This window comes from Pseudoalteromonas arctica (assembly GCF_012927645.1).
GTDB classification, from domain to species: domain Bacteria; phylum Pseudomonadota; class Gammaproteobacteria; order Enterobacterales; family Alteromonadaceae; genus Pseudoalteromonas; species Pseudoalteromonas arctica_A.
Genome location: NZ_JABBMT010000003.1, coordinates 57,672 through 115,342, shown reverse-complemented (window position 1 = coordinate 115,342; position 57,671 = coordinate 57,672). Strand labels below are relative to the sequence as shown.

At 39.8% G+C, this 57,671-nt stretch carries 45 protein-coding genes and 2 pseudogenes (2 of these 47 cut by a window edge); 26 read left to right on the top strand and 21 right to left on the bottom strand.

Annotation, left to right across the window (positions count from 1 at the left end):
• The 6 genes from cas4 to HHO47_RS03235 form a co-directional block, all read right to left on the bottom strand.
• Positions 1-535, bottom strand: the 5' portion of a protein-coding gene (gene cas4 / locus HHO47_RS03260) for a CRISPR-associated protein Cas4 (protein WP_169018861.1). It extends 89 nt beyond the left edge of the window; the window shows 535 of its 624 coding nt (coding positions 1-535); the start codon lies at positions 533-535; its stop codon lies off the left edge, out of view.
• A 3-nt stretch (positions 536-538) separates the two neighbouring features.
• On the bottom strand, positions 539-1,408 hold the full coding sequence (cas7c, locus tag HHO47_RS03255; RefSeq protein WP_169018859.1) for a type I-C CRISPR-associated protein Cas7/Csd2: 870 nt from the start codon (positions 1,406-1,408) through the stop codon (positions 539-541).
• Positions 1,409-1,420: 12 nt separating this feature from the next.
• Positions 1,421-3,397, bottom strand: coding sequence for a type I-C CRISPR-associated protein Cas8c/Csd1 (gene cas8c / locus HHO47_RS03250; protein ID WP_169018857.1), 1,977 nt, complete (start codon positions 3,395-3,397; stop codon positions 1,421-1,423).
• Positions 3,394-4,098: a type I-C CRISPR-associated protein Cas5c gene (gene cas5c / locus HHO47_RS03245; RefSeq protein ID WP_169018855.1), complete on the bottom strand. Its 705-nt coding sequence runs from the start codon at positions 4,096-4,098 to the stop codon at positions 3,394-3,396. Before cas5c ends, cas8c begins: the two co-directional genes overlap by 4 nt.
• Positions 4,099-4,137: 39 nt before the next feature.
• Positions 4,138-6,642, bottom strand: a complete 2,505-nt coding sequence (gene cas3, locus HHO47_RS03240) for a CRISPR-associated helicase Cas3' (protein ID WP_169018853.1) — start codon at positions 6,640-6,642, stop codon at positions 4,138-4,140.
• A 98-nt stretch (positions 6,643-6,740) separates the two neighbouring features.
• Entirely contained in the window at positions 6,741-7,952 is a 1,212-nt protein-coding gene (locus HHO47_RS03235) for a J domain-containing protein (protein WP_169018851.1), read from the bottom strand.
• A gap of 232 nt (positions 7,953-8,184) precedes the next feature.
• Here HHO47_RS03235 and HHO47_RS03230 point away from each other — a divergent pair, with 232 nt between their 5' ends.
• Positions 8,185-9,138, top strand: a complete 954-nt coding sequence (locus HHO47_RS03230) for an SPFH domain-containing protein (protein WP_169018849.1) — start codon at positions 8,185-8,187, stop codon at positions 9,136-9,138.
• 18 nt (positions 9,139-9,156) lie between these two features.
• Positions 9,157-9,609, top strand: a complete 453-nt coding sequence (locus HHO47_RS03225; RefSeq protein WP_169018847.1) for an NfeD family protein — start codon at positions 9,157-9,159, stop codon at positions 9,607-9,609.
• A gap of 295 nt (positions 9,610-9,904) precedes the next feature.
• On the opposite strand, the gene HHO47_RS03220 is transcribed toward HHO47_RS03225, so the two are convergent.
• The 3 genes from HHO47_RS03220 to ahpC all read right to left on the bottom strand — a co-directional run bounded on the left by HHO47_RS03220 (position 9,905) and on the right by ahpC (position 12,730).
• A complete protein-coding gene (locus HHO47_RS03220) occupies positions 9,905-10,309 on the bottom strand; it encodes a GFA family protein (RefSeq protein ID WP_169018845.1) in 405 nt (134 codons plus the stop codon).
• A 145-nt stretch (positions 10,310-10,454) separates the two neighbouring features.
• On the bottom strand, positions 10,455-12,029 hold the full coding sequence (gene ahpF / locus HHO47_RS03215) for an alkyl hydroperoxide reductase subunit F (protein WP_169018843.1): 1,575 nt from the start codon (positions 12,027-12,029) through the stop codon (positions 10,455-10,457).
• A 131-nt stretch (positions 12,030-12,160) separates the two neighbouring features.
• Positions 12,161-12,730, bottom strand: coding sequence for an alkyl hydroperoxide reductase subunit C (gene ahpC / locus HHO47_RS03210; protein WP_169018841.1), 570 nt, complete (start codon positions 12,728-12,730; stop codon positions 12,161-12,163).
• Between the two features lie 246 nt (positions 12,731-12,976).
• On the opposite strand from ahpC, the gene HHO47_RS03205 reads away from it, so the two are divergent.
• From HHO47_RS03205 to HHO47_RS03185, 5 genes are all read left to right on the top strand, one after another.
• Entirely contained in the window at positions 12,977-13,396 is a 420-nt protein-coding gene (locus tag HHO47_RS03205; protein ID WP_169018839.1) for a DUF3429 domain-containing protein, read from the top strand.
• Positions 13,397-13,453: 57 nt separating this feature from the next.
• The gene (locus HHO47_RS03200) at positions 13,454-13,825 is read left to right on the top strand and encodes a hypothetical protein (RefSeq protein ID WP_169018837.1); all 372 of its coding nucleotides are present in this window, start codon (positions 13,454-13,456) and stop codon (positions 13,823-13,825) included.
• Between the two features lie 8 nt (positions 13,826-13,833).
• On the top strand, positions 13,834-14,637 hold the full coding sequence (locus HHO47_RS03195) for a class I SAM-dependent methyltransferase (protein ID WP_169018836.1): 804 nt from the start codon (positions 13,834-13,836) through the stop codon (positions 14,635-14,637).
• A gap of 2 nt (positions 14,638-14,639) precedes the next feature.
• The gene (locus HHO47_RS03190) at positions 14,640-15,638 is read left to right on the top strand and encodes a Gfo/Idh/MocA family protein (protein WP_169018834.1); all 999 of its coding nucleotides are present in this window, start codon (positions 14,640-14,642) and stop codon (positions 15,636-15,638) included.
• A 249-nt stretch (positions 15,639-15,887) separates the two neighbouring features.
• On the top strand, positions 15,888-17,564 hold the full coding sequence (locus tag HHO47_RS03185) for a methyl-accepting chemotaxis protein (protein ID WP_169018832.1): 1,677 nt from the start codon (positions 15,888-15,890) through the stop codon (positions 17,562-17,564).
• Between the two features lie 47 nt (positions 17,565-17,611).
• Here HHO47_RS03185 and HHO47_RS03180 read toward each other — a convergent pair whose 3' ends face one another.
• Positions 17,612-19,666: a TonB-dependent receptor domain-containing protein gene (locus tag HHO47_RS03180; protein ID WP_169018830.1), complete on the bottom strand. Its 2,055-nt coding sequence runs from the start codon at positions 19,664-19,666 to the stop codon at positions 17,612-17,614.
• A 123-nt stretch (positions 19,667-19,789) separates the two neighbouring features.
• On the opposite strand from HHO47_RS03180, the gene HHO47_RS03175 reads away from it, so the two are divergent.
• From HHO47_RS03175 to HHO47_RS03160, 4 genes are all read left to right on the top strand, one after another.
• The gene (locus HHO47_RS03175; protein ID WP_169018828.1) at positions 19,790-20,050 is read left to right on the top strand and encodes a hypothetical protein; all 261 of its coding nucleotides are present in this window, start codon (positions 19,790-19,792) and stop codon (positions 20,048-20,050) included.
• Positions 20,050-20,340: a hypothetical protein gene (locus HHO47_RS03170; protein ID WP_169018826.1), complete on the top strand. Its 291-nt coding sequence runs from the start codon at positions 20,050-20,052 to the stop codon at positions 20,338-20,340. The genes HHO47_RS03175 and HHO47_RS03170 overlap by 1 nt, the downstream gene beginning before the upstream one ends.
• Positions 20,337-21,890 carry a PepSY-associated TM helix domain-containing protein gene (locus HHO47_RS03165; RefSeq protein WP_169018824.1) on the top strand — a complete coding sequence of 518 codons (1,554 nt, stop codon included), beginning with the start codon at positions 20,337-20,339 and terminating at the stop codon, positions 21,888-21,890. The genes HHO47_RS03170 and HHO47_RS03165 overlap by 4 nt, the downstream gene beginning before the upstream one ends.
• A gap of 141 nt (positions 21,891-22,031) precedes the next feature.
• Positions 22,032-22,895: an EamA family transporter gene (locus HHO47_RS03160; RefSeq protein WP_169018822.1), complete on the top strand. Its 864-nt coding sequence runs from the start codon at positions 22,032-22,034 to the stop codon at positions 22,893-22,895.
• Positions 22,896-23,038: 143 nt separating this feature from the next.
• Here HHO47_RS03160 and HHO47_RS03155 read toward each other — a convergent pair whose 3' ends face one another.
• The gene (locus tag HHO47_RS03155; RefSeq protein ID WP_169018820.1) at positions 23,039-25,027 is read right to left on the bottom strand and encodes a ligand-gated channel protein; all 1,989 of its coding nucleotides are present in this window, start codon (positions 25,025-25,027) and stop codon (positions 23,039-23,041) included.
• A 120-nt stretch (positions 25,028-25,147) separates the two neighbouring features.
• Here HHO47_RS03155 and HHO47_RS03150 point away from each other — a divergent pair, with 120 nt between their 5' ends.
• A complete protein-coding gene (locus HHO47_RS03150; RefSeq protein WP_169018818.1) occupies positions 25,148-26,056 on the top strand; it encodes a LysR family transcriptional regulator in 909 nt (302 codons plus the stop codon).
• 344 nt (positions 26,057-26,400) lie between these two features.
• Here the strand turns inward: HHO47_RS03150 and HHO47_RS03145 are convergent.
• A pseudogene (locus tag HHO47_RS03145) lies at positions 26,401-26,625 on the bottom strand (alpha/beta hydrolase family protein); the annotation flags it as partial.
• A gap of 71 nt (positions 26,626-26,696) precedes the next feature.
• A complete protein-coding gene (locus tag HHO47_RS03140) occupies positions 26,697-29,159 on the bottom strand; it encodes a S9 family peptidase (protein ID WP_169018814.1) in 2,463 nt (820 codons plus the stop codon).
• Positions 29,160-29,324: 165 nt separating this feature from the next.
• On the opposite strand from HHO47_RS03140, the gene HHO47_RS03135 reads away from it, so the two are divergent.
• The 6 genes and pseudogenes from HHO47_RS03135 to HHO47_RS03110 form a co-directional block, all read left to right on the top strand.
• On the top strand, positions 29,325-30,659 hold the full coding sequence (locus tag HHO47_RS03135; protein WP_169018812.1) for a glycosyltransferase: 1,335 nt from the start codon (positions 29,325-29,327) through the stop codon (positions 30,657-30,659).
• Positions 30,660-30,776: 117 nt separating this feature from the next.
• On the top strand, positions 30,777-32,003 hold the full coding sequence (locus HHO47_RS03130) for a threonine/serine ThrE exporter family protein (RefSeq protein WP_169018810.1): 1,227 nt from the start codon (positions 30,777-30,779) through the stop codon (positions 32,001-32,003).
• Between the two features lie 264 nt (positions 32,004-32,267).
• A complete protein-coding gene (locus HHO47_RS03125; protein WP_169018808.1) occupies positions 32,268-34,316 on the top strand; it encodes a S9 family peptidase in 2,049 nt (682 codons plus the stop codon).
• 185 nt (positions 34,317-34,501) lie between these two features.
• Positions 34,502-34,927, top strand: coding sequence for a hemerythrin domain-containing protein (locus HHO47_RS03120; protein ID WP_169018806.1), 426 nt, complete (start codon positions 34,502-34,504; stop codon positions 34,925-34,927).
• Positions 34,928-35,206: 279 nt separating this feature from the next.
• On the top strand, positions 35,207-36,547 hold the full coding sequence (locus HHO47_RS03115; RefSeq protein WP_169018804.1) for an L-cystine transporter: 1,341 nt from the start codon (positions 35,207-35,209) through the stop codon (positions 36,545-36,547).
• A 190-nt stretch (positions 36,548-36,737) separates the two neighbouring features.
• Positions 36,738-36,965 (top strand): annotated as a pseudogene (locus HHO47_RS03110) (catalase-peroxidase); the annotation flags it as partial.
• 351 nt (positions 36,966-37,316) lie between these two features.
• Here the strand turns inward: HHO47_RS03110 and HHO47_RS03105 are convergent.
• Positions 37,317-38,819 carry a S41 family peptidase gene (locus HHO47_RS03105; protein ID WP_169018802.1) on the bottom strand — a complete coding sequence of 501 codons (1,503 nt, stop codon included), beginning with the start codon at positions 38,817-38,819 and terminating at the stop codon, positions 37,317-37,319.
• 165 nt (positions 38,820-38,984) lie between these two features.
• Complete coding sequence (gene exaC, locus HHO47_RS03100; protein ID WP_169018800.1) at positions 38,985-40,505, bottom strand: acetaldehyde dehydrogenase ExaC; 1,521 nt, start codon at positions 40,503-40,505, stop codon at positions 38,985-38,987.
• Between the two features lie 176 nt (positions 40,506-40,681).
• Between exaC and HHO47_RS03095 the strand changes: the two genes are divergently transcribed.
• Positions 40,682-41,587, top strand: coding sequence for an AraC family transcriptional regulator (locus tag HHO47_RS03095; protein WP_169018798.1), 906 nt, complete (start codon positions 40,682-40,684; stop codon positions 41,585-41,587).
• 237 nt (positions 41,588-41,824) lie between these two features.
• Complete coding sequence (locus HHO47_RS03090) at positions 41,825-44,005, top strand: OsmC domain/YcaO domain-containing protein (protein ID WP_169018796.1); 2,181 nt, start codon at positions 41,825-41,827, stop codon at positions 44,003-44,005.
• 58 nt (positions 44,006-44,063) lie between these two features.
• Here the strand turns inward: HHO47_RS03090 and HHO47_RS03085 are convergent, their stop codons facing one another.
• Entirely contained in the window at positions 44,064-44,480 is a 417-nt protein-coding gene (locus tag HHO47_RS03085) for a DUF1801 domain-containing protein (RefSeq protein WP_248290906.1), read from the bottom strand.
• Positions 44,481-44,611: 131 nt separating this feature from the next.
• The gene (locus HHO47_RS03080) at positions 44,612-47,491 is read right to left on the bottom strand and encodes an insulinase family protein (RefSeq protein ID WP_169018794.1); all 2,880 of its coding nucleotides are present in this window, start codon (positions 47,489-47,491) and stop codon (positions 44,612-44,614) included.
• A 154-nt stretch (positions 47,492-47,645) separates the two neighbouring features.
• Here HHO47_RS03080 and HHO47_RS03075 point away from each other — a divergent pair, with 154 nt between their 5' ends.
• Positions 47,646-47,867, top strand: coding sequence for a hypothetical protein (locus HHO47_RS03075; RefSeq protein ID WP_169018793.1), 222 nt, complete (start codon positions 47,646-47,648; stop codon positions 47,865-47,867).
• Here HHO47_RS03075 and HHO47_RS03070 read toward each other — a convergent pair.
• Positions 47,832-48,575: a peptidylprolyl isomerase gene (locus tag HHO47_RS03070; RefSeq protein ID WP_169018791.1), complete on the bottom strand. Its 744-nt coding sequence runs from the start codon at positions 48,573-48,575 to the stop codon at positions 47,832-47,834. The genes HHO47_RS03075 and HHO47_RS03070 overlap by 36 nt on opposite strands.
• 261 nt (positions 48,576-48,836) lie before the next feature.
• Here HHO47_RS03070 and HHO47_RS03065 point away from each other — a divergent pair, with 261 nt between their 5' ends.
• Together HHO47_RS03065 and ushA are read left to right on the top strand one after the other, a co-directional pair.
• Positions 48,837-49,034: a hypothetical protein gene (locus HHO47_RS03065; RefSeq protein WP_145234351.1), complete on the top strand. Its 198-nt coding sequence runs from the start codon at positions 48,837-48,839 to the stop codon at positions 49,032-49,034.
• A gap of 77 nt (positions 49,035-49,111) precedes the next feature.
• Positions 49,112-50,743 (top strand): bifunctional UDP-sugar hydrolase/5'-nucleotidase UshA, encoded by a 1,632-nt coding sequence (gene ushA / locus HHO47_RS03060; RefSeq protein ID WP_169018789.1) that lies wholly within the window; start codon positions 49,112-49,114, stop codon positions 50,741-50,743.
• Between the two features lie 77 nt (positions 50,744-50,820).
• On the opposite strand, the gene HHO47_RS03055 is transcribed toward ushA, so the two are convergent.
• Both HHO47_RS03055 and HHO47_RS03050 read right to left on the bottom strand, forming a co-directional pair.
• Positions 50,821-51,756 carry a hypothetical protein gene (locus HHO47_RS03055; protein WP_169018788.1) on the bottom strand — a complete coding sequence of 312 codons (936 nt, stop codon included), beginning with the start codon at positions 51,754-51,756 and terminating at the stop codon, positions 50,821-50,823.
• Complete coding sequence (locus tag HHO47_RS03050) at positions 51,753-52,643, bottom strand: hypothetical protein (protein ID WP_211183593.1); 891 nt, start codon at positions 52,641-52,643, stop codon at positions 51,753-51,755. Before HHO47_RS03050 ends, HHO47_RS03055 begins: the two co-directional genes overlap by 4 nt.
• A gap of 218 nt (positions 52,644-52,861) precedes the next feature.
• Between HHO47_RS03050 and HHO47_RS03045 the strand changes: the two genes are divergently transcribed.
• Both HHO47_RS03045 and HHO47_RS03040 read left to right on the top strand, forming a co-directional pair.
• Entirely contained in the window at positions 52,862-53,716 is an 855-nt protein-coding gene (locus HHO47_RS03045) for a S1/P1 nuclease (protein ID WP_169018786.1), read from the top strand.
• A gap of 42 nt (positions 53,717-53,758) precedes the next feature.
• Positions 53,759-56,881, top strand: coding sequence for a TonB-dependent receptor (locus HHO47_RS03040; protein ID WP_169018784.1), 3,123 nt, complete (start codon positions 53,759-53,761; stop codon positions 56,879-56,881).
• A gap of 64 nt (positions 56,882-56,945) precedes the next feature.
• Here HHO47_RS03040 and HHO47_RS03035 read toward each other — a convergent pair whose 3' ends face one another.
• Positions 56,946-57,377 carry a MarR family winged helix-turn-helix transcriptional regulator gene (locus HHO47_RS03035; protein ID WP_169018782.1) on the bottom strand — a complete coding sequence of 144 codons (432 nt, stop codon included), beginning with the start codon at positions 57,375-57,377 and terminating at the stop codon, positions 56,946-56,948.
• Positions 57,378-57,507: 130 nt separating this feature from the next.
• Here HHO47_RS03035 and hmgA point away from each other — a divergent pair, with 130 nt between their 5' ends.
• A protein-coding gene (gene hmgA / locus HHO47_RS03030; RefSeq protein ID WP_169018780.1) for a homogentisate 1,2-dioxygenase crosses the window boundary here: on the top strand, positions 57,508-57,671 show its 5' end (the start). Its footprint extends 1,138 nt past the window's final position; only the first 164 of its 1,302 coding nucleotides appear in the window; its start codon is at positions 57,508-57,510; its stop codon lies off the right edge, out of view.

Genomic DNA, 57,671 nt, shown 5'->3' with positions numbered 1-57,671 from the left:
AACATGCTTTGCAATGCTTGCCAAATATTGGGGGTGGCGTTTTAGCACTATAAAACATGCTTTGAATATCGGAGATCAGTGTTTTGGTTTGCAAACGTAATGCTTCATCAATATCTACAGTAAGACGTTTGCGTGTTTGCCAATACCATAATGCCCCCTGATTAACATCTACACCTAGCATTTCTTCTATGCATAAAGCTTGCGCGCACAATTGCACTTTATCAACATTATTGGCTTTGGGTTTACCACGTTTATATTCCACAGGCATAAATTGATTAATTGACGCTTGATATTCTAATAAATCAAGCTTACCGGTTAACCCTAATTGCGGGGCATTAACTGTCACTCCTCTTTCAAAACGTACTCCTTTACGTGTTTCAGGCCCACCGTGATCTACTCTCTCGTGTAATTGGCGACCATGCGCCGTTAAAAAGTTTTCTTGCCATACTTGCTCTAAATGGATCAGCGCACATTGGCGCTGACAAAATAAATAGTGTTGTAAGGCTGAGATAGAAATTAAGCGGGCCTCATGCATAATTTAAAACCCTTCTATCACTTGTGTTTTAAGATCTTGAAGAGTTGATATTAATGAATCGTTTAAAGCGGCAGTGTTAAGAGGCAAGCCTTGTTCAATATGGTCACGTAAAGTTTGATGCACTTTTGCTGATGAATACTGCCCAGACTTAGAATTATGTTGCCACCATACTAAATGTGAAACTGCCATAGAACCTTCTGGACGTGCTGATGATGCATCACCTTCAAATAGCTTAGTGAGTACTTCTTTTATTTTTGCAGCATCTTCATCACTGAATGCTGTTTTTTCTGCGAGCTGTGGCGTCATTGCGCCAAATGTAACGTATATTGAACTATCAACACGGTGTTTCATGCCCATAGTATCGGATGATTTTTTGCTGCCATCACCTTCACCACTGACACTTTTGGTGATCTGCGTGCTTGTGATACTTACTGGCTCTAAACTAAAAGCACTTTGAATAGTCACAGGCCCACGAATGGGAATAGAAACGCCGTCTTTGTTAGCACCTTTAAACGCAAACACTTGCCCAAAAGCACGTACATCTAGCCATTTTTCACAGCATTTTTTGGCGGCTTCATCTACTGGCGTTTTCTTACTATTAAATGCGTCTTTGCCTAGACCAAACTCATCCGATTCAGCGCGGTTGCGTAGGCTTGTCATGCCATCGGTTTTTTTCTCATCTGATTGGACAAAAATACTTTCTCCCGCTTCTTGTAATCGGTCACGGATTTTACGTTTTAAACATACATCGGTAATTTCGCCAAAACCGTCGTAGTCGGTACGTGGGCGATTACCATTTAATGGATCGCCATTTGGGTTGGCATTTTGAACTTTAAAAATAATTGCGAAATCGATTTTATTGGATAAACTCATTAGATAGTCCTTTTATAATACTTGTGTTGGTTGTTCTTCTACTATTAATGCAGAGTCAGTTTTATTTACCCACTGACCTTCAACTACTTTATGCTGTTCTAACCACAACATTTGGCTGTGAAAACCAAGTAAAAATTCCGGTGATAGCTTTTTATCTGATGTAAATTCATCTATTTCAAACATATCGGTAATGCTCGTAACTAATTTTTTAGTCGCACTATCATACCCCGAGAGACGACTGTGAAGTCGTTGCTGATATGGCTGTAAAGCAGTTGAAATGGTTAACCATGTAGCAGCTGGTTTACTTACAAAGCGGTTCATATAACGCTCTGCTGTGGTAAGCCTATTACCTTCGCCAATAGAAAGTGCCACTTGTTCAATTTTATTTGCTGTTGCTAACAATCTGCCAAATAAATAATCACGCGAGGCATAAGTCTCTTGTAATGCCATGTTATAGTCCTTTTTATGTGTTAGGTTTGCTGTGCGCTTGCAATACCCTTTGTACAGCGCGCACGCAATACCAAGGTTTTGTAACCACAGCCAAGTTTGATCTGATTTATAAGCAACGCGATTGGTTGCCCGCTGAAAAGCATTATTTACAATGTCGATAGGAATGGGTTGCCCTTCAACAATACAGGGGTAAAGCCGTGCGACAAGGTTCTTTTTTAATGTCTCAGATGACTTTAAAACATCGCCATATACGCCATCGAGTACTTTGTATAAACTCGGTGCACACGGCAACCACGTGGCTTTTTCATTCTTTTTCACTCGCTGCCACCAGCCTAGATCCAATTGCCATTTATGGAGTTGATCAATAAATTCTTGAGCAATGGTTTCTCGGTAATAAATAATCCCCATTCGCCCTGGGGTTGCTGAATCTAAACCTAGCAATGCAATTTGTTCATTGGCTTCTAATTTTTCATTGGCTTCTAAATCATTATGGCCAACCATACCTGAGAAATAGCGGTTTAACTGCTCGGCGTAACTCTCTCCTAGGTTTTTTTGGTGATCAACTTCCTCTGAATTAGCAAATAAACTCATAAGATCTAATTCAGTAGGAATAGGCGTTTCTTTTCCTGATACAGCCCATGCAAGGTAGACCTGTTCGCCTGTTCTATACCCTTGCTTGGCTAACAGCCAACGCAATGCATTATGTGCTTTTTGGGTCACTTCAAAACTGACATTAGCAGCATCATTAACGGTTAAAAATTTTCCTCTAAACGTAAAGCCGCTGGTATCATTCGCTGAAATTAGCTTTGCTTTATCACCACTGTGGCGAATTTTCGCAGGGTGATTAGTCGCAACGACTTGTTCATTACCAGTAACAAAACACAATGCTTTTTCACCACCATTTTGACTCTCATAGTCAATCCAGGATTGTTGAATTGTTTCATCAAGCCATGTTTTGCTTTGTGCGATGCCTTTGGTTTCAACACTCCAACAAACAAGCGCTGAGCCTTGATCGAGTTGACCTTTTTCTTTTGGTAGCACTTTAAATAATGCAGGTGCTTCCCCATCATCCTGCCACTGTGTTAAAAGTTGATTATCATGTGCAAACATAATTTTTGCAGCAATCAAATCTTTAACTAACTGGCCTTTTTCAACATAGCTAAGTATTGCTTGCACGGCACTATGCTTAAAATCGGATGCAACCCAATTACGTAACTGGGTTAAATACAGATCATAACCAGGCTTTTTTATGCCTCCAAATGCAGCGTAATCTCCAGCAACATATTGTATTTTGTCGGCTAAAGCATGCGGAGCCAAACCACTAGCTCTACCTGCTGATTGCTCTGTGGCAGGTAATATCAGTACTTGCTTTTCTAAAACTTCGGCTCTTAAGAAATCACCATTTTCATTAATGACCACATGCACATGAGCTGTCTGCGGAGTATGACTGATTGGCATCACTTGCTGATCAATAGGTAAATCATCGTAGCGTATTTTTGCCTGTTCATAGGTTTCATAGAGCTTTGTAAGCCAACTCATAATTGTGCCTCCAGCTGCATGACTGGTTGCAAGTTCTGATCTAAGTCGAACTGCTTGGCGTGCATATCTTTGACAAACCGCGTTATCGGGCACGCCTGCGTTTTAGGGTATTCAATTACGCCATATTTCATGTGTGCATGCCAAAACCGACTAATTAACTCATTTTTACCCGTTTCATCGGGGTAACCAAAACTATGGAACATTAAGCCAAAACCAAGCTCGTCAATTTGATCATATGCGCCTTCTCCTTCACCAAATACACAAGGTTCAACATAACCTTGGCAATCTCGAGTACCTAAAAACACATCTTGGCGACCGCCTTTATCGAGCATGCGTTTAGCTATTGAAAAATGCTTACCGTCAACTCTATCAGCTGCAAGTTCAGGGCGATGTTCGTTCCACTCAAAGTGTGCTTCTACTTGATATTCCACCTCATGTAAAAAGGTATAGAATGCAAGCGTATTCCCACCCCCCCAATTTAATGGTTTGGTGCCCTTTGTGTGTGTTCGTAACGGTTTTATTACCCTTACTTTATCAACATGCCATATTAAGGTGGGTTTCCAATAAATGGATTTAAGTACACCTTTTATAGCCTCGTAAGTGGGTATATGGTATGAGCACTTCTCACCACCCACTTTAGTAATTGGATCGGTAAATAGTGCATACCTTCCCCATAATCGAAAACTAATGCTATTTTTCACTCAGTTCTCCTTGTTGTCACAAGCAATTCTGCCTGTCCTTTATAAAATTAGATCCTGTTGTGTGTTACTCACTTCTGTACTTAAACCGAAGTCACCGCTGTAAAAATCATCTAACAAATAATATACTTGTTCGTTTTCACCAATCGGATAAACAGCCTGCATATCCACCAGCTTAGCCCATACATTAGGAAATAAATTGACGCTGTATTTTTGACTGCGTTTCAATAGTGCTCGGTATTCAACGGCATTAAAGCGGGTATCGAGCGCGCATAACTCTGTAATGATACTTTTAGCTTCTTCGTTATAAGGTACGATAACTGAATTACTTGGTGCATCAATTGCTTTGAATGCTTTTGCGGCATCCATAAACGCATGTTTTAATGGCAATGGTGAATTACTAATATTATTTTTATTGCGGCTTAAAAGGTCTAACAAGGTTAGTGTGCCTTTGGTAAACCCTGATTTTGTGATGTTGTATGGCATTTCACCTGCACGTTCATAAAAGTAATATTCAAAGTAACGAGTCATTGCTTGGGGAGAAAGTAACTGGGTATCATCAAACTCATCAAGAATACGCTTCGTTGCGTCAATCCCGGTTTTTATGTCGTGTAGCATGCCGATATTTTCTTGTTCAGGGTTTACCACTATCACTTTGGCGCTATCACGAAAACCATGACGATTACAACGCCCTGCTGCTTGAGCGATTGAATCAAGCCCTGCCATAAAGCGCACCACACAAGAAAAATCAACATCAACACCGGCTTCAATTAATTGGGTACTAATACACAACGTTGGCAAGCCATTTGCCAGCCTTGCTTTCACACCACTTAAAAGTGCTTTTCGGTGCGCAGCACACATGCCCGTACTCAAGTGGTACACTTTGACTTGCTCATCAACCTGTACTTTTAATGCCATAAAAAGGCGTTTTGCCCAGTCTTTAGTATTAACAATAATAAGGCAACTTGACACAATTTGTAGTTGTTCAGCAATCAATTGTGTTAAATCACTTTCACTCCAGCCGCTATCACGGGTTAAGTTTGTTACTTGTACACGTTCAAGTACGTTATAAAGGGTAGTGATATCAGGTGTTAATTCGTTAGCAGGCGTTAATGCTAATTGCCCCAACATTGCTTTTTCATTAGGAAGCTGGTGAAGTAAAGGCTGAGTAGCAGTGCACATCACCGCGGTTGTTTTACAAAATCGTGTCAAATAATTTATTGTATTATTAAATAAATGCACACAGCGAATAGGTAACGTTTGTATTTCATCAAATACCAAGACTGCATTACTCATTTGGTGGAATCTTCTTGCTCCTCGTGTACCACTGCCGAATGTACTTTCTAAAAACTGCACCATGGTAGTCAGCACAATTGGCCGATCCCAGTTTTCAGCAGCTAACTTAGAGCGCCAAGTTTGTACTTCGGGCTCTAAGTTTGAGTGATGCTCTAATACCCAACTTTGCTTATTTTCGTCATCAAGCACCTTGCGTATTGCATCGGCATTTTGTTCGATGATGGAGGTAAAAGGAATAATGTAAATAATGCGATCAAGATTATATTTTTTGGCATGGTGTAATGCAAAGCGAAGGCTGGCATATGTTTTACCACCTCCAGTGGGCACTGTTAGACTAAATATACCCTGTGGATCCTGTGCACGAGTGAGACAGTTATTAGATATGTCTGCACGTATAGCATCAATCGGTCCATCAGCTGAAAACTGCGCTACAAAACGCTCAATTTTTTTGCAAGCCTTCTTCCAATCAGCCACTTGATTACGCTCAGGTTTATTATCAGGGTTTTCGAAATCAGCACTGTCGATTCTGTCAGCATCTATCAAACTACTAAACAATAATTTAGTGTACATGCCTAGATAAAAGTCATGCTCTACGACGCTTAAGCTATATTCGCCGAGTAGTACTTTTAACTGGATACTGGTTTTAAGTAAAAAGGACTTTGTCGCTAGTTGCTGCGCTTTTTCAATGACGGTAACATCCGCATTTTTTACACACTCATTAAAATGCGCTTCTTCTTCACTTTTCAACATTCGTTTTGCAAAGCCGCCTGTCGGCTCAGGCAGATTATTTATTAAACCACTATGATGCGACACTACGCATAAACTAAGTATTTGTAAAATAGTCAATGCATATATTTGTATACTAGGATCATCTTTACAAACCGATAGTAAATGCCCTTGTAACTCCTTAGTGATCCACTGTGCTCCCGCCGTTGAATGGTCAATAGAACCTTTTAATTGTTTTGCGCTTGCACCATCTAAATCAGGGTCATAATGGCCTAACAGTTCATTAATGATGATCTGCATATAGCGCTGAAATGCACCACTGTATTTGCCAAAATCATGTAATAGACCAATTAATGCAGCAGCATCTTCGCAATTAAACTTTTTAGCAATCTCCAAAGCTATATTACTAACAGAACATAAATGCGACTTTACCGATTGATGATGCAGATCTGTAGAACTTGGGTGAGCAATAGCAACGCTTTGTGTTGCTTTCGTTTTTAAATTGCTGGGGCTAAAATGATCCATGCGTTCCCTGCACTATTTTATTGTTGTTAGACCAACTTATCAGAAAAATTTTTGATTACAAGCAGAATTCCTTTTCTGCTTTATAAGCTTGTTTTAAATCAAAGGTTAAACATACTCTCTAGTGCATTTTCAATAGATATGGGCATATGGCGTTTATCTAAAATTCGATCGTTTAGTTCTTCTTTGAGTAATTTTATTGTTGTGCAATAGCCTAAGCGCTCTGCAATTTCATCACATTCATTATTTAAAGCTGCTATATGATTTGCAAAATTTGCTTTGGTTTGTGCTTTACTGCGGCCATTAAATTTACGCCATACGAGTGAGTGAGGATCATTGCCTTCTTTTTGCTGACGGTGCTGTTTATTCAGTTCGACTATCTTATTTTGTAAAAGAGGAACTAAATTCGCTCGAGTTTCTTCGTCAAAGTCTACATCATCATCAAAATGAGTTATATAAAGCTGTAATAGTGTAAAACCATCTTTTGCTTTACGAGCATGACCTAGTAGCTGCATAAGTTCGTGCTTTTCAGCTTTTTTAGTTGGATCGGGTTCTTTGTCGGGGTGGAGTTTTGAGGCTAAACGCTTATACATTTTATTAAGCTGCGAGCTTTTAAATAGTTTCTCCAGTTTGGCATCTGTTTTTTGTTGTTTAATTTCGTCTCGGTCGAATTGGTCAAATTGGTCAAAAAAATCATCCCAATTTTCATCTTGGTCTGCATGCTCTTCGTTTGCATCACATGCGCCGTTATCACTTTGTTCATTTCCATCTTCGCCAAACCCTTGTTCATCAAGGTGTTTATAAAGTTTTTGGGGATCAACGGCTACTTCTCTCAAGTCTTCATCAGTCAACTCTAAACCCGGAAAGTCTTGCTGGAGCATAGTTCGTAGCAGGTTCAGCTGTGATGAATCAATTGCATTAACCGTATCATGATTATGTTTATTTAAGTGAGATTGAAAAATTTGTGTTACTTTTTCAACCTCTACTTCACCAATGAATGGGTGTCCAGCTAAATATGATAAATCTTCATTTATCCAATCTACAAGCTCATTGCGCTGCTCTGCGGTTAAACTCTTACGAGGTATAAATTTGCTCAAATGGATAATTTGCTCTGCTATCATACTCGCTTGGTGGTGTTCGTGCGGTTCAACTTGTTCTTGAAACTGATTGAATAAAGTACTTTTTTTAATATCAAAATTTGCGTTACGCTTAGTATGCTTATCTATTCGCTGCCATAATCGCTCTAACTCAGAGCTTGGCTTTGCTGTGGTTGGTTGTTTTACATTTTGTAAAAAAGTTGTCTTTGGTTGCATAACAGCCCATCTATCCATCTATAAAAAATATTTTCCCTTAGAATAACACGACAGCGATAAATATTTAAAAATGAATTTTCAGAATCATTCGCAAGTATTTACCGATACACTTTGTCACGATTTTTCACTTGGAGAGCGCTTCTCTCAATGATAATCTAAAGTTAGTCACGCTTATAAATACAGAAGTAACTGGGTGACTCGCCAATTTGGCAATAATTTAAGGAGAGTATTTATGGATCCGATCGCGCAAGTTCTCAACATGTTATTTACTGTTGAGGCGTTTTTACTCATTTTTGTTTTAGTGCTGCTAAAAAGTAGTGTTAAATTTGTACCACAAAACCGTGCTTGGTTAATTGAACGTTTTGGTAAGTACCAATCAACCAAAGAAGCCGGATTAAACTTTATCGTGCCATTTGTTGATCGTATCGCCGCGGATCGTAGCTTAAAAGAGCAAGCGCAAGATGTGCCGTCGCAATCTGCTATTACTAAAGATAATATTTCATTGATTGTTGATGGTGTATTGTATTTCCGTGTTATGGATCCATACAAAGCCACTTATGGCGTTGATGATTATGTGTTTGCCGTTACGCAGTTATCGCAAACAACGATGCGTTCAGAGCTTGGTAAAATGGAGCTGGATAAAACCTTTGAAGAACGTGATGTACTAAATACTAATATTGTCGCGGCAATTAACCAAGCCGCAGATCCTTGGGGTATTCAAGTATTACGTTATGAAATTAAAGATATTGTGCCACCGCAATCAGTAATGGAAGCGATGGAAGCACAAATGAAAGCTGAACGTGTTAAACGTGCACAAATTTTAGAATCAGAAGGTGATCGTCAAGCTAATATCAATGTCGCTGAAGGTAAAAAACAAGCGCAGGTATTAGCAGCAGAAGCTGAAAAAGCCGAACAAATCCTGCGTGCTGAAGGTGAAGCAAAGGCGATAATCGCAGTCGCTGAAGCACAAGCTGATGCACTGCGTAAAGTTGGTGAAGCGGCGGATACAGAACAAGGTCAAAAAGCCATTCAGTTAGATTTAGCCTCAAAAGCCATTGCAGCTAAGCAAGCTATCGCTAAAGAGTCCTCTGTTGTTTTACTACCCGATAACGGCACTAATGCCAGCTCAATGGTGGCACAAGCAATGTCGATTATTAATACCTTAAATTCCAAACAAAAAGGTTAAGCTATAAAGGAGCAAACTATGGAGTTCATTACCAACAACTTACCCCAAACACTGATGATTTTAGGTGTACTAGCACTGATAATTGAAGTGGCCGTGCTAGGAATGTCGACCTTTATATTGTTGTTTTTGGGTATATCATTATTTGCAACTGGATTAATGATGAACTTCACTCTGTTAGAAGACTCATTAACTACCGCACTTTGGAGTAATACCTTGATCACCGCCGCATGCGCTGTTTTACTGTGGAAACCGCTAAAACGCATGCAGGATAATGTTGATAATAAAGAAGTGAAAAGTGACTTTGCAGAGCTTGATTTTGTGCTCACTAGCGATGTTAATGAGTTAGGTATTAGTACTTATTCATATTCTGGGGTGAGCTGGAAACTAAAAAGCCAGCAACCTCTGAGCGCAGGCACTCATGTAAAAGTGGTAAAAAAAGAAGTCGGTGTTATGTGGGTTGCAGTAGTTTAACACAGCCCCCAAAGCTACACCTTTAACCTTTACAAGTACAACACCTAATTCAAAAGCTTTTTGTAATGTTTCTTCCAAAAATTATTATGATCTAGGGCCATAAACTTTTAAGTCACAACTCAATGATAAAATTGTATCACTTTTAGTGACAGTGCTGCAAGAGATAAATATTGCACGCTTTAACACTGTGATTGTGGTGTGAAAGTTTTGAACAATTTATAACCGCAGCTCAGTACCAATTAAAAAGTAATGGGACATAACTACGCTAGGATAAAAACACTATCAGCCAATGCCCTTAGCGGGTCGGTTCAAAACCATCATAGTGCGGGATATCGGCATTTATTTGCTCCCAATTCGCTTTTGAGCTGACAAAGTTATGACTAATTGGCCGCTCTGTAATATCACTGTCGAGTATACCCAGACGCAACCTTAGTCTGCTTATATCCTCAAGGTTTTCACTGTAAATTGGGCTGCCGCATGCACTACAAAAATAGCGGATACGCGCTGGTTTAAATTCAAATCTGCTTAACCACTCATTGCCTTTGGTTACTTTAAAGTCAACACGAGAGATAAATCCATTGGTCGCAAATGCAGTACCACTGGCTTTACGACACAATGAGCAGTGGCAATGAATAATGCCCTGGATCGGGCCATCAATTTGCACTGTGACTTTTTTACACAAACAACTTCCTTGGTACATACACTGCTCCAATTATTTTTTTAGAACATAACATATCTTCGTATTTCTACAACTAAAAAAAGCCGCCTTTGGAGAGGCGACTTTGGAGAATAACAGTCACGGGTGTATCAACTGTTAAATCAAGAGATTTTTAGCTAAAACATAATTATGCAGCTTCGGTGGTTTGTTCACTGTGACGAATTAAATAATCAAAAGCCCCTAAACTTGCTGTAGCGCCACTACCCATAGCGATGATGATTTGTTTAAATGGAGTATTTGTCGCATCACCTGCACCATAAACCCCCGGTAACGAGGTGGCCCCTTTAGCGTCCACTAAAATTTCACCAAATTGACTGAGTTCAAGCTCGCCACCTTTTAACCATTCGGTATTGGGTATTAAACCTATTTGAACGAAAATACCTGCAAGGGTAAGGCTTTGACTCTCACCTGACACACGGTCAGTGTAGTTCAAACCAGTCACTTTTTTCCCATCACCTAACACTGCTGTTGTCTGTGCATTTTTAATAATAGTGATGTTGCTTAAACTTTTCGCTTTACGAATAAGTACTTCGTCAGCACGTAAAGTATCCGCAAATTCAAGTACTGTTACATGCTCAACAATGTTTGCTAAGTCAATTGCCGCCTCAATGCCCGAGTTACCACCACCGATAACAGCAACCGGTTTACCTTTGAATAATGGGCCGTCACAATGCGGGCAATAAGCCACACCATGCCCGCGATACTGTTGCTCACCCGGTACGTTCATTTCACGCCAGCGTGCGCCTGTGGCAAGTACTAATGACTTCGCTTTAAGCATTGCACCATTTTCGAGAGTGATCTCATAACCATTATTAGCACGCTGAAGTCCGCTGGCTCGTTGGTTATGCATCACATCTACGTCGTATTCTTTAACATGTTCTTCAAGCTGCGCCACCAATTTTGGCCCTTGCGTGGCTTTAGTTGAGATAAAGTTTTCAATCGCTAAAGTATCAGCCACTTGCCCACCAAATCTATCAGCAACGATACCGGTGTTTAAACCTTTGCGCGCTGAATAAATAGCCGCCGATGCACCTGCAGGCCCACCGCCCACAACCAGTACATCAAACTCATCTTTTTCATTAAGAGCTGCAGCTTGGCGAACAGCCCCTTTAGCATCGACTTTATTTAAAATATCAGTCAAGTTAACCGCACCTTGGCTAAATGGTTCGCCATTTAAGTACACCGCAGGAACAGCTAAGATATTTCGCTGCTCTACTTCATCTTGAAATAATGCCCCATCAATCATCGTGGCTTTAATTTGGCTATTGGTGGCTGCCATTGTATTCAGTGCTTGTACAACCTGCGGGCAGGTTTGGCAACTCAAGCTAATATAAATTTCGAAATTAAGGGGTTGATCCAGTGATTGTATTTGTTCAATGTCTTCAGTCTTCGCTTTGCTTGCGTGGCCGCCTGTATGTAATAAGGCTAACACTAAACTTGTAAATTCATGTCCCATTGGTACACCTGCAAAAGTGATATGGGTATCTTTTTCAGTGGAATGAACAACCATAGAAGGACGGCGAGCGTCAATATCAGGGTTGTTCGATACAGTCAATTTATCGCTTAACGATGCTAGATCGTGAGCCAGGTTTTCAAGTTCTGTTGATTTTTTGCTGTCATCCAAGGCGATAAGCAGCTCAACAGGTTGAGTAAGCGATTCAAAATGGCTTTTTAATTGATTTTTAATATTGTTGTCTAACATGGTTCCGCCCTTGTGTTCAGCAAAAGGAAACCCATCACACGTGCTAATGTGCTTAAAAATGGTGTAATGGGTAACGTGATTTTAAGCGCGATTTAAGCCGCGCTTAATGTAGCTAAGCTACGCTTGGCAAATTAGATTTTGCCAACTAAATCCAGAGAAGGAGCAAGTGTTTCTGCACCTGGCTGCCAAGAAGCCGGACATACTTCACCATCATGAGTCGCAATGTATTGTGCAGCTTGAACTTTGCGAACTAGCTCTTTGGCGCTACGACCTATACCTAAATCATGTGTTTCAATGATTTTGATTTCACCCTCAGGGTTCATTACAAACGTACCACGCAGTGCTAGGCCTTCTTCTTCGATCATTACGCCAAAGTTACGTGTAATACGCCCTGTTGGGTCACCGATCATTGGGTAAGTAATTTTACCAATAGTGTCTGATGTATCGTGCCATGCTTTGTGAGTAAAGTGAGTATCAGTTGATACTGAGTAAACTTCTACACCCATTTCTTGTAATTGCGCGTAGTGATCCGCAACATCACCCAATTCCGTAGGACATACAAAGGTAAAATCAGCTGGGTAGAAAAAGAAAATAGACCATTTACCTAAAACATCTTGTTCTGATAGTTCAACAAAATCACCATTGTGGTAAGCCGTTGCATTGAAAGGTTGTAATTTAGTGTTAATTAATGAAGTGCTCATAGTATTCCTCATTTGTTTATTTAAAGTGTAAACAACGCAGACTGCTGCGTTGGCTTGAGTAATACAATAAGGCGTAAATTAAATTTAATAAAATTGATTATTTAGATTAATTTAATCGATTTTATTGACCATTGTGGTCATTGTCATCTGGACAGATAGCGCTAAAGCTTTTTTTGCGGCTAATGTTACAATGCTCACTGAAAAAATATCGCGAATACGTATATTTAGTTAATTTTGGGGTAAGCCATGAATAAATTCATCAATCATATCCAGTTAGGCTATTTAGGCTTATTGCCCTTTTTAGCATGTGTAGGTTGGCCGTTATTAGTCGGTAGTAATAACTTTAATATGCAGTTTTTTACTTTTTATAGTATTGCGATTTTGGCCTTTATAAGTGGTAACTTATGGCACGCTGGGCAACAAAGTTATCGCGATGCTGTTAAGGCTATACTACCTATTTTACCACTTGGCTTTTTAGCTTTTTTACCACAACACATAACCTTGGTTTGGTTAGCTGTTAGTTTTTGGCTGGTATTACTATTTGAAAAAACCAGCCCACAATGGCAAAGCTATCATGCTGATTATCAAAAAATGCGCTTTGTATTAACCTCAGTGGCGTTTGTTTGCCATATATTAGTAATAGGTATTAGTTTATACCCTAACTAACTCGCCCTTTAAAACGGATTAATGTACCATCCGTGCACTGCTTTTTGAGGAACTAAGATGATAGACCAATTGCGCCAACAACTTGATCAACTCGGTGAAAACTATGTGGAGAAAAGCGCTCATTTCAAAATTAAAGTGATCCCTTTTTTTTGTGCTATTCAAATCAAGAAAGATCATAAGCGTGAAGGCCGATTATCATTTTATTCAAACCAATGGCTTGAAATTGCACTTGTGGTACTCTTTTTACTGTTTGGCTTAATGCTCTTTGATGCTGACGCAGGCTTTACTCATGGCCCAATTCATATTGCGTTTGCAGTATTAATCACGTTTAATTTAATTATCAAACAAATCGCGATTGAAGGACTAAAAACTCGCTTAGCGTTTTTACGTTTAATTGATCATGACGCTAAAAAAACACCACTAGAATAATTGAATCAATGTATTTAAATCCTAATTGGCGGATCCTTACCGTTGGCGATGGCGACTTATCGTTTTCTCATGCTTTATTTACTGATATAAAGCCGGCCAAGTTAGTTGCTTCTACCTATGATAGTGCAGCCACGATTACCTTAAAATATGCTGATAACGCACTAAATGCACTGCGAGATCATCACATTACGGTACTTGATGATTTTAATGTAACGGATCCGCAAGCCTGGCAGCGCTTAAATGGCGAGCTATTTGATGTAGTGATTTTTCAATTTCCACTGATCCCTGCTTTTGTCGGGGAAAGCGCTTATCGTGAAAACACCCAAACAACCAGTATGAATACCCTCAACCGAGCTTTACTACACCAATATATTAAATACACGACCGAGCTTGCTCTCGATAGCAATGGACCAATGTTGTGCTACATCACTTCAAAAGATGTTAAGCCATATCGTGAGTGGAATATTGAAGGCAGCTTAAATTGTGGCTTAGCATCACGCTATATCGGCCAAATGCCATTTGATATCAGCTCTTTCTCTGGCTATAAAATCCGTAATGTTGATCGTGACAAACACGTAAAAGACACCAGTGGCACCACTTATGTATTCAGCCCAAAAGAAACGACTGAACTCCATAATCGATTAACTACACCCAGCTACTTAGCAGCTGATAGCTGCTCACTGTGCCGAGTAGGCCCATTTCAAGCCAGTGAAGATAAACAAAAACACCTTTTAGCTAAAAAGCATCAACAAATGTTAGGTTTTGAGGCCGACTGGCAAGCTTGGCTTGCACAATTCAACAATCAGGAGTGACCATGAATTTTGTAATCGTCGGCACCAATTTTATTAGCGATACTTTACTAGCAGCGGCTAAAACTGTCAGTGAGTTTTCATTATATGGCGTATGTTCGCGTGCCGAACAAAGCGGTCATGCATTTTTAGCTAAGCACGCTATAAAAAATGTAAAAGTATTTACGACTATTGAGCAAGTATGCAGCGATGACAGTGTAAACGCTGTATATATCGCAGCCCCCAATAGTTTGCATAAAAGCTATGCTGTCGCCTGCTTAAATGCAGGAAAACACGTGTTAGGTGAAAAACCTGCAGCAGCAAATAGTCAAGAGTTAGCCGCCATATTAATCGCGGCGAAACAAAATAATCGCCTCTATATGGAAGCGATGATGACCACCCACTTGCCTAACTTTGCCGTTTTACAACAAGCAATTACAAAGATTGGCATACCGCGAAAGTTTATAGGCCAGTACAGTCAATATTCATCTCGTTACGATAAATACAAAAATGGTGAATATCCGAATACGTTTTTACCTGAGTTTGCCAATGGTGCCTTGGTCGATTTAGGGATTTATCCGTTGTATATTTTAATTGCCCTTTGGGGAGCCCCTAATAGCATACAAGCCAGCGGTGTATTACTCGATACGGGTGTTGATGGTGCTGGTGATGTGTTACTCAATTATACTGATAAGCAAGCTGTGATCAGTTATTCAAAAATATCTCAAGGTGATAATTTTACAGAAATCCAAGGGGAACTGGGCCGTATTAGAATCGAAGCCGTTTCGTTATTAAAAAAGGTACGGTTTATTACTCATGATGGCAGTGTTGAAGAGTTATCACAGCCATTTGATGAACACTTTATGCGTCACGAAGTTGCCCATTTCATTTCAATCGCCAACGCAGGGCAACTCGAATCACCTATCAATAGCCATCAACTAAGTATCAACGTGATGGCTGTACTTGATAAAGCAAGACAGCAACTTGGCGTTATTTATCCAGCCGATCAGAAGCTTACAAAGTGATATTGTGCTTCACAACAACTCTTTATCGAAATAGTGTGACCTACATTTTCAGTAATATATGCAATAACTGACTACTAGATGACCTCAATCTTAATTGTTACAATTATTTTAATTATTTTCTTCATAAAATGTTTCGCTATAGTAAAAGTAATCTATATTTAACTTTAGAGTTATTTTTAATTGGTGTGTTGTGGAATTAACAAACAATTATAAATTCCATTTCATATAAATCATATTGTGGAGGTTTTTTTGACTATTAGATCAATGCTTAGAATTGTATTCGCTGCTGCGACAATTATAGCCGCGGGACTATTAGTAATTATTTTATTACTCAAACAGGGGTTATCACAAAGTGAAGTCGTCGCTCAACAACGTTACGATGTAAGTCATCTCGCTCGCTTAGCAGACACCAGCTCTACATTACTTACTAATTTAGCTCGACAACATGTGGTAACTCTTGACCCTTCATATAAGCAGGGATACAACCAACTAGTTGCACAAAGAAATGGAGAGCAACCATGGCTAGATGGTCGTTCACTTTCTTACGTTAAACGTTTACAAGAGTATCATATTGGTAGTGAGGATTTAGATTTTCTTACCAAATCTACCGAGTTATCTGTTAATTTAATAAAAACAGAGATGCAAGCCTTTAAATTGGTTGAACCTTTCATTGGTCTAAGTTCTACTGAGTTAAACAGCCAACAACAAATGCAATGGCTTAAAGCTGTTAATTTATTAACCGATGCTAATTACATCAACGAAGCTGAAAAAATAAAACAACCGGTGGTTGAATTTTTAAATTCAGTTAATCAAAAAAACTTAAGTCTTGTAAACGATAATAATAGTTATATAGAAAGTCTTAGCTACGTTAGCCTGTTTTTAGTTGCAGCGATCATTATTATTTTAATTATCTGCTATCTCCAACTAGAAAAACGCGTTATACGTACAACATCTCACTTGGTCAATGAAGCGCAGCGTATTGCTAGCGGTGACTTATCACGAAGCATTAAATTCACCGGTAACGATGAAATATCCATGCTTTCAGAAAGTTTTAACTCTATGGTTACTCGGTTATCTGAACTACTTTCGCAAATAAGTAAACAATCACACCAAGCACAGGTTTCGGCTACTGAACTCGATCAAATATCCCAACATGCCAGAAACCTTAACGATAAGCAAAGTCAAGCTATTGAAGTTATTTCAAGTTCTGTTTATGAAAACTCAACAGCGGTTAAAGAGGTATCACACAACTGTGTTAATGCTGCAAATAGCGCCAGAGAAGCGGATGAAAAAGCGCAGGAAAGCATTATCGCAGTGCGCCAAGGTATTCAGTCTGTAGAAGAAGTTGCACGTATTTTAAGTGAATCAATTACTCATTTAACTGAGCTTGAAAAGTCAGTAACTGAGGTCACAGCTATACTAAATGTTATTAGTAACATTGCTGAGCAAACTAATTTACTAGCGCTGAATGCAGCTATTGAGGCTGCCCGAGCCGGTGAACAAGGTAGAGGATTTGCTGTGGTGGCGGATGAAGTACGAACTTTAGCAAGTAGAACACAGCACTCAACAGTTGAAATTAAAAACAAAATAGAGAGCCTGCAAACAGCAAGCAATGCCGTGACTAACCGGATACGTAGTAGTGATAAAAGTGTTAAACAGGCGGTAACAAACTCCGAGAAAGTAGGTGAAATGTTAGAGGAGATAAGCCAGCAGGTTGCACTTATTTCAGATGTAAACCGTACCATAGCATCCGCTTCAGAAGAGCAAGCACAGGTCACTGAAGATATTGCAGAGCGTTTAACGCAAATCCAAGACTCCAGTTTGGAATCTCAGACGCAAACGCATCAAATTTCTACCTCTTCGAGTGAATTAGCTGAAGTTGCCAACAACCTCAATAGCGAAATAAGTAAGTTCAAGTTAACTTAAATATTAAACAGAACAGGTTGTATATAAATACAACCTGAATTCTTCTATTAAAAGCGATAAGTGACAGATGCACCTAAGGTTTGTGGGTTAACAATAGATACATAACCAGTTGGATAGCGCCCACTTGCTGGCTCTACTGAAGTATAAGCTTGTTCATCAAAGGCATTATTAATAAATGCACTAATTAACCAGTCCTCTGTGTCATAGCTAATTGTAGCGCGAGTCATAGTGTAACCTCCTGCAATGCGCTCTTCGGTGTTAGTAAGATCACCGTAATACTCATCGACATAATTTGCACTAACATTTATCTTAAAACTGTCTGTAAACCAATGAGACAGACCTAAACTGGCCGTAAATGAAGGGGCTGAATTAAGTTCGTTACCAATCGCGTCAGAATACGTTGTAGATGCGTCAATTTTTGTTTTTAACAATCCTAGACCAGCATGTAACTGCCATTGCTCACCTAACATACTATAAGCTTCAAGCTCTAAACCATAACTATGAGCATCATCGATATTAGTAATTCTACGATCTGAACTTAATGCCTGATAACCATCAAAGTTATTGTAAAATACATTTGCACTGATATTAATGTCGCCGTGATTTAGAACACTTCGCGCACCTACTTCATAGGTATTAACCGTCTCTTGCTCGTAGAAATAATATGCTTGCGCATTAAAATCAAGCGCCCCGCCACCCGAATTATAACCACGTCGGACACTGGCTGATAATGTGGTTTCATCGGTTGCTTTATACTGAATAGCTAACGTTGGTAATTTAATAGTATTAGAGTTATCCAACTGCTCAACTAGATTATCGTCACGAAAAGCCATATTAAAATTACGAACTTGTGTTTCACGCTCAATACGCAGCCCACCTGTTAGGGTGAATTTATTGGTCAGGTTAAAACTAGCTTCAGAATAAACGGCAATTGAGTCACTGCTATCATCACCAAAATAATCCGTGGCACCGGCGCTGTCAAAATCTTGTTCACGATCAAAGTAGGCTAAACCAATAAAACCTGAGTAAAAATCACTACTAAGACCAAAGTTTAATTTACCATCAATGGTAATATTTTTTTCATCCATAGTAACATCAGATTCTGCTGTTTCTAGCGGCTCATAAGCATCAAACGCCCAATGATAATCCATATATGCCACCAGCAGATCCACAGAGAAGTTCTCATCAATCTTATATTCAAAATCAATTTGTGTTGTGTCTGAGTCGGTATCCATTATACGTTGGAACAGAGGGATATAATCAGCTGGCTTGTCACCTTCATAATACTGACGACCAGAGTTTCCTTTTTCACTGTAATTTGAATAACTGAGTTGTATTGATAGATCATCAAATGGCGTATAAAGTAGTTTTGCTCGGGTGCTTGAGGTGTTTAATTTATTGAGATCGTGACCAGTCGGATTTGTTTCATAGACAGTTGGGTTGCTGTACGTTTCACCATCAACATATTGAGTCGACAACCTAAAAGCAAGTATATCTTCAACGAATGCACCAGAAACAACGGCTGCGGTATCAAGGTAACTATCTTGATTTCTATAGCCAACACGTACCGCACCTTCAAAGTCTTGGGTCGGTGCTTTGGTTGTCATATAAACGGCACCGGCAATACTGTTGCGACCATTACTTGTGGATTGTGGGCCCCTATATACTGCGATTTGTTCCATGTCCCATAAGCCGGTATCACCCGTTAGATCAGCAACAAATGGCTGACTTACACCATCTATTAGAGTTGAAACCCGTGCCTTTGAGCCACCGCTGAATGAATTAAACCCCGTTGCCCCTCCATTACCCGACACCCCACGCATATCAGGAACTGAGCCCGTTAACACCACGACATTGGCCATTTCTGTAAGCGCCTCAGAAACAGATGCTAACTGACCATTTTCTAATAATGACTTGTCAACAATCGCTACCGAGGTAATGGTATCTTTAAGCGATTTTGCTATTTTTTCACCGGTGACCACTATGGTGTCTATGGAGCCTCGCTTGGATTCATCATCATCAGCCAATGCTTGACCTTGAATAAATAAAAAAGAGCTAGCAATAAGAAATGAAAGTTTATTACGTTTAAATGAAGCCGCCACTGTTATTTCCTTTTATCAAACAGTTGTTAAATTGCGCGAAAAAAGTAGCATATCAATTGACTTATTGCAATTGAGTTTAGTTATCACTTAGAATGTCAATATCATTAACAACCAACCTAACTTATGTTACAACTTATCGCCATTGTTATTCTGTTTCTCGCAACGACATTGCTTTACTGCAGTAATCGTCATCAAAGGTTATTTAACAAACCAATTGCTAAGGGCTGGCGTCAACTGGCCTTTATTCTGTGCATTATCGCTATTGGTTTGGCATGTTATGCTTTCAGCCATGCCGCTGCGGTTTTCTTTATTATTTTAATACTTATGCTGGCTTTGATGATCATGCCTTTTATCAGTTTACTTAAACGTAAAGGAGCAAAGTAATGGCATCAGTACATAAAAGACAACCCACTTGGCTGGGAAAAAGCTTAGCGGGCTGTATTTTAGGATTAGCACTTGCTTATATTCTCATTGCCTTCTTTGCATGGTACGGCCCTGGCGGTATCGATGCTCGCGACAAAGTACAATTCAATATGTGGATGATACCTATTTTATGGTTAACCATTTTTAGCTTCACCTATTTATTTAATTCAGCAAAACAAGCGTGGTTAATACTCGGTGGCTTAAATCTTATTTTATATGGTGGATTTATAATAGTAAGAGGTGGGCTATGAGAGTCAGAGCAGATATTTTGCGAACCTACCAAGGTGTTCATACATGGACAGGGATCATCGCAGGTCTAGTACTCTTTATAGGATTTTACGCGGGTAGTTTAACCATGTTTAAGCATGAGCTCGCTGACTGGAGCAAACCGGTTAGTGCACCCGTGTTCACCCCAGAATCCCATAACTATCAAGCATTAATTGATCAAGCTATCGCACACTATTCAGCGCAAATGAGTCATGGTTTTTCTGTCGATCTTTTAACTGATAAAGCCCCTTTATCTTGGTATAGCCAAGGCACAGCAAGGGGAATGAAGCTTGATAATCAATTACAAACATTGTACTTAAATGCACAAAATGAACTTGTGATACAACAACAAAGTGAACATAAACTTGCTGATTTAATTGATTACCTTCATCGTACAGCTGGTTTTGCAGGTGAAATAGGTCATGATCAATCTGGCGTATACATACTCGGCCTTGCTGCAATATTATACTTTTTAGCCTTGGTATCTGGAGTCATTATTTTATTACCGACCCTAGTAAAAACATTTTTCGCGCTCCGCAAGGAAAAAGGAGCTAGCCGTTTTTGGCTTGATAGCCATAACTTAGTGGGAATTGTTAGTCTGCCATTTCATTTTATTATTGCTTTTACGGTGGTGATATTTGCTTTTCATGATTTAATTTATGGTGGTTTAACACAATTTTACGGCGATGAACCTCTGTTTCAACGCGGGACACCTGCTGCACAAAGTTACCATATAGATAAGTTACCAAGTCTTGAAAAACAGCTGTTAGCGGCAAAAAACTATGCACCAGGCTATGAGCCTATTCATATTTCCTTTAGTCGTTTAAATTCAGCAATGCCCTCTGCCGTATTAAAAATGAGTAATAATGCTGCGGTCGTTCGCGGCCCTGACACTGATTATTTATTTTTAAACCCCTATACACTTGAAATCGTTAATTCAAGCTATCCACAAGGCGAAGACAGTCAATGGGGCAATTTTGTAGCTAGCTTGTTTTCACTGCATTTTGGTACTTATGGTGGTGAATGGGGCCGCTGGGGTTATTTTGTGATGGGGTTATTTGGCGCCTTCTTATTTTATTCCGGTAACTTATTGTGGTTAGATAAACGTTTTAAAAAAGCGCCCAATAAGCGCAGCACGCGCTTTATGGCACATTTAACCATTGGTATCTGTTTAGGTTCAATGCTTGGCGTAGCGGCTACTTTATTGCTTGCTAAATGGAGCAATCTATATATAGAAAATGCCAATTACAGCTACTTATATAGTTATTATTTGGTCTTTTTTGCCTTTGTTGCTTATACCTTTTATAAAGGAACTCAGCCTGCCAGTTTTTGGGGGCTAATCGGATTAGTGATGTTATGTTCATCTATGGGGCTTTCGACCTTAATACACGCTGTACTCACCGAGGATTATTTTAAATATTACTCAAGCATTGCGGTTGATATCAGTGCCGCTGTTCTGGCCATAATATTTTACTTAAGTGCTAAAAAAGTAAAAGATAGGTCAACATATTACAGCGTAATTACCACATCATAACAAGCTATCTACATACCACTTTAATAAGGCGTAATAGACGTCTTATTAAAGTGAAAGCTTTTACCGCAAAAGCTTAGCCCCGCTCTCAAAAAGCGCGTAGAATCCCCGCCAATAACCTTTTGCACGACTATAAGGACTGTAATGCAACGCACAATTCCTCCTTTTTTGATTGCTGTTATTTGCGTATTACTTGCTATGGTAACTATTCAGTCAGGCGCTTCAATTGCTAAGCAACTGTTTCCAATAATTGGCCCAGAAGGGACAACGGCACTTCGTTTAGGTTTTTCAGCAACTATATTATGTTTAGTGTTTAAACCTTGGCGCGCATTTCCGCCACTTGGTCAACGTATGCCAATTTTTGTTTATGGTTTATGCTTGGGCGGAATGAACATTTTTTTTTACTACGCCATTGAGCGTATTCCATTGGGGATTGCAGTCGCACTTGAATTTACCGGACCGTTAGCGGTAGCACTGCTATCATCTCGACGAAAGCGAGATTTATTTTGGGTCGCCTGTGCTATATCGGGGATCGTAATGTTGCTCCCAGATATGAAAGGTGAGGAAAGTCTCGACCTACTGGGCGTGATTTTAGCACTGGGTGCTGGTGCATGTTGGGCTGGCTATATCTTATTTGGCAAAAAAACGGGTAATCAAAGCTCTGGCGGGATGACCGTTGCGCTTGGTATGAGTGTCGCAGCAATTATATTAGTGCCTTATGGTGCTATTTCTCAAGGCAGTGCACTACTAAACTGGGAAGTGATCCCTTTAGGCTTATTGGTTGCTATTATGTCAAGTGCCCTACCTTATACACTGGAAATGGTTGCACTGCGTAATATGCCTGCACAAGGGTTTAGTATTATGATGAGTTTAGAGCCCGCTATTGCGGCACTTGCTGGTTTTATAATTTTAGCCGAGTTATTAACTCTTTGGCAATGGTTAGCCATTCTTTTAGTGATCATTGCATCAGTTGGCAGTTCAATATCGACAAGTAAAGACAGCAACTAACAAACCAAAAAAGACGTAGAACAGAGCATAATATACCCAACAATTTTCAACGCACGGCTTAGGTATCAAGCTCTATTTATAAAATAAGGTCTCAATTGAGACCTTATTACTTAACCTAAGCGGGGGTTACTAAATGGTATGCATTAAAACTGCCACCCGAGCGATGCCCAATAACGGCGTCCGTCTTCGACATAGCCATATTCATCCTCAGTGATATCTTTATCAAAGAGGTTATAAATACCAAAGCCTAATTTTACGCTTTTAGTCAAAATATAATTACCACCTACATCGGCTAACGTGTAACTAGGTGCTATTAGGCTGCTTTGTGACGCTCCCTTGGTCGGTTGGCTTTCTTCACCACGGTAATGCACGCGTAACCAACCACTTAGGTGATCGCTTGGCTGCCAGTTTAACGATGTTTGCACTATGTGTTTAGGTAGCTGATTGAGTGGGCTGCCTTTATATTGTCCAGTTTTTTGCTCTGAATCGGTATAAGTGTAATTAGCACTTAAACCTAAGTCGCTGGTTAAGTCGTAAGAGACTGAAAATTCAAATCCTTGAGTTACGGCTTCATCAACATTTACATAGGTTGTCGGATCTGAACCAAACTGGTTTGGACCATCTGTGCATTTCGTAAGTGGGCAAGCAATTCGCGTGATTTTGTCATCAAACTCATTATAAAACACAGTACTTGAGATAGTGTAATCACCACGTGGATCGTAATAAATACCCACTTCATAATTCAATGACTTTTCAGGGCTAAGATCTGGGTTACCATAAATATTCCCGCCTCGGCTTACTTGCCCCCAGTCTGCATTTGATTGACGAATATTAGGCGCTCTAAAGCCCGTTGAAATACCGCCTTTGATAGTGATAGCCTCAGATGCGCTATAAACGCCATATAAACGCGGGCTCCAATGACCTGAAAAATTATCGTCGTGGTCGTAACGTAAACCTGTAGTGAGCTTAAATTTGTCGCTAGTGCTCCACTCATCCTCAGCAAATACTGACCATTGTTTATTTTCCACATGAGTTAATTCGCTGATCCTATTACTCGTGTAATCATCAAGTACTTCTTTTAAATAGGCTGCGCCAAGCGTGGCGTTGTGACCAGCAAAAATCGGTAAACTCCAGCTGGTTTGGGCATCGGTGTTTTCAACAAACATTTCACGAGAAGTATTATCGTACTTATCGTACTTTATATAGCTGCGCGAGTTACCAAAATTATAATAACCGTTATGGGTTAACGAGTAAGTTTGTTGCTCATACTCTGTAGTTGATGATTCTGGGCAACCTCTTCGGCCACAGCTTTCACCCGGCGCCAATGGTTCAACTGTTTTACCCAATGTGTTTTCAAGTTTTTGCTGTGCGCTACCAACCTCTAGCATTATTTCGTGATTATCGCTTGGCGTTAAAATAAACTTCGCTTTAAGATTACTTTGCTCTTTGCCCCTAAAGCCTGAAGTAAAGTTATCTTCATCACGTTTAGAAAACTGCCCATATAATTGCACACCTAATAATTCAGGAACAAGTCCACCCGCTGCGAAAAAGCTGCCTTGATTAGTATTACCTGAGTCGTTACTTTCCTGAACCGTACTGTCTAAACGCAGCTCGCCATACCACTGCTGGGGTGTTTTTCGAGTAATAATGTTTATCACCCCACCAATAGCATCTGAACCATACAAGGACGACATAGGTCCTCGTATCACTTCAATGCGTTCAATTGCAGAGATTGGCGGTGTCCATGCACCTTCAACGCCGGGTCCATCACTGTTTGGCCGAGTTTCACGTGATGATTGTCGCTGGCCATCAACTAAAATTAATGTGTATTGGCTAGCCATGCCTCGCAAGCTTATATCTTTACGATCCCCACCGCCGGTAACAACAACCCCTGGGACATCGGTCATTGCATCGGTCAAGTCACGATAAAAGCGTTTTTCCAGATCTGCCCGATCAATCACACTAATGCTTGCTGGCGCGTCCTTTAACATTTGCTCATAGCCTGAAGCAGATACCACGATAACTTCCATATCTTGTTTCGTTTCATCTGCAAATACTGTTGGGCTGGATAAACTAAGTGCGGTTAAAATAGCGCTAGTTAACGGTATTAACTTACAACTTACCGTATTCATGATTTTTCTCCGTGACAAATACAATTTAAATGATAATAATTAGTGTTTGCATGGTAGTGAGATGTTCCCACTCCTACAATGTATATTTTCTTAAAACAGCATTAAGTAAGACTTAACTAAATGAATACAAAATTACTTCGCGCATTAACTGTATTTGTGCGTATTGTTGAAACAGGTAGTATGAGTAAAGCAGCAGCAGATCTTGCTATGACCACATCAGCAATTAGCCAGCAAATCAAACAAATAGAACTTGATGTTAAACTGAGCTTATTTAATCGCAGTCCACGAGAACTAACACTCACCGAGGCTGGCGAGATTTATTATCAAAGCTGTGTAACAATCCTTACAGCTGCAAAACAAGTCGGTGAAAAGCTACAATTTTTACAAAACACCCCTAGTGGTCAATTAAAGTTAGTAGCACCGGTTGGATTTGGTGGCGGAATATTAAGCAAACCTCTAAAAAAATTAACCAGCCAATACCCTAATTTTGATGTGCAACTGACTTTATCTGACGAACCACTTGATATGATAAAATCGGGCGCTGATTTGGCTATAGCGATTGGTCCGCTGGATGATTCAAGCTTAGTTGCTCGGCCTTTAGCCAAGTGGCCACTCGTATTATGTGTGCATAAAAGTCACCCATTGGCTGAGCATTGCACTGTGTCGCCTTCGCAGTTAAATCATCATACCCGTATTTCACATTACAGTGCAGATCACCCACTAACGCATACTGTAAACAGCCAAAAAATGGCTCTCCCAAAACCACGTATTGTGGTTAATAATATGCACAGTATTATTCAATTAGTGTGTGATGGCGTTGGTTATGCAATTTTGCCAAAGCCAGAAGTGCAATCATTATTGCTAAAAGGAGAACTTGTTAAGTTATGCACTGACTGGCAACTACCAACCTACAGTGTGTATGCGATCACCCCGGCAAGAGACATTTTGGCGGGTAAAACCAAAGTGGCTATCGAAATTTTAAAACAGCACTGTGATGAAATCTCAGATTCATTAAAGCAGCCTCTATAAATGAATTTATACTACCGTAAGTGGTTACTCAAAAGCCTTAACGATACATTTTAATAAACCGCCTTACGCAATCTTCAATATATGCTGCTGGCGGTACATCATTAATTTTTGCGTGCCCGAGTGCATGACGTAGTTTCCAAATTTGCGTATCGATACTTTTTCTGAGCGTATTGATGTCACCATCGATAACTTTAGCCGGTGGTATTGCCTTAATTGGTTCATACCTGATTTCACACTCTTTAGTGGTGGTATTTGCAGGGCAATTTATCAATAACGAACAGCGTACTGGTATCTTTTATCAAGGTATACTATACGTACACCTAAACTCAGTAAACGCTTTGAATTTATTCTGTTACAGAAGGTTCAGTATTTGCTTGAGCATCGCTTGCAGGAGCTTCGTCACTTAACAAGTACTTATCCAGCCATTGCTCTTGCTCCCATAAAACATGTAATAAGCTTTTACGGGCACGATAACCATGGGCTTCGTAAGGTAGCATCACTAAACGCACTTCTTTACCTAAACCTTTGAGCGCCGCGTACATACGTTCACTTTGCATTGGGAAGGTGCCGTGAGATTAAGGGTGGGTCTTCTTTCTCATGTAATTAAATTAACAAGCGCGGCATAAACCGCACTTTCAATTTATTCTGTTACAGAAGGTTCAGTATTTGCTTGAGCATCGCTTGCAGGAGCTTCGTCACTTAACAAGTACTTATCCAGCCATTGCTCTTGCTCCCATAAAACATGCAATAAGCTTTTACGGGCACGATAACCATGGGCTTCGTAAGGTAGCATCACTAAACGCGCTTCTTTACCTAAACCTTTGAGCGCCGCGTACATACGTTCACTTTGCATTGGGAAGGTGCCAGAATTCGGATCTTCTTGGCCGTGGATCATTAACATCGGCTCGTTAATTTTTTCAGCATGAAAAAACGGTGACATATTGGCGTATACATCCTGTGCTTGCCAAAAATCACGTTCTTCTCCTTGAAACCCAAACGGTGTCAAGGTTCTGTTATAGGCACCACTGCGGGCAATACCGGTTTTGAATAAATCACTGTGAGCTAATAAGTTTGCAACCATAAAGGCGCCATATGAGTGACCCGCAATAGCAATTTTATCTTTATCTGCAATGCCTTTTTCAACCAACACATCAACTGCCGCTTTAGCGCTGGCAACTAACTGCTTTCTAAATAAATCATTTGGTTCTTTAGCATCCACACCGACGATTGGCATCTTCGGATCATCAAATACAGCAATCCCTTTCGCGAGGTAAGGCATTGGCCCCCAATAACCTATATAGGTAAATTCGTACGGCGATTCACGCACTTGCGATGCAACTGCTTTATCTTTATATTCAAGTGGATATGCCCACATTAATACAGGTAATGGACCTTGCGTTTTATCGTAACCTGAAGGTAAATAGAGTGTACCAGAAAGTTCAACACCGTCATCACGTTGATAACGTAGAAGTTCTTTAGTCACTCCTTTAAACGCCGGGTAAGGGTGCGCAAAGGTAGTGAGCTGAGTCAGAGTGTCGGCATCTAAATCACGAATAAAGAAGTTAGGTTGTTCTGTCTTCGATTCACGAATAGTAATTAATCGCTCACCTTCATCATCAAGCATGGCACTAACTCGCTCGTAATACGGCGCTTTTGATTGCCATAACCGCTTGGTTGTATTGGTTTTAATATCGTACTGATCTAAAAACGGCACATTTCCTTGCTCTGACGCACCATCACCACGCAAAAATATATAACGTCCACCAACCACTTTAATAACGTTTACACCAAGATCATTTCGCTCATAAATAGCGTCGCCCGGATCTTTATAGGCATCGTTATAGCTACGCTGTGAAAATAATACGCGGTTATTATCCGCATCGCGTGGTTGGATCACATAGGTACGTAACTGACGATCACTAAAACGCCACTCGGTTAAAATCGCAACATTTTCATTCGCCCACTCAATGCCTGAAAAACGCCATTCTAGTTTAGCAAATAGTTTTGGTTCACGTTTAAAAGGCGAGCGCAAGCTATATAAATGATCATGATACGGCACATCGGTTTTCATATCGCCGCCATCTTGCGCCTGCGCCCAAATGATCTCAGCACCTTGGTCATCACGCCATTGAAAATCACGACGACCCGTTCGCACACTGTCATAACCTTGTGGAATGTTGTCGGCCAGTGGCTGTTTAGACAATTGCGCTAACGTATAACCACGCATGCCAAGCACCTGCCACGTGGTCGCAAAGCGGCTATAGGGTACTTGATACGAAAATGGTTCGTCGATAGTGGCTACTAAAATATTGGTTGAATCAGGCGAAATCGAAAATGATTTTAATAATGCTGGTTTGCCAATCGGTAATGCAACACCGCTTAGGGGAATATAAGTTAGTTGACCTTGGCCGTAAAACTTAAACTGCAACTCATCAAATGGGCTGGTTAATAAATTTTGGTAAGTCCGTGCTGGCGCTTTTTGACCGCTACTTTGTTGAATAACCGGCACAACACTATTTGCATCACTAACTAATTTAGGCTTACCAAGGTTAACCGCTTGGTTAGCAACAATTGCCGTGCTATCTGGTAACCATTGATAAGGGGTCGCTGTGAGCACTGAATTAAGAGCCACAGTTGACAACTGACGTGCTTGTTTAGTTTCGCCGTTATACACCCACAATTGCGCTTGAGTTGGTTGCTCCACAATAAACGCTAAATATTCGCTATTACTTGACCATTTAGGTGAGCGGATCATCCCTTGAGGTAAGTTATCAACAGTGATCACAGCCCCCGTTGCAATGTGCTTTAGTTGCAGAGTACTAAATTTGGTGCGAGGACGTGAGCGTGAAAAGTTTGCCGGGTTTAACTTTATACCCGCCAATTTCAATTCTTCTTTTGCTAAATCATCTAATGTTTCAACACGTTTACGCTCAAACAGCGCTAACCATTGACCATCAGCTGATAGATAGCTACTCGGTGCTAATTTAGCATCAACCAGTGCGGCTAAATCACTTGATGGGGTTTGATAGCCTTGTGCAGCAAGTGCCGAACCTGAAACACTTACACTCAGCATTAATGCTAATAACAGCCTGATGCCTTTCATAGTTTACCCTCGTTCTTCATTATTAATGGCTGTATCTAAACATGTTTTGCAATATTCATAAAGTTTTTGCGATGCTAGGTTTAATAACGCCGATAGATGACTTATTCGCTCAAACTACGTTAAACTGACGCCTTAGTTCAAGCAATTGCTAACGTATACATTAAAATGAAAACAAAAACCGATAAAATAACTATTTTTGACGTTGCCAGAGAAGCACAAGTTTCTAAGTCAACGGTGTCGTCAGTGTTTACACACAGTGACAAAATCAGTGATAAAAGCAAAGCAAAAGTATTAGTTATTGGCTATGTGTGGCCTGAGCCAAATTCATCTGCTGCGGGCACCCATATGATGTCGCTGTTAAATGCATTTAGAGCACAAACTTGGCAGGTTGAATTTGCCAGCCCAGCACATAAAACCGAGCATATGGTGAACCTTGATGACTACGGGATCAGTAGTGCAACTATTGCCCTTAATTGTGCAAGTTTCGATGAATATATTATCAACTACGCGCCTGATATCGTCATGTTTGACCGTTTTATGATGGAAGAACAGTTTGGCTGGCGAGTAGATAAACACTGCCCTAGTGCATTAAAAATCCTTGATACTGAAGATTTACAATGCTTACGTAATGCGCGCCATGAAGCACATAAAGGCAACCGAGCATTTAATCATAGTGATTTACACTCCGACATCGCCAAGCGAGAAGTAGCCGCTATTTTACGTTGTGATTTAAGTTTAATTATCTCAAGTTTTGAAATGCAATTACTTGCTGATGTATTTAAAGTCGATAGCAACTTATTGCATCATCTGCCTTTTATGGTCGATTTAGCTGCGCTGCCAGTACAGACAAAATCATTTGAGCAACGCCAACACTTTATGACCATAGGTAATTTTCGCCATGCCCCAAACTGGGATGCTGTATTGTACTTACAACAAATTTGGCCGCTCATTCGTAAACAATTACCGCAGGCTGAGTTACATATTTATGGCTCTTACCCACCGCCAAAAGCAACAGCCTTAAATAATCCTAAAACTGGCTTTTTCATAAAAGGCTGGGCAGATAATGCCTATAAAGTAATGGAAGATGCGCGTGTGTGTTTATCACCTCTGCGTTTTGGTGCTGGCATTAAAGGAAAGCTGTTAGAGGCGATGATCATGCAAACTCCGAGTGTAACAACTTCTATAGGAAGCGAAGGTATGCATGAAGATTTACCTTGGAGTGGTATGGTTGAAAATGAACCACTGCAATTTGCCGATGCCGCTGTGGCTCTGTATCAAAATAAAAGTTTATTTACGCAGGCACAAACAGCCGGTAATACGATATTAAAAACGCACTACGACAAACAGCTTTTATCTAATAACTTAATCATCAAAATTCAATCAATTAAAGAGCAATTGCAAGCTCACCGCGAAGCAAATTTTACAGGCCAAATGCTCAAACACCACACAATGCGCAGCACTCAATATATGGCGCAGTGGATTGAGGCTAAAAACAGATAAAAAAAGCTAGACAGGCGGTGATTAGTGTTTAAAATTCCTGCCAAACTAGGTAGGCAAATTTAGATGTATTGTCTATATTTTTTAACTGAATAATTTAAATTTTGGTTCAATACAAATTTGAAAACCGCAACGTTCACAGAAAAGCGCAAATTTATCGTTAAACTGGGTAAGATGCTTCATAAATATGGCACCCCAGCTTACCGACTCGAAGCCCACTTAATGGAAGTGGCGACTTACCTTGATCTTAAATCGTCATTTGTCATGTCACCCACTTCCGTTACTTTTGTAATTTGGACAGATGGCCATGAAGATGAATATACTCATGTTGCCCGTGTTGATCCTGGCGATCACGATTTAGGCTCGTTAGCCGATACCGATGATCTGGTTAATAAAATGCTCAATGGCGAACTCACGCTACAAGAAGTTGACGTTCAACTCGATGCCATTTTTATTATGCCAAATCCGTATAACCGCTTTACCACAGGGATTGCCTTTGCCACCTCTGGCGGCGCATTTGCAATGCTAATGGGCACCAGCTGGAATGACGTGTTTTGGTCAGCACTACTGACCTCTGTCGTCTACTTGTTTGTACTGTGGTCAGCACGTTCAAAACGCGTGGGACACATGTTAGAGCCATTAGTGGCAATAGTGTCGGCTATTTTGGCCTGCGCTGTGAGCATGCATTTAGATGTCGGGATCAATATTCGTTTAGTGGTTTTGTCTGCGATAATTGTGTTTATACCCGGGCTTGCATTAGCGCTGGGTCTAGCAGAACTTGCAGCGCGGCATTTAGTTTCCGGCACAGCCCGTGTGATGGATGCTTTTATGCTGTTGTTTAAACTGTATTTTGGTGCTTTCATTGGTATTGCTATCGGTTTTGCACTATTTGGCCAAGCCGATTTCGTACAGCCTGAGCCATTACCAAAATGGACGGCTTGGTTGGCAATATTTTTACTCTGTAGCAGCTTAGTCGTTATTTTCAGAACCAAACTAAAACATGCTACATGGTCTATCGCCTCAGGCTTTATCGCTTATGGTAGCAGTATTGGCTCTGCGATGTATTTGGATTACACCTTAGGAACATTTGTAGGTGCATTTGCGGTGGGTGTATTTAGTAACCTATTTAACCGCGTAGCAAACGCTCCCGCTTCAATTGTTGCCATGCAAGGCTTGATTGTATTAGTGCCAGGTAGCAAAACCTACATAGGTTTAAACTCATTAATTGAAGGGCAAGACTTTATATATGCCGATCACATCGGTCAACAAACCTTCCTAATATTTATGTCACTCGTGGCTGGATTAATATTTGCCAACGTTGCACTCCCACCGAAAAAGAGTTTATAAAGCGATTAAGCGCCTAGGCTGCTAGGCGCTTAATTTAAAAGTAAACATAAACGTATCACCTCTTAGTTGCTTCCCTATCGTGAGGCCTTAACTCGCCGTAAATGAGTTACTAAAAAACTCTGTGATCAACTCTTCGTAAGTATTAGTTACAACCATTAATCGTTAACGCTTGCGTGTTGACCGCATATTTTAACATTTAAGGTACGTGCTGTTATAATCCTTCAACAACTAAAACAAACGAATAAAACAAGCAAAGGAAAAATCATGCTAAAAACTAGCTTAGCGCTGGCTATTGGGTTTTCAAGCTCATTAGCGGTTGCTGCCACATCGTTAACCGTTGAAGATATTCCAAAGGTTCAATCTGTGCTACAAACCAGTATCAGCCCTGATGGGGATACTGTGGCTTTTACCCGCTCTGTACCTCGTGAATTATACGTAGATGAAAATGGCACTAATTACAGCGAGCTTTATGTTGTTGATGATGAAGGTGTTGAGCGCCCTTTTATTACCGGCTCTGTAAGTATCAAGAGTATTCAATGGTCAAACGACAGCAAAACTATTTATTTTTTAGCTAAGCTAAAAGATGACAAATTTACCGCTCTATACCAAATCCCGGTTGATGGTGGTCAAGCGCAAAAAGTATTGTCACTAAAAGATACTTCAATTTCTAGTTATCAATTAAGCCCGAATAACAAACAACTCGCTATTTTAGCTATGCCAGCGGCTGATAAGTCTGAAAAAGAGCTTAAAAAATTGGGCTTTATGGCAGAAGTATACGAGCGAGGCTTAAAAGATAAACAACTGTTTATTGTCGATTTAGCCAAAGCTGACAAACCATTAACTCCACAAGCTCTAAATGTTGCTAACTATGTAAGTGACGTAAACTGGGCCGCAAAAGGCGATAAGTTATTAGTAAAAACCCAGCCTACAGCGCTAATTGACGACAAATACACTAAATCACAATGGCACTTATTTGATATTGCGACTGCTCAAGTAACGATGTCGTTTGCCACTGAAGGTAAATTAGGCGGTGCTGAACTGTCTCATGATGGTCGTTACATCGCAATTCTAGGTGCCGAAGATAAGCATGATCCAGCCGCTGGTCGTTTATTTTTAGCTGACACAGAAACAGGTGAAGTAAGAGATTGGTTACCTAACTTTATGGGTCATATCGTTGATTTTGAATGGTCGCATAAACACAATACGCTTAATTTTATTGCCAATGTAGGTACGCAAAGTTTTGTCGCAAGCATTAAAGCCGGCTCGAATAAATACAAAAAATTTATTAATGAAGGCCAATTTATTGCATCAAATCTAAGTATTTCTGATTCAGATAAAACCTTAGCGCTACGTGCAAACACTGCAAAACACCCAAATGAAGTATTCATTGTTCGTGGTACTAAAGCACAACGTTTAACCGATTCAAATACATGGTTGAATGATAAACGTTTTGCTAAACAACAAACCATTTCTTTAAAAGCCCGTGATGGTGTAAAAATTGACGGGATACTCGTGTACCCTCTCGATTATAAAAAAGGCACACGTTATCCATTGATCATGTCAGTACATGGCGGTCCTGAAAGCCATGATAAAGATGGTTGGGTAACTAACTACTCTCGTCCTGGACAAATGGGTGCAGCACGTGGTTATGCGGTGTTTTACCCTAACTACCGTGGCTCTACTGGTAAAGGGGTGGATTACTCTAAACTTGGGCAAAACGATTACGCAGGTAAAGAGTTTGATGATCTGGTTGATTTTAAAGATCATCTTGTTGAAATGGGCTTAGTAGATGCCGAACGTGTTGGCATCACCGGTGGTTCATACGGCGGCTATGCCTCTGCATGGGCCGCAACAAAACTGACTGAACACTTTGCTGCAAGTGTTATGTTTGTAGGCGTAACCAATCAACTTTCAAAGTTTGGTACGACTGATATTTCCAATGAAATGAACCTAGTACATGCCCGCTCTTACCCGTGGGATAAATGGCAGTGGTATTTAGAGCGCAGCCCTATTTACTGGGCAGGTCAGTCTAAAACACCATTACTGATCATGCATGGTAAAGACGATCCTCGTGTACACCCTGCACAATCAATGGAACTGTACCGTTATATGAAAGTACAAGGCAAAGCTGTACGTCTTGTATACTACCCTGGTGAAGGCCATGGCAACCGTAAAGTAGCTGCGCAATATGATTACAGCTTACGTTTAATGCGCTGGATGGATAATTACTTAATTGACGGAAAAAAGGACATGCCAGCATTTGAAATTGACCATGCAGCTAAACTTAAAGCCGTAAAAGACGCAAATAAATAATAGGTTAAAGTAACGACTTTGAAGGCCAACCACTGTGTTGGTCTTTTTCATTTTACTCTGTAATTTTTACACTATTTTGCCTTCACTTTTCTGCCTCAAACAAAATTAACAATATAAAACAACACCTTAAAAACTGGCTTGTCACTTGCTTCAATACTTATAAATGAGCAAAGCAAGGATAAATCATGAATATTTTTGAAGCATTACGTAATGATCACGATAAACAACGTTCACTGGTTGATGCCCTTATTGAAACGCATGGAGATTCACCGAACCGCCAATCGCTTATGGATAACTTAAAAAATGAGCTAGAAGAGCATGCGAAATTTGAAGAGCGTTATTTCTATAACCCTTTAATGTTTGATGATTTAACCCATGAAAAAGCCCGTCACAGTATTGCAGAGCATCATGAACTTGATGAATTGATTGAGCAACTTGAAGAAACTGATATGAGCTCACCAGCGTGGCTTGTGACCGCAAAGAAATTACATCATCTTGTACATCACCATCTTGCGGAAGAAGAGCATGAAGTATTTCAACTAGCCGGTAAAGCACTAACCGAAAGTCAAAAAGAAAGTCTAGCCGAAAAGTATAATGATGCGATGAGTTAACTGCTGTATGTGCCGCTTTAATTTATAAAGCTCTCTAAATAGCAACAACTCTATACATTTGCATTTATTAGACACCTAACAGTCAATACTTGGCTAAGCAAACTGTACTAAATTAATTAAGCCCAGCATTAAACGCTGGTTTTTTTAGTGCTAATGCTCCATCCACCTTGGTTACTTAGTACATATCAATTTGTTCTATGACATATCAAAAGTGTATTTTCGTAAGCCGATACAAAACGCTAAAGTGCCGCGCTTATTCACAGCTTTAAAGAGGATACTATGTCGCTTGCTGTATTATTAATGCTGGCATTATTTGTCGGTTTGCTGTTTGCGATTTATCTTGTTTCGCAAAAAAGTAACACCTTATCTCGCACTGTTTTATTTGGCTTAGTTGTTGGTAGTGCTTTTGGTTTAGCCTTACAATTTTTATTTTCCCACTCCCCAGAGTCTATTAATGATGTTTTAAGTTGGGTGAGCATTGTTGGTAAAGGCTATGTTGGGCTACTAAAAATGATCATCATGCCATTGGTATTGGTGTTTATGATTGCCGCCGTGGTAAAACTCGAAAACCAAGGCTCTTTGGGCAAAATATCGTTTATTAGTATTGCTGTTTTACTCTTTACTACGGCAATTGCAGCCTTAATTGGTATTGCCGTGACTTATGGATTTAATTTAAGTATTGAAGGCTTAGTTACGGGAACCCGTGAGGCCGCAAAAATGAGCACGCTAGAAGGTAAAGCCGCCAATGTAGCCGATTTAAGTGTGCCACAAATGCTATTGAGCTTTATTCCAGAAAATCCATTTGCTGATTTAAGTAACCAACGCTCAACCTCTATTATTGCTGTCGTTATTTTTGGTGTGCTTGTAGGAATTGCCGCTCGTAAGGTGATGCTTGAACGCAGTGAGCTAGCAGACCCAATTCGCAATGGCGTTAACGCCTTACAAGCCATAGTAATGAGTTTAGTAAGAATGGTGATAGCGCTAACGCCTTATGGCGTCGCAGGGCTAATGGCAAGCGTTGTGGCAAACTCTAGCAGTAACGATATTTTAAATTTACTCGCCTTTATTGTTGCCTCGTATATGGCTATTTTATTGATGTTTGTTGTGCATGGCTTATTGCTTAGCTTTGTAGGCGTTAATCCAAAGCATTATTTTGAAAAAATTTGGCCTGTACTCACATTTGCATTTAGTTCGCGTAGTTCAGCAGCCTCTATTCCTATGAATGTGGATGTACAAATTAACCAGCTAAAAGTGCCGCCTGCCATAGCTAACTTATCGGCTTCTTTTGGCGCAACTATTGGCCAAAATGGCTGTGCCGGTATATACCCAGCCATGCTGGCAATGATGGTGGCACCCAGCGTAGGAATTGATCCGCTAACATTCGAATTTATTTTACCATTAATTGGCATTGTTGTTATAAGTTCGTTTGGCATTGCCGGAGTAGGTGGTGGCGCAACGTTTGCTGCATTGGTTGTATTACCAACCATGGGCTTACCGGTTGAGATAGTCGCGTTACTGATCTCAATCGAGCCATTAATAGACATGGCACGCACCGCATTAAACGTATCAGGATCAATGACCTCAGGTGTTATAACGAGTAAATTAATTAAAGTGCACTAGATTTTTTGTAGTCGCCCAGCTTTGGCTGGGCTTTTTTATCTGTATTACTCTCTCCGCCTTACGTAAAATCAATCCATTTATCTAATCGCTAAAACAAAATTAATCACATTTATAGATTGCAGTAATCGCTTTATTTCGCACACACATTTCAGCCCGTTGCTATATTCTTTTCATTGCTTTGTTATTTAGGCTTGATATGTCTACGGTTTGGAAAAAGTCATCAGATGCGGGTATTTATCAAGGCTTTGATCGTCAATCAGGTGAGCAAAAGTACACAGCCACTTCAGTTGACCTTATCTTTGGTTCAAATTCAGAGCTGCGTGCAGTTGCAGAAGTATATGCCTTTGATACATCAAAGCAAAAGTTTGTAGAAGACTTTGTTGCGGCATGGACTAAAGTAATGAACTTAGACCGTTAATAACCATTAAGTAATGCAACCATAGCGCTGCAATTAATTGCAGCGCTTTTTATGTTGGTTAATCATACTCTTTTATATATTACTGCATTGCTTTGCAGCTAAACATACTGCCCAAACCTTGCTGAGTGTCAGTGCCTATAAAGATAGTCAATAAGCTTCGTCATCACTAAAAACCGTCACTGAAAGCTCTTCATCTATATGCTCACCACAATAAGGGCAGGCGATAATTTTTTCTGTTAATTGATTCATAAATAAAGCTCCTGCCGGTTTTATGTTTGCGAAATACTCCGTCAAAACCTGTGTTTAAATAAAGTAGCTTGTTTAATACGCTCACTAAACAAGCAAATACAGTTACTCTAACAAACTATTAACTTGCTTAAGTAAAGCCTTAGTTGTCCATTCAAGTCCATAATATGGAATATCTGGCTGATAATAGAATCCTTTTTCACGGGGCCTGTCTACGTACACTTTATTAGGAATAATCACCTTACTCAACCCCGAAGGTGTATCGATTAACCTTACTTCCATATAAGTAGAGTCTGAACTACTTGGCGCGCCAAATAGCGCTGTATTTGAAAACAGCTTAAAGGTATCAACAGCATCCAGGCAGGCGCTACCGCACTGCCCTGGTACAATCACTATCGCTTTATTTTGAAAGTCGCTGCTTGTTACTTCAACTAAACTTTGCTCAGGAGGCTGATTATGCTCTACGTAAAACGCATCACCTTTATTTAGCGATAGTTGCATGCCCGCAGAAACTTCTTTTACCATTTCGTACATTTCAGGTTGGTCTTTTAAAACTGCCTTTAATGACTCTACATATTCGGTATTTTCTTTTGATGCGCGCCACCAAACTTGAGTTTTTGCGTTCGCTTTTTCTCTACGATAACTAACGATTTGTTGCCCCCATAACTGCTCTGCAACTTTTAGACTCCAAAAAGAAGATCCCCCTTGGTTATGGCGAAGATCAAGTATTACCGCTTTGGCCGTTAATAACTGGACGCGCTGCTTTGCTAAATCGGCAAATAGTTTTCGATAATCAGCCTGTTGTTGCTCATTGGGTGAAAATGTTGGCATTGCGATCCATGCGATATCTTTATTTGCCCAATGAAGACCGATTGGGAGCTCGTCACCATTAAAAGCATTCGCTAGATGTTGTCTAACGTTTTGTGGGCGAACAGACCACGTAAGTTGCACACTATAAGTAGCTCCATTTACGTTGACAAAATCGCAGCTTTTTATTTTAGGCAAAAAGGGGTTGCCATCATCAATAAGTAACCGCCGCCCTTGATTCCACCAATGGCCAGGCTGCTCAACTTGACCATGAAAACTAAAAATGGTTTTACGCATTAATGGCTCAATTGGCGTGTTATTACAGCGTATTACTTTGTCACCTTTAGTAATTTGACTATGCTCAGAGTAATACACTTTTAAGCCATCTCCCCGCCATACTGCCGAAAATCCAGGCCAGCGGCGTGGTTGCTTTAGTTCTTTAGATAAAACCGCCACAGCTCCTGCATGACCATCTTGCAAAACGGTATTAAAACGCGCAATTGCAGCTGCATAGGCCTGAGGCGTTGTTACTTGTTTAGCAAGCTCCAGCGCTTGATATTTAGCACTATCGAGCAACTCTGGAAAATCAAGGTTGAGCTTGTCAAACATACCCGGATGATTCGCCACTGTTTGCGCGTAAGCATATTGAATATCTTGCTCTGTTACAGCTTGCCACTGCGATGCAGTTAGCGGAAAATGCGCCATAGAGCTGGCTTCATCGCCTTGTGCATAAACATGGGCTGCTAGTAAAGACATAACGACCACTAGTATCTTAGGGGCCGATTTAATCACCTTTGTCATATAAATCCTTTTTAATTATTATATTTTACTGATACCTAAGTAAACCAAACTAAGTTCTAAATGTGTAAACTCATTTCAGGACAAGACATAGTATATACAAAAAAGCGCAGCCAATGGCCACGCTTTGCATTACTCAATAAAATTACAGCTATGCTTAAACCGTCTTTAAAAAAAGCCGAGTGGATCTTCGCTGTAGCTAACAAGCAAGTTTTTAGTTTGCTGGTAATGATCGAGAGCAAGCTTGTGGGTTTCTCGGCCGATGCCTGATTTTTTATAACCACCAAACGCAGCATGAGCTGGGTACATATGGTAACAGTTGGTCCAAACACGTCCCGCCTCTATCTTACGGCCAAAGTGATAAGCACGGTTCATATTACGACTCCACACGCCTGCACCCAAACCAAACTCTGAACTATTAGCAAGTTCCAGCGCTTCGGCTTCGTCTTTAAAAGTCGACATTGAAATCACCGGGCCAAAAATTTCTTCTTGGAATACCCGCATATCGTTAGTGCCTTTTAACAGCGTTGGCTGAATGTAATAACCACCATTTAGCTCCTCACTTAATTGCTCAACATTGCCACCAGTGAGTACCTCTGCCCCTTCTTTTCTACCAATTTCAATATAACTAAGAATTTTATCAAACTGAGCTTGTGATGCCTGCGCCCCCACCATGGTTTCACTATCAAGCGGGTTGCCACGTTTAATTTGTAAGGTGCGCTGTAAAATACGCTCAATAAACTGCTCGTAAATATCTTCTTGAATAAACAAACGCGACGGACACGTGCACACCTCACCTTGATTAAAGTAAGCAAGTACAGCCCCTTCTATCGCTTTGCTTAAAAATGAGTCGTCCTTATCCATTACATCATTAAAGAATATGTTGGGAGATTTACCACCGAGTTCAACCGTTGATGGAATAATGTTATCTGCGGCACATTTTAAAATATGCGAGCCTACAGGGGTCGAGCCAGTAAAGGCAATTTTAGCGATACGCGTGCTGGTTGCCAGCGCTTCGCCCGCTTCTTTACCAAAGCCGTTCACGACATTAAGCACACCAGCAGGCAGTAAATCACCAATGATCTCCATCAACACTAAAATAGACGCTGGTGTTTGTTCAGCCGGTTTGAGTATCACACAGTTACCTGCAGCAAGCGCTGGTGCAAGTTTCCATGCGGCCATTAGAATTGGAAAGTTCCACGGAATGATTTGTCCCACAACGCCCAGTGGCTCATGAAAATGATAGGCGACTGTGGTCTCATCAATTTCACCAATACTGCCCTCTTGGGCACGAATACAGCCAGCAAAATAACGAAAGTGATCTGCTGCCAGAGGGATATCTGCCGCCAATGTTTCGCGAATAGCTTTACCGTTATCCCACGTTTCGGCAACTGCAAGTAACTCAAGGTTTTGCTCTATTCGATCAGCAATTTTTAATAAAATATTGCTACGAGCCGTTACTGAAGTTGTACCCCAAGCAGCCTTTGCCGCGTGAGCTTTATCAAGGGCAAGTTCTATATCTGCTTTATCTGAGCGCGGTATTTTACAAAATACTTTACCGTTAACGGGGCTAATATTATCAAAGTATTGGCCATTGACAGGCTCTAGCCATTGCCCGCCAATGTAATTACCATACTGAGATTTAAAGTTAATAAGTGCGCCGTCGCTGCCAGGATTTGCATAGATCATTGTGTGTATCCTTTATTCAAGTTGTTGCTTTTTAATTGAATCAAATTGATTACGTTGACGGGGAGATTATTGGTTGTTTATCCGCCATTTATTGACATTAGCGCATAACAGGCATACAAACTTGTTTACCTGTCCAAAAAACGTGTCTGTGTGTCCAGACTTATAAGTGAGGTAAAATGGCAGCTTATTTAACCAAAGAAAAGCTCACCAAACAGCGCCAAGCGGTTGATGTACTTATCGAAAACAAAGTTACTTTTGCCTCAGATAACGCTGAATTGAGTATTTACGATACCTACCAGGATGCCCAAAAAGTGGCGCTGCATTCCTCTGAACTGCTATTTTGCGGCATGATCTGTGGTAAAAAAATCATGCATGTTGGCGACAGTGATTATCACAAAGAGTTTTTACCACAGCAATCATTTGTACTAGCGCCAGAGCAAGGTGTGTTGATTGATTTTCCAGAAGCGTCAATTAAGCAACCAACCACCTGTTTAGCGATTGAAATAAGCCGAGAGAAAATTAGCCAAGTCGCTGATGCACTGAATATGCAGCAACAAATAAGCAGTGATGATTTTTTTCAATACATCCCTAAACTTATCCATGCCGAGCATAATCAACAAACTCAGCAGCTGCTGGATCGTATGATTGGCTTATTCAGTGAAAACGAGCAAGATCGTCATTATTTAATTGAGTTGGCTGTTAATGAATTAATCACTCGGCTGTTACAGCAACAAAGCCGCGATTTAATGCTCTCAAGCTGCCAGCAACCACTGATCAACTGCAGCCTTAATCAGGCTCTTAATTTCATGGCTGAAAACCTAAACCAAACGCTCGATATTGATAAGTTATGCAAAATAGCATGCATGAGTCGCAGTAAGTTTTATCAACAATTTAAACTCGCATTTGGACTCAGCCCTGCTACATACCAACAACAACTACGATTGAAAAAAGCACGACAATTGCTGCAATCAGGCCAGCAAGTGAGTCAAATTTGTTATGAACTAGGTTTTACCAACCCGAGTCACTTTAGCCGTTTATTTAAACAAATGTTTGGCGTACCACCTAAGCACTACAAGCATTAATATGTAAACAGTCAGTCTGTAGCATATTGTAACGGAGTCAGATAAAACAACTTTGGCCTTTACCCTTACTAACTTTACCCTCGCGAGCTGTACTCTTTTAAAATTAACCGTGACTATTACTTGTATGTACTCCCCTAAAAAGCGGATAATTACTGCCAAATGAAAATATACTGATAAAATCTGGCTCAAACACTTAAAAGCCTTGCTTATTAGTGCGCACGAAGGTGGACCAATTCAATGGAAATTAAAGTTAATTTTCTCGATAATCTTAGATTAGAAGCTAAGTTTGACGATTTCTCAGTTATTGCTGATCAACCAATCCGTTACAAAGGTGATGGCTCTGCGCCAAGTCCATTTGACTATTTTTTAGCATCATCGGCTTTATGCGCTGCGTACTTTATAAAAGTGTATTGTAATGCGCGAGATATTTCGACTGACGGTATTCGAGTTGCACAAAACAACATTGTTGATCCTGAAGACCGTTATAACCAAATTTTCCAAATTCAGGTTGAACTTCCTGAAAGCATTTCTGAGAAAGACCGTACCGGTATTTTGCGCTCAGTAGATCGCTGTACGGTTAAGCGTGTTATTCAAACCAAGCCTGAGTTTAAAATTGACGCGGTAGAAAGCTTAGATAACGACGCACAAGCCATGTTAATGGCAAATCCTCAAGGCAGTGAAAACACCTTTATTCTAGGGAAAGATTTACCGCTTGAGCAAACCATTACAGATATGACCGCGATTTTAGCCGATTTAGGTATGAAGATTGAAATTTCATCATGGCGCAATATTGTACCAAACGTGTGGTCATTGCATATTCGTGATGCTGCATCACCGATGTGTTTTACTAATGGCAAAGGCGCAACCAAAGAAAGCGCATTATGCTCTGCCCTTGGCGAATTTATCGAGCGCTTAAACTGTAACTTTTTCTATAATGACCAATTCCTTGGTGAAGAAATTGCCAACAGTGAGTTTGTACATTACCCAAATGAAAAATGGTTTAAGCTCACTGATGATGACTCACTACCAGAAGGTATTTTAGACGACTATACGCTGAATATTTACAACCCTGAAGATGAACTATGTGGCTCACACCTAATCGACACTAACTCAGGCAATGTTGAGCGCGGTATTTGCTCTATCCCATACGTTCGCCAATCTGACGGTGCAACCGTGTATTTTCCGTCAAACTTGATTGAAAACTTATTTTTAAGTAACGGCATGAGTGCAGGTAATAACTTTGCCGAAGCTAAAGTACAGTGCTTGTCAGAGATTTTTGAACGTGCAGTTAAACGCCAAATTATTGAGCAAGAACTGGTATTGCCAGACGTACCAGAAGCGATACTTGCTAAATATCCTAGTATTGTTGCCGGTATTAAAGGCTTAGAAGAGCAAGGCTTTCCGGTTGTTGTGAAAGACGCATCTCTAGGCGGGCAATTCCCAGTGATGTGCGTGACGTTAATGAACCCGAAAACCGGCGGTGTTTTTGCTTCATTTGGTGCACACCCAAGTTTTGAGGTCGCTCTTGAACGCAGCTTAACTGAGCTATTACAAGGTCGCAGCTTTGAAGGTTTAAACGACGTGCCAAAGCCTACTTTTAACAGCATGGCCGTATCTGAGCCGGAAAACTTTGTTGAGCACTTTATTGACTCAACCGGTAAAATTTCATGGCGCTTTTTCAGTGCTAAACACGATTATGACTTTGTAGAGTGGGATTTTTCAGGTACTAACGAAGAAGAAACTGCCAGCCTTTTCGGTATCTTAAAAGAGTTAGGAAAAGAAGCTTATATTGCTGAATTTTCAGACCTTGGCACCGCATGCCGTATTTTAGTGCCTGATTATTCAGAAGTTTACCCTGTTGAAGACTTAATTTGGGATAACACCAATAAAGCCCTTAAATACCGTGAAGATATTTTAAATCTGCACAGTTTAGATGAAGACCAACTTGCCGACTTAGTTGAGCGCTTAGAAGACAGCCAGCTTGATAACTACACCGATATTATCACCCTAATTGGCGTTGAGTTTGACGAAAACACTGTTTGGGGTCAGTTAACCATTCTTGAACTTAAGCTGTTAATTTACTTAGCACTGGGTGATTTAGAAGCGACGATGGAACTGGTCGAAACCTTCTTACAATTTAATGATAACACCGTTGAACGCGGGTTATTCTACCAAGCAATGCACGCGACTTTAGAAGTTGCGCTAAATGATGATTTAGAAATTGAAGACTATATTCACAGCTTCACCCGCATGTTTGGCCAAGAAGTAATGGATGCCGTGGTCGGTTCAATTAATGGCGATGTTATGTTTTATGGTTTAACACCCACTAACATGCAACTTGAAGGGTTAGAGCGTCATCAGCGTTTAATTGACAGCTATAAAAAACTGCATGCTGCTCGCGCTGCAAAAGCTAAATAAAGAGTATGAGCGCGAGAGAAACTCGCGCCAACACTGACTATTAAAACCCTATATAAATTTAAGCACCTAGCATTGGCAGGTGCTTTATTTTTTTGTAACGCAGAGCCAGCGACAAACAATGCACAAGCTCTTTGCTTGGCAGTGTTTGGTTAAGCTCAAATACCAACGCACGATTGCCTTGATAGACAAAGGTATCACCATACAACTCTTTAAATGTGTCGATCAGTTTGGTTTTACAGTTAAAGTAAATACAAAAATGCTGCGGTAACTTTTCTTTATAATCAAATCTAATCACAGAACCACTTTTTGAGATATAACTCGGCTCACCCCACTTGAGTGTTTCTTCAAGCTCGGTGATACCATCTTGCTCAGCAACCTCAAAAATTAAATTTCGAACATCATGCAGTAACAGCGCAATATTGTCAGGATAAGTCGTAAATTTCTGTTCAACACTCACATCCATCTTATAGTACATAGTAAGTCCTTTTATAATTCAACTGGCTCATACCGATAAGTCTCGCGTCATTAATTATAACCATTAAGTTTAAAAAAAGCCCAAGCAAATCGCTTGGGCTTTAATCTTTTTAACGTTTCAATAAGCTAAAATTACTTTTGCAATTTAATACCATTAAAGTGCGCTTGTAAGTCTGTTACCAGTGTTTGCTTTGGTAAATCTGCAAACGGTTTGTCAGCAAATTTGCTACCACGAAGTTGTACATTTAAACGTGCAGCTTGTGGGTTTAACATAGTTTGCTGGTAGTAGTCTTTAATATCTGCAAGCGTGACTTTTTCAACTTCAGTGATTAACTTATCCTTTGAATCAAAATCAAAGTTTTCACGATACCAATCGCCAATCAGTGGCTCCATTTCATCGCTAAGGTTTTTAGGCTGCTGTTTAAGCGATACTAATACGGCGTTTTTAAGTTGAGCAAAGGTTTCTTTGCTCATGTTATCAAGCTCTACTGCATATTGCATTTTGAATTCTTCAAAACGCGCTTGCATGGTTTTTACATCTTTTACTGGAGTTTGAATAAACAAGCCAATCGCTGAGTAGTCTTCAATTGGCCGTGCTAAGCCACCAACCGCATACGCTAATTGCTCTTCAGTACGTAACTTGTCAAACGCGACGGTACTAAAGTGATCTTGTAAGACTTGCGCTTGCGCTTTTTGCTTATAGCCTGCAATCGGGTGTACAGTCATATCAATAATAGCTACATCAGCCACATCAATATCTTTTTGCAAGACAATCGTTTCGCCTGGCTGCGGTAACCATGCTTTACTGCGTGCAAATTCAGTGGTTTTATGCGCCGCAGGTAAAACTGCCGTTAACTCTTTAGCTATCGCTTCAACATCTGATTGGTTATAGTTACCATAAGTGAACACCCGCATTTCGTTATTAGCAAAGGTATGCTGTTTAAGCTGCTCAAAATCAGCAATGGTTAATGCTTCTGCCGTATTGATCAGTGCATCAGTGTCAAAGCTACCAGTTCGTATTAATTTAGAGTACTCACCAAATGCTTGATAATAAGGAAATTGTTTTTGGGCGTTTAATAAGTCGCGTTGGTAACGATCAAGCGCTTGAGCAAAGCCTTGCTCAGTTACTTGCACATTAATATTTTTTAGCGCTTGCGCGAGTAAAACATTTTGCTTATCGGTAAAACCTCTCATTGAAAGGGTAAGTCCGTTACTTGCTTCAAGGCCAACACTCATACCAGCCACGGCAGCTTCGGTACTTAGCTTGCTTTGTTGTAAGTTAAATAAGTCAGCCCATACTGAATAAAGTACTTTAGCTTTGATATTCGTCAGAGCAGCTGGGGTATTTAAATAAACTTCGACCAAACCTTTCGGTTGCTCAGCAAAGTTTTGACTCGCTTGACGCCATACTTTTACGCCATTTTTATCATATACCCGCTTAGGGTGTTTTTGCTCTGCAAATTGTGCCGTTTTAATCGCAAAACTCTCTGGTAATAAACGATTTACCGTGGGTAATGCTAAGGCAAACTGACTTGGCCTACTCCAGCTGGCAATTTCGGCATCACTAATATCTTCAATGCGGTATTTACCATCGTAAAAATGTAATTGCGAATCGGTTTCTTCTTGCTGTGAGGTATACCAAATACGTAGAGTATCCGCATTGAGTTGCGCAAGTACCTTGTTGATCGCAGCAGCATCAAACTTAGCATAATAAAAAGGCGCATTAATAACATGGTTTAGTGGATAATCTTGCATGCTACCAGTTAAATTACTGACATAGCCAAATTCATCGCCCTTTTCTAAAAATTGAAATCTATTATTAAGTGAAGTGCGAATTTCATTAAAGTATTTACTATCTACACCTTCTTTTTTAATCAAATCAATATATTGCATTATTGTTGCAACGATCGTTTCACGATTTTTCATGCCTTCATCAGTTAATTGCACACTAACTGTCAGCGCACCGTAGTTACCATATTGGGTTGGTGTTGCCCCAGCTGAAAGTTGTGAAACCCAGCCTTTATCACGCAAAATTTGCGCAGGGCTACCTTGCATTTCATTGCTTAATAAGTACGCCACAAAACGGTTAGGTTTAACGGCAAAGTCGTTGCTGTTATCGGTAATAGTAAAATCAAGTTGTAGCTTTTTTACATCTTCATTTGGCGCGTAGTGAACCCGTTTTCCACCTACGTTATCAAAATCTAGCTTTGTGGTAACCGTTGGTTTGTCGATCTTTTTATCTTCAATATCAGCGAAGTATTTTTGTGCTTTCGCTTCCATTTCCGCCAGTGGTAGATTTGAAATCATTGCTACTTTCATAATGTTAGAAGAGTAGTATTTATTATAAAAATCAACGGTTTCTTTATGTAAAGAGCTACCTTCTTTATCACCTAATGTTTCAAGATTACCGATTAAAAAACGATTAGCTGGATGATCGCCCATCATTTGTCGGGCAAGTTTAAACTGACCAAAAAAATCCATCTCGCGACGCATTGACCATTCAGCGTTTACTGCGTTTTTTTCTTTATCAGTGTATTCTGGGTAAAGCTTAGGGGATTTAAAAAAGTCAGCAAAACGATCCAATGCTTCATCGTAAGCATCGTTATTTACTTTAAACATGTAATTAGTAACATCTAACCAGGTATAAGCATTATGGGCGCCGCCGTTTTTAGTCATAAAATCAGAGTACCCTTTTGTGTCTGGGTAACGATCAGTGCCTAAAAACAGCATGTGCTCTAAATAATGCGCCATCCCTTGCTGACTAATTGGATCATGTAATAAACCAACACCTACGCTTAATGCAGCAGCTGATTTTTCAGCAGTTGGATCCGAGACTAAAATGACTTCAATCTCATTCGCAAGTTTAAGAGTTTTATATTGGCGAGTATCGTTGGGGCTTATTACTAGCGTATCTGAAAGTAATGACGTTTGCTGCTGTTCCGGTGTGGTGGTAGTACCGCAGCCACTTAATACTGCGAAAGCAATAGCGCTTAAAATAATTATTTTTTTCATATTGAGAATGTGATCCGTACTTATTGGTTGTTTGAATGATCGGTAAAATTCATACCGCTTGCAATCATTTTCCTAAATACTTTGTAACACATTGTGAATTATAAAGACAAACGGCTAGGCTGAAAGCCATGTTGTTTATCAAGTGAGACTCTCTATGAAAAAATATGTATTACTCACGATGTTTTCTCTGGTACTTCTCACTTTTACAGTAATGGTAGTCATGGGCCGCCGCCGTTTTAGTGTGGCGCATAACAAAACGACTACTATGCAAGGTTATGCCACTATGCAATTAACTAACGCAAGTGATGATGTACATATTGCCGGTAGCAAGTATATACCTTTAAGCTGCGCGGCGGCGTTTAAAGCCAAGCAATAATAATGGTAGTAACCAACTCATACTACCACTTGAGCTATCCTCATCACCAGGCTGAGTTGGAGTCGGATCGTCAATGAGCGTATTTTCTTTTGGAGATAAATTAGCAGATGAGTTTGGATCATCATCAAGTACCACAACACTATTGATCGACACTAAATTAGCAATAGTTAGTGTAGTGTCTGCGCTTGCACATTGTTCCTCAGTTAAATTAACTACCGGAATTTCACCGCAATGCACTAACGCAGAAATCTTATCAAGCACAGCATAACTATCTGCTGTAATTTGACCAAATACAGTAAAACCGCCATTTTGCTTATCTAAGTTTGCACTATTATCTTTGAGATTAAAAAACCATTGGCTAGTAGCACTATCTTTATTGTTGCTGAGTTTAGCCATAGCAATAGTCCCTTTAACATTCGATAGTTTCGGCTCATTCGCAACAGCTGGTAATGTTGTTATCGCTTTAAAATCATCGGTAAAAGTAAAGCCTCCGCCTTGAATAATAAAATCCTTGATTGAACGGTGGATCACGGTTTGGTTGTACGCATCATTTTGTATATAACTTAAAAAATTCTCGACTGTTTTTGGCGTCTGTTGATCAAACAAATCAACCTTAATAGCGCCTTGTGAAGTTTGCATTTCAACTACAGTGGCATGGCTTACAAATGAGGTTGCGGTTAACAAACCGCACAGTAATAGTTTTTTCATTATTATATTCTCCTGAAAATTCTGTGGTTATGTGAATTTAATGAAAATAGTAAAGAACTCATGTGGAGATTACGATAGCAAAACGTACCTTTAAACAAATCAAACCGGATTGGTTACATTTAAATTACATATAGTTACAGTGCGTTGTTATTCACTCACGTTATAAATAAATTTTGTTTAAAACGAAATCGTCTTAATAGAAGAGTCTATTTTGCTAGTATTATTTATAACAATAAAACACACACAACAGGATTAGCAACTATGTCGTATGAAGAACAACACATCTGTGATTTTGGCTTACACCAAGGAGAGGCATACACAAAATTACCGGCAAGCTTTTTAAACTGGATGGTGGGTAATAACCATGAAAAATCAGCATTAGCAGAACAAGAGTTGCAGCGGCGCCAATTAGCCGCGACTGGAAAATTAAATTTCCAAGATGACATTAAAATAGAATAATTACGTTATTTTACAATAAAACTAGTTTAAACTATGCACTTAATAAACAGCACAACACTGACAACACGGGTCATATTATGCGCATATTACTTTCTCTTTTCCTATTACTAAGCATTACTGCATGTAGTAATCAAACCTCCGTTCAACAAGCTGACACCGCAGATATTCACTATCTCACCATTTTACATACCAATGATAATCATGGCCGCTTTTGGCATAACGAAAAAGGTGAATACGGTATGGCTGCACGTAAAACCTTAATCGACCAGTTACGTGCTGATGCGCAGCAACAAGGTCATGCAGTGCTACTTCTATCTGGTGGTGATATAAATACAGGCATTCCAGAATCAGACTTGCAATTTGCTGAGCCTGATTTCAAAGGAATGTCACTCATTGGTTACGATGCGATGGCGATTGGTAATCATGAATTTGATAATCCATTGAGTATTTTAAAACAACAGCAACAGTGGGCAAATTTTCCGCTACTTTCAGCTAATATTATTGATAAAAAAACTGGCAAAAATGCGTTTCAAGCTTATAAAATTTTCAACAAACAAGGTCTTAAAATAGCCGTTATTGGCCTAACAACCACAGATACCGCTAAAATAGGTAACCCGCAGTATATCGGTGGCCTTGAATTTCAAGAGCCCGTTGCAATAACCCAATCTTTAGCCGAGAAAATCAAAGCACAATATCAACCGGATATCACGATTGCAGTAACGCATATGGGTCATTATGTTAATGCAAATTATGGTATAAATGCACCTGGCGATGTTACCCTTGCCCGCTCTTTACCAGCTCATACCCTTGATATGATCATCGGCGGTCATTCACAAGAGCCTGTGTGTATGGTTGCTGAAAATGTTACTGATGAGAACTTTAAACCGGGTTTAGCCTGTAAACCCGATCAGCAAAATGGTACTTGGATAATGCAAGCCCATGAGTGGGGTAAATATGTCGGCAAAGCCGAGTTTAAACAAGAAAACGGCGTATTAACCTTATTAGATTATAAGTTATTGCCAGTTAACTTATACCTTGATAAAACGCAAACTGATGGTTCAATTAAGCCTGAGCTTGCCAACGAATACATCAAACCAGACGCAGCCCTCAAAACATTTTTAGCTGATTACCAAGCCAAAGGTGCAAAACAAATTGCAGGTGAAATTGGTTATGTTGATGCAAAGCTTGAGGGCGATCGCAATAAAGTTCGTTATCAACAAACCAACTTAGCACGCGTTATTGTGCAAGCGCAAATGAATGTTGTTGGCGCCGATTTTGGTATCATCAGCGGCGGTGGCATACGTGATAGTATTGCTGCAGGTGAAGTTAGTTATAAAGATATTTTAAAAGTACACCCTTTTAAAAATCGCATCACGTATATTGATTGGCAAGGCCAAGAACTTTGGGATTACCTAGAGACTGTAACTAGCTTCCCACCAAATTCTGGTGCTTACTTGCAATACCACAAATTAAGCTTTGAGCGTAACGATAATGCGCTGACTAAAGTGATGATCAACGGCAAAGCTCTGGATAAAAGCAAAACCTATCGCATGAGTATTAATAGCTACAATGCATCTGGCGGTGACGGCTACCCGGTGCTGATAAATTATAAAGGATTTATCAGCACTGACGAAACAGATACACAAGCATTAAAACGTTTCTTTATTGAAAACAGCCCAGTTAAAACCATTGAATTTGCGCCTAAATAATCCGAGCTTACCTCACACTGTTTAAGCATTAACAGTGTGAGGGCCTTAATCTTTACTGACTAGCTGGAGGAGCTAGGTTATTTGCCTATCACTTCTATATCATCGGCTTTGATATTCGATAAACCATAACTATGTAACCGCGATCGGGATCCTTCACCATGTGCCTTAGGTGGGTAATAAATACTTTTGAGCTCAGGATGATCAATAAGCAGCTCATCCAACGCAGCTCTGATTTCACTCAAGGTCTTTTCCAAACTATTGGTAAAATTAGGGCGCTTACGAATGGTGTGACCTAGCTGAATTAAACGATAAAAATACTTATTCGCCAATGCAATTAATTCATCCGGCACATCTTTGTTTTGATTAAGTGTCACGCCGGGGTGCTCAACGCAAAATTCAATTAAAGCTAAATAAAAACACAATGGTTTATTAGCCAGCGCAATTGCTAATTCTTGGTTGCAATTCAATCCTAACGTTTTATTATTTAAACTAATTTTGACAATTGGAACAATATTTTTGGCTTGCTCTTGGCTACCTTTACTAACAGCCAACAATGTACCAGTTTTTATATCGAGTCTTCTAATTAAAGCAACGATAAATACCGATGCCAAAGCGCCCATCAATATCACCTTAATAAAAAAAGCCGCTGTATATTGATGCACTTGCAAAAAAACCACCGGAATATTTCTACTTGGTGTGACAAGTTTGTTGGTAGCCATTTCCTCATCAACAATCTTTATTGCAATATCACCTATTGCGACTACTTCAAGTAAGTTATTGATTTTTAGTTGTTGGTTAAGTTCGGTTATATATTGCTTAATGTCATCTTCACTACCAGAGTGACTCAGAAATGTATTTGCCAAATTGATGTACGGTAAATCTAACGCAATGCGGTTTAAAATTTGTAACTGAGCAAGTTTCTCCTGCTGCTTGATTTGTACAGTATTTGCGACAAAAAAAACAGCTAACAACATGCTAAATACACCACAAAATACACTTATATATTTTTTCATTTTTGCTTACCGACAAAAAATGCTGATTGGCCGTCACAGTGCCAATAGGATTCTACATGATTAAAATATTGTGAGTTTTGCTCTTTTGATAATGATATTAATCGAGCTTGTACAGCGCACAGTAAGTCGGTATTTTCCGTTTGCATTTTTAAAAACCAGCGGCTGCCACTGATATTATCACTGATCGGTGTAATATAATTTTTTGAGAATAACGCTTGATCACTTTCTTGCCAATAAGAAGATATTAAATCAACACTACCAGAGGCTAATAACGTCCTTAGTTCTTGGTGAGAACTGGCATACGTAATGATCAAATTATCAAAATTTATATCTAGTCGTTTAAACATCTGTTTTGGAAGAATATGCCCAGATCGACTAGTAGGATAATCTAGTAAGCCAATGCGCTTATCTAAAAAGTACTGTTTTTCTAGTTTTGGTTTTTCTTTACTCGAAATAATAAACGCTGTGTAACTGGGAAAGCCAATCACGGCTTTATAGCTGTAAGTAGTTTGCGCCATAAAAGCATCCATTAAATTTTCTTTCGCAAGGATCAGATCCGCAATTCCCTTACCTAAAAAGTCTATGGTGTCTGATGATTTGTTACCCCAATAGGTAGTTACTTCGCCATATTGCTTTGCCACTACAGCATCATCACACAGTACATTTGTGACATCACTAGCCATTGACTTTATTGGCACATACACAATTAACACATTTTGATTTGCAGCTGACGTTGTTTGGCAACGTACTGATGTGTTTATAAATGTTGGTATTTTTTCATTACCATTAGGAACGCCGGTATTGCCTGCCCACCAAAACAAACCCACAAATAGACACAAAACTGTAACAATTATTGTTTTTAAAGAAATTACTAGAACTCGATTCAAAGTTTACCACCAGTGTTATTTATTCCCTCTCCATTTGACCAATTTAAATTACTTATTACAATAGGTAATTTTACCTAACAAATATAAATACTTGTTTTATAAGTAATTACAATAAGAAATTGTGAATTTTATTGAGTCCTTTCTATCTTACTATAAAATCAGGACAATTGGTTTTAGAAATATGACTCAGTTACGAACTACAGTTTGGAAAATGAAAAATGTTACAAAAAATAGGTAACTTATTAATCAGTGCGAGCAGTGTTATTTTGTTGTTCACCAGTAATAATGTTTTTGCGTGGGGTCAAAATGGACACAGAATTGTTGCACAAGTAGCCAATTCCCATTTAACACCCGCCACAGTTAGAGCATTAGCACCTTTGCTTGAAGGAGAAAGTTTGCCACAAATTGCCACATGGGCTGACGAAATGCGCTCCGCACCGGGTGAATTTTGGCAAGAAAAATCATCTCGCTGGCACTATATCAATGCTGATGCCGCAACCTTAAATAATCCGCCTTCTCATCATTCATCAAAAGAATCTGTTTCTAATATCCTCGATGCTCTACTTTTCAATATAGCCGTACTAAAAGATACAAATAGCTCAATTGACGCCAAAAGATTCAGTTTACGCTTTGTTGTGCACCTAGTTGGGGACAGCCACCAGCCATTTCATGCTGGTAGAAAGGGCGACCGGGGCGGCAATAATATTTCTGTCATATTCTTCGGGCAGGATACCAATTTGCATAGCTTGTGGGATTCAAAACTTATTGAAAATGAAAATTTATCCTACACTGAATTTGCAGACTTTATAAATACAGATAATAAACTATTGATTGCTAAATACCTACACAGTTCACCAGTTGAGTGGCTGCAGGAATCGCACAACATAGCAAACTCTATTTATAATAAACATGAAACAAAAATCAGCTATCAATACATCTATAAAAACATGCCAATTATAAAGACCCGCTTACAGCAAAGCGGAATAAGACTTGCCGGATTGTTAAACTTAATTTATGACAATTCAGCACTACCGTTAGTGAAGGCACTGAAGATGCCAGCTAATATAAATTAAAATCATTTAATTAAACATAACCTTAACACGGGAAATAACATAATGAAAATTCAACTACGCAAAACAGCACTTTCACTTGCTATCGCAGCTTGTGTTGGCGTAAGTGGCGCAGCGTTTGCAAATACAACTGCATCGGGTGTCAAAGGTCAAATTGTTGGCCCTAACGGTAACCCTGCTACAGGTACTGAAGTAACTATTATTCACGTACCTTCCGGCTCTTCTAAGGTAACTTACGTGAATGATGCTGGCTATTTTAGTGCTAGCGGCCTTCGTGTTGGCGGACCATACAACATTATAGTTGACTCAGATAAATATGAAGATCAACTTGTTGAAAATATTTTTCTAACTCTAGGCTCTGATTATCCCGTTAGCGTACAACTAAAGCCGGCTTCAAATATTGAACAAATTGTTGTTACTGGTCGCCCTATTAGTGCAATGTCCGGTGGTACAGGACCATCTTCAACATTTACACTAGAAGACCTTGAAAATGCCCCTGCTATTAACCGTGATCTGAGAGATATTGTTCGCGCGGATCCACGTGTCTACGTTGATGAAAGCCGTGGTGCAATTCAGTGTGGTGGTAATAATCCTCGCTATAACAGCTTAACCGTTGACGGCATCCGCATGAACGATAACTTCGGTTTAAGCTCAAACGGTTATCCGACTATCGGCGCTCCTTTCTCATTTGATTCAATCGATCAAGTTGCCGTTGAGCTTGCCCCATTTGATGTACAATACGGCGGTTTCACCGCGTGTAACATTAATGCCGTAACCAAATCTGGTACTAACGAGCTGCACGGTGGTGTGTTCTTTGATTTCACCAGCGACAGTTATAAAGGTGATAAAGTTGAAGGTGTGACAGCCGATAATGGTAACTATACTGATAAACGTTATGGTTTTAACTTAGGTTTACCACTAATTAAAGATCAGCTATTTTTCTTCGGAACTTATGAAAAGCAAGAAGGTATCACGCAATTCAACTATGGCGCAGCCCAAGGTGATGATCCAAGTGTTACAGCAGGCGATATTGCGAATATTCAACGTATTGCCCAAGAAAAATACAACTACAACGCAGGCACTATGCCTGGCAGCATGCCAGTTGAAGACGAGAAAATTTTAGTTAAGCTTGACTGGACTATTAATGATAGTCACCGTGCAAATTTCATTTATAACTACAATGATGCTTTTACTATTTCTCAATCAGATACTGGTTCAAGTCGCTTATCATTAGATAGCCATTATTATGAACAAGGCGCCAAGTTTACCTCTTTTGTTAGCTCACTTTACTCAGATTGGAACGATGATTTTTCAACCGAGCTTCGCTTTGGTAAATCTGAAGTAGATGCACGCGTGCAATCACTTGATGCTGCATCAGGTTTTGGCGAATTTCAAGTAAAGACTGCAGGTGGTGCAACGGTTTACATTGGCCCAGATGATTCTCGTCATGCCAATAAACTTAAGTATGACACAACGACATTTAAGTTAGCCGGCAAGTACTACCTTGATAAACATACAATTAGTGCTGGCTATGAATATGAGAAGCTAAATGTATTTAATATGTTTGTACAGAACACACAAGGTAAATTTGTCTTTAATTCAATTGCAGATTTTGAAGCCGGGTTAGCATCTTACGTTGAATATGATAATGCAGCGGTTACAAACAATCCTGCAGATGCTGCTGCTGAGTTTTCTTATAAGCAACATACTTTTTATTTGCAAGACGAGTATAACTTCGACAGTATTGATGCCAGTTTAACTTTTGGTTTGCGCTATGATCGTTATGAAAGCAGTGATGTACCAAATTTTAATGAAAACTTTACTAATCGTTACCGGTTTTCAAACCAACAAAACTTAGACGGTATGGATCTTATCCAACCTCGTATTGGCTTTAATTGGTATGCCACCGATGCATTAGAGGTACGTGCTGGTGTTGGTCTTTATACTGGTGGTAATCCAAATGTGTGGGTATCAAATGCTTACTCAAACGACGGTGTAACAAAGGTTGATACAAGCCGTAATAATGTTGATTTATTTAATACTGCAATGACCAATTTTGATGGCGGTACGCCAGGTTATGACGTACCACAAGAAATGTTCGATGAAGTTGCCAATACCGACGTTCGTTTAGGCGACAGCCAAACAAATGTTATTGATCCAAACTTTAAAATGCCTTCAGAGTGGAAATATGCATTAGGCGCTACGTTTACTACTGATAACGATTATGTTATTTCTGCTGATGCGCTTTATTCACGTAAAAATGATGCTGCTGTATTAACTGATTTAGGGTTAGCCCAAAATGGCTATGAGCCAGTAGATGGACGCCCAATCTACACGTCACCCGAAGGTCGGAATGGTGAGTTTATGCTAACCAATATTGATAATGGTGGTGATGCATTAGTACTTTCAACGGCGCTTAGCAAACGTTATGACAATGGTATTGACTTTACTGTTGCGTATTCATATACCGATGCTAAAGATGTTAATCCAATGACCAGCTCAGTAGCAGATTCAAATTATCATAACTTAGCAACTATTAACCCTAACAACCCGGGTATCGCAACATCAGATTACGAAGTACCACATCGTTTCACCTTAAAACTAGGTTACGCGCACGAGTTCTTTGATGGCTATGCAACGCGCTTTAACTTATTTGGTCAAGCATCAAAAGGCATGCCGTATAGCTACACATTTGCTGACTCAGATAATTTGTGGTCTCCCTCTAAAGCGAATAAAAACCGTCAATTGCTGTACGTACCACAGGTCAATGATCCAAACGTGGTTTATGGAACTGACTTTGATATTGATGCATTCAATGCATTTATCAATGACGAAAATTTAAAACGTGGCAGTATCACTGATCGTAATAGTGAGTACGCACCTTGGTTTATTAAATTCGACTTCAAAGTAACTCAAGAGCTACCAGGTTTTATGGAAGGTCATAAAGGTGAAGCCTACTTTGTTATTGATAATTTAACCAACCTCCTAAACGATGATTGGGGTAAACTTGAAAAAGGAAACTTTGTGGGTAACCCGGTTGTAAAAACATCTCGTGATGATCAAGGTCGTTACGTTTACGAAAGTTTCAACTCAGGCAATGTTGGTACTTATGTACAACGTGATGCCTCACTTTGGGAAATGCGTGTAGGTGTTCGTTACACTTTCTAATTTGCTAAGTTAACTTAACAAATTAAATTAATTTTAAAGCCCATCTTTTGATGGGCTTTTTATTTTATTCAGCTAATTTACTTGTTAACTTATCTAAACAACTAAGCAGGGTTTGATACTCGGCTTGCGTTAAAACATCCAATAGATTCTTCTCCCACGCTAAAGCTGCTGGGGCTAACTGCTGATATAAACTTAACCCTTCATTACTGAGCGCTAATAAACTTGCTCGCTTGTCTTGTGGGTTTACTAAACTAACAACGTAACCCTTATCTATTAGCGCTTTAATCGCGCGTGATACAGTGGATTTATCCATTGCTGCTTGCTCACACAATGCTTTTGCGTTGCTTTGTCCAAACTGGGCTAAATTAAACAAAATACGCCACTGAGGAATGCTTAAATCACTTTGCTGTTGATACACAGGTGCAAACTGTTCACTCATTTTACTCGCTAAATTAGCCAGTCTATACGGTAGAAAGGTCTCTAAATCAAGTGCCATGACGGCTATGTCCTGTTAATTTACAGTCACAATATAACTGTTCATAAATATGTACAGTGACAATAATTGTGATGTTTGAATTTAGTCTCACTTGAGAGTATCTTACAGTAAAACATAAAGGAGTCGAGTGATGAACAGCGAATTAGAATACATGACCGGATTTGGCAATGAGTTTGAAACCGAAGCCTTGCCAGGTGCCCTGCCGATTGGCCAGTTTAGCCCGCAAAAAGTAAAATACGATTTATACGCTGAACAATTTAGTACCACGGCATTTACCGCCCCGCGTGCTGATAA

Excerpts from the sequence above, each read along its gene's own strand:
- cas7c (WP_169018859.1), bottom strand. The coding sequence starts at position 1,408 with ATGAGTTTATCCAATAAAATCGATTTCGCAATTATTTTTAAAGTTCAA.
- cas8c (WP_169018857.1), bottom strand. The coding sequence starts at position 3,397 with ATGAGTTGGCTTACAAAGCTCTATGAAACCTATGAACAGGCAAAAATA.
- cas3 (WP_169018853.1), bottom strand. The coding sequence starts at position 6,642 with ATGGATCATTTTAGCCCCAGCAATTTAAAAACGAAAGCAACACAAAGC.
- HHO47_RS03235 (WP_169018851.1), bottom strand. The coding sequence starts at position 7,952 with ATGCAACCAAAGACAACTTTTTTACAAAATGTAAAACAACCAACCACA.
- HHO47_RS03230 (WP_169018849.1), top strand. The coding sequence starts at position 8,185 with ATGGATCCGATCGCGCAAGTTCTCAACATGTTATTTACTGTTGAGGCG.
- HHO47_RS03225 (WP_169018847.1), top strand. The coding sequence starts at position 9,157 with ATGGAGTTCATTACCAACAACTTACCCCAAACACTGATGATTTTAGGT.
- HHO47_RS03220 (WP_169018845.1), bottom strand. The coding sequence starts at position 10,309 with ATGTACCAAGGAAGTTGTTTGTGTAAAAAAGTCACAGTGCAAATTGAT.
- ahpF (WP_169018843.1), bottom strand. The coding sequence starts at position 12,029 with ATGTTAGACAACAATATTAAAAATCAATTAAAAAGCCATTTTGAATCG.
- ahpC (WP_169018841.1), bottom strand. The coding sequence starts at position 12,730 with ATGAGCACTTCATTAATTAACACTAAATTACAACCTTTCAATGCAACG.
- HHO47_RS03205 (WP_169018839.1), top strand. The coding sequence starts at position 12,977 with ATGAATAAATTCATCAATCATATCCAGTTAGGCTATTTAGGCTTATTG.
- HHO47_RS03200 (WP_169018837.1), top strand. The coding sequence starts at position 13,454 with ATGATAGACCAATTGCGCCAACAACTTGATCAACTCGGTGAAAACTAT.
- HHO47_RS03195 (WP_169018836.1), top strand. The coding sequence starts at position 13,834 with ATGTATTTAAATCCTAATTGGCGGATCCTTACCGTTGGCGATGGCGAC.
- HHO47_RS03190 (WP_169018834.1), top strand. The coding sequence starts at position 14,640 with ATGAATTTTGTAATCGTCGGCACCAATTTTATTAGCGATACTTTACTA.
- HHO47_RS03175 (WP_169018828.1), top strand. The coding sequence starts at position 19,790 with ATGTTACAACTTATCGCCATTGTTATTCTGTTTCTCGCAACGACATTG.
- HHO47_RS03170 (WP_169018826.1), top strand. The coding sequence starts at position 20,050 with ATGGCATCAGTACATAAAAGACAACCCACTTGGCTGGGAAAAAGCTTA.
- HHO47_RS03165 (WP_169018824.1), top strand. The coding sequence starts at position 20,337 with ATGAGAGTCAGAGCAGATATTTTGCGAACCTACCAAGGTGTTCATACA.
- HHO47_RS03160 (WP_169018822.1), top strand. The coding sequence starts at position 22,032 with ATGCAACGCACAATTCCTCCTTTTTTGATTGCTGTTATTTGCGTATTA.
- HHO47_RS03155 (WP_169018820.1), bottom strand. The coding sequence starts at position 25,027 with ATGAATACGGTAAGTTGTAAGTTAATACCGTTAACTAGCGCTATTTTA.
- HHO47_RS03150 (WP_169018818.1), top strand. The coding sequence starts at position 25,148 with ATGAATACAAAATTACTTCGCGCATTAACTGTATTTGTGCGTATTGTT.
- HHO47_RS03140 (WP_169018814.1), bottom strand. The coding sequence starts at position 29,159 with ATGAAAGGCATCAGGCTGTTATTAGCATTAATGCTGAGTGTAAGTGTT.
- HHO47_RS03135 (WP_169018812.1), top strand. The coding sequence starts at position 29,325 with ATGAAAACAAAAACCGATAAAATAACTATTTTTGACGTTGCCAGAGAA.
- HHO47_RS03125 (WP_169018808.1), top strand. The coding sequence starts at position 32,268 with ATGCTAAAAACTAGCTTAGCGCTGGCTATTGGGTTTTCAAGCTCATTA.
- HHO47_RS03120 (WP_169018806.1), top strand. The coding sequence starts at position 34,502 with ATGAATATTTTTGAAGCATTACGTAATGATCACGATAAACAACGTTCA.
- HHO47_RS03115 (WP_169018804.1), top strand. The coding sequence starts at position 35,207 with ATGTCGCTTGCTGTATTATTAATGCTGGCATTATTTGTCGGTTTGCTG.
- HHO47_RS03105 (WP_169018802.1), bottom strand. The coding sequence starts at position 38,819 with ATGACAAAGGTGATTAAATCGGCCCCTAAGATACTAGTGGTCGTTATG.
- exaC (WP_169018800.1), bottom strand. The coding sequence starts at position 40,505 with ATGATCTATGCAAATCCTGGCAGCGACGGCGCACTTATTAACTTTAAA.
- HHO47_RS03095 (WP_169018798.1), top strand. The coding sequence starts at position 40,682 with ATGGCAGCTTATTTAACCAAAGAAAAGCTCACCAAACAGCGCCAAGCG.
- HHO47_RS03090 (WP_169018796.1), top strand. The coding sequence starts at position 41,825 with ATGGAAATTAAAGTTAATTTTCTCGATAATCTTAGATTAGAAGCTAAG.
- HHO47_RS03085 (WP_248290906.1), bottom strand. The coding sequence starts at position 44,480 with ATGTACTATAAGATGGATGTGAGTGTTGAACAGAAATTTACGACTTAT.
- HHO47_RS03080 (WP_169018794.1), bottom strand. The coding sequence starts at position 47,491 with ATGAAAAAAATAATTATTTTAAGCGCTATTGCTTTCGCAGTATTAAGT.
- HHO47_RS03075 (WP_169018793.1), top strand. The coding sequence starts at position 47,646 with ATGAAAAAATATGTATTACTCACGATGTTTTCTCTGGTACTTCTCACT.
- HHO47_RS03070 (WP_169018791.1), bottom strand. The coding sequence starts at position 48,575 with ATGAAAAAACTATTACTGTGCGGTTTGTTAACCGCAACCTCATTTGTA.
- HHO47_RS03065 (WP_145234351.1), top strand. The coding sequence starts at position 48,837 with ATGTCGTATGAAGAACAACACATCTGTGATTTTGGCTTACACCAAGGA.
- ushA (WP_169018789.1), top strand. The coding sequence starts at position 49,112 with ATGCGCATATTACTTTCTCTTTTCCTATTACTAAGCATTACTGCATGT.
- HHO47_RS03055 (WP_169018788.1), bottom strand. The coding sequence starts at position 51,756 with ATGAAAAAATATATAAGTGTATTTTGTGGTGTATTTAGCATGTTGTTA.
- HHO47_RS03045 (WP_169018786.1), top strand. The coding sequence starts at position 52,862 with ATGTTACAAAAAATAGGTAACTTATTAATCAGTGCGAGCAGTGTTATT.
- HHO47_RS03040 (WP_169018784.1), top strand. The coding sequence starts at position 53,759 with ATGAAAATTCAACTACGCAAAACAGCACTTTCACTTGCTATCGCAGCT.
- HHO47_RS03035 (WP_169018782.1), bottom strand. The coding sequence starts at position 57,377 with ATGGCACTTGATTTAGAGACCTTTCTACCGTATAGACTGGCTAATTTA.